This is a genomic window from Paenilisteria portnoyi, from assembly GCF_014322795.1.
Classification (GTDB): Bacteria; Bacillota; Bacilli; order Lactobacillales; family Listeriaceae; genus Listeria_A; species Listeria_A portnoyi.
Genome location: NZ_JAASTT010000018.1, coordinates 1 through 57671, shown reverse-complemented (window position 1 = coordinate 57671; position 57671 = coordinate 1). Strand labels below are relative to the sequence as shown.

Here is a 57671-nt window from a genome sequence, read left to right as displayed (position 1 = left end):
AAACATCTAATGGCGCATCGCAAACCGTGAATAAAGATGGCAGCACGACAACAGACGATGGAAATGGAAATAAAGTGACCGTAAATAAAGATGGTAGCGTCAAAACCGAAGCTGCTGATGGTAGCTCGACAACGGTGAACAACGATGGCAGTGTTACCACGGATGATGGTAAAGGCACTGTTGTGACGGTTGATAAGGATGGAAAAGTGATAGAGAACTGATAGGAAATTAATAAATACTGGGAGAATCGATTCGGTGAGATCGGTTCTTCTTTTTTGCACGGGAAAAGGACTATTCTACCACCATTACAGCGACAAAATAGCCCGATTCCTTATCCCATCCCTGTGATCAAATTCCAAACCAATAAAATCACAGCGACAACTAACAAAAGATGAATCAATTTCCCACCGATACGTAGAATTAATCCAAGCACCCATAACACAAATAAAACCACAATAACCGTCCAAAGAATTCCTGCCATATGTACCCTCCTCAAACTATGCCGTACCTATCTTTACCACTTTGCAAAAAGGTGAAACATCCGAACTCACTATGCTACAATAAAAATGATAAATCGACTGAAAAGGAATGATAAAAATGAAAATCCATATCACATCTCAAATCGAATCTGACATCCCAGAACTCTGGGAAATCGAAAAAAGCGTCATGGTGAAAGGGACCACACCACATGTCGTGACTGAAAATGATTATGAGCAATTCAAAAAAGACGTCATGACGCAAGATATGCTTGTAGCTAAAAATGAAGACGGAATCGTCCTAGGATCTCTCGTCTATCACAGTCCAGGGCTAGCGCCATCTCGCCAAAAACAATGGCTTTTCGGTATCTCGGTTGCAAAACAAGCGCAGGGGCAAGGTGTTGGCAGACAGCTGATTGAACAGTTAATCGAGCTAGGTAAACAAAATAACATCGGCAAAATTGCGCTACGGGTGATGGCTACCAATACAAAGGCTCTCCACTTTTATCAACACCTTGGCTTTGAGCAAGAGGCCTATTTTAAGCGGGAATTCTGGGTGGACAATAAATGGTTGGATGACTATCAATTGGCCTATTATCTTGATTGATAATAAATGGATGATTAGCAGTTTACTTAACCCATCAAAATCACTAATTTCTGCAAATAATGCAGTCCTCGTATACGTCCATTGTATCGCAATCATATAAATTGGTATAGCCTTATTCAGCATGTGATTTTGCTGGGGTTACTAACGTATAAAAAATACATTTACGACATAAAACCCTATGAATATACACATATTTTCACAAACTCGGGATATTTTTTGTGTCTTCTCCGTATTTACCCGATGATTCAGCCTATTTGTAATTGAAAATACAAACATATCAATATCCTTTATCTATCAATGCTTACAAAGAAAAATAAAAATTATAAGCGTTCTTCTTTGTCGAATGGGTAAACTCTGTGGTACAATAAAATAAAATGATAGCGTTTACATTGTGAAGTAAAAAAGTATGGTGTTTAGGTTTGTTTTGCGGTATGATAGAAGAATAATCTTGAAAGACACTGTTTCACAGAGACTCGAGCTGTTGCCCGATTGGTAAGGGCTTTGTCTGTCCAATAATAAGGGGGAAATACATATGTCAGAAGAACGAACATTAGAGAGAGGCTTAAAAAATCGCCATGTGCAGTTGATAGCAATTGGGGGCGCGATTGGAACTGGTTTGTTTCTTGGCTCAGGGAAGTCAATTCATTTAGCTGGTCCGTCGATTCTATTTGCTTACACGATTACTGGGATTATTTGTTTTTTGATTATGCGTGCGCTGGGTGAATTATTACTATCGAATTTGAATTATCATTCTTTTGTTGATTTTGTTTTTGATTATCTTGGCAATGGAGCCGCGTTCGTTACAGGTTGGACGTATTGGTTCTGTTGGATTTCGATTGCGATGGCGGATTTGACGGCTGTCGGTCTGTACACCCAATTCTGGTTTCCGAATGTGGCGCAATGGGTTCCAGGACTAATCGCGTTAGTTATTTTGCTCGTGATGAACCTTGCAACCGTGAAGCTATTCGGTGAAATGGAGTTTTGGTTCGCGTTAATTAAGATTATCGCCATTTTAGCCCTGATTATCGTTGGTACATTTATGATTATCAAAGGATTTTCAACGGATGCCGGCACGTCTAGTTTTACGAATCTTTGGAGTCACGGTGGTTGGTTCCCTAACGGTGCGAGCGGCTTTATCCTGTCTTTCCAGATGGTCGTATTCGCCTTTGTGGGCATTGAGCTCGTCGGTCTGATGGCAGGTGAGACGAAAGATCCTGAGAAAGTTATTCCAAAAGCGATCAACAACATTCCGATTCGGATTATTATCTTCTATATCGGTGCGCTAATCGTGATTATGAGTATTTATCCATGGAATGACATTAATCCAGCGCAAAGCCCGTTCGTTCAAGTTTTCGCGGCGTTAGGAATTGCGGCAGCAGCGGCTATCGTTAACTTCGTCGTTCTAACTTCGGCGGCATCTGCGTGTAATAGTGCGGTTTTCAGTACGAGTCGGATGGTTTACTCGCTAGCTAAGGAAAAAAATGCACCATATCCAATGACAAAATTAACATCGCATAAAGTTCCGGCAAACGCGTTATTCTTCTCGACAATCGTTATCTTGATTGCCGTTATTCTGAACTATGTGATGCCAGAAGGTGTGTTCACGTTAATCACGAGTATTTCGACAGTATGTTTCTTGTATATTTGGGGAATCACGGTTATCTGTCACTTGAAATATCGCAAAACACGCCCAGAACTTGCGGCGAAAAGTAAGTTCAAAATGCCGTTATATCCAGTTGCGAACTACGTTATTCTCGCGTTCCTTGCGTTTATTCTAGTTGTCCTAGCATTGGCTGAGGATACACGTGTGGCGCTGTTTGTAACACCGGTTTGGTTCGTACTTCTGATTGGGATTTACTTTATTCGTAAATCTAGAACGCAGAAGCAAGAACAGAATGCGACGGATCTTGATTAATAAATACCAAAAACTGAGACCTCCCGCGGGTTTCAGTTTTTTTCATTTGTTAGAGATATTTTTTTTTGTTAAAATTTGAGTTTATTCGTGAGAAGGAGCAAAATAGGGTATATACAAATAAAAGTGTGTGCGGTTAGGGGAGTACAGAATGGATACGGTTATTTTAATTACGATTATCATTGTTATTATGGGCTTGGCCTTCGATTTCATAAATGGATTTCACGATATTGCGAATGCGGTGGCGACGAGTATATCGACGCGGGCGCTGAAACCTCGTGTGGCGATTGGGATTGCGGCAGTGATGAATTTTCTAGGCGCGATTTCATTTACAGGTGTAGCTGTGGCGCTGACATCGGATATTGTTGATCCGTTTGCGTTGAAGAATGGGGAATTTGTTGTTTTGTGCGCACTGATCTCGGCAGTGATGTGGAACTTGATGACGTGGGTTGCGAAGATGCCGAGTAGTTCGTCGCATGCGCTGATTGGCTCGATCGCTGGGGCTTCGATTGCTTCCGCGGGTAGTTTTGGCGTGCTGAACTGGGGCGGGTTTTCAACGATTATTATCGCGCTGATTTTGTCGCCGCTGATTGGTTTTTCAGTCGGTTATTTGATTTATTCCGCGTTTAAATTTATATTCCGAAATAAGAAACTGGTGCAGACGAACCGGCGTTTTCGGATTGCGCAGATTGGTACGACAGCGATGCAAGCTTATGCTCATGGGACAAACGATGCGCAAAAAACGATGGGGATTATTACGCTAGCATTAATTACGAGCGGTTTGCAAAAAGGTTCCGCGATTCCATTTTGGGTGCAGGTGAGTTGTGCTGCTGCGATGGCACTCGGCTCCTCGATTGGCGGCTACCGGATTATTAAAACAGTAGGCACGAAAATCATGAAAATTGAGCCGGTGACTGGTGTTGCGGCGGATTTGGGTTCGCTATCGGTTATTATGGGAGCCACGCTAATCCATTTACCGATTAGTTCGACGCAGGTGATTGACAGTTCACTGATGGGTGTTGGGACGGCGAATCATAAGAAGGAAGTAAACTGGCGAACTGGGAAAAACATGCTGGTGACGTGGATGATTACATTACCTTGCGCAGGGATTTTGGCAGCGGTGGTGTATTGGATTAGCGCAGCGATATTTTTGTGATTGGGAAAAGATTAGTATGGAGCAGGTGATTGGTTTATATTGGTGTGTTGACTAGGTTTGTACACGGTTCAGATAGAAAAGTCTGTATTTCTAATAATAAAATAGCGGATTTGAAATGCTGGGTATTTTATACTACTAGCGCCCGCGAAACATAGAGTGATTTTTTGTGTTATGCTGTGCTCATAAAAGAGAGCGAGGCAATAGCATGAAAAAAATATTGGTTTTTATGATAAGTTTAGTTTTTTTGATCAGCATGTTTCCTAGTGGTACAATGGCAGACCAAATGGGTAAGGAGGCATCGATATCTGAGCCTAGACAACTGCTTCAGAACACCGTATGGGGAAATGCAGGTTTGGCAGAGGTGCAAGCTTACAACAATGGGCAAAGTGTTGAGTACAGAGTTAAGCTGAATAAAAAACAATTTATTAACTTTCGGGGATATATTGATTTCTATACAATAAAAAGTAATGGGACACAAGGAACCATGCTGTCAAACGGTCTGCTGGTAGGAAAGATAGATTTTGATGGTAGTTTTAGTGGAACTTTCCCTATTCCAAATTTGAAAGTCAAAGCAGGGACAGCTGTAATGGCAAAATTCACAGGTATTGGTCTAGGGTCAAGTGGACGAGAAATATTTAAAGTGAGTAGTGGTTGCGTTTCTAAGTTTCGTTATAAAAAATCGTCATCGTATGGAGGGAATTAGATATTGAATATGAATGGTAGGATGGAATTTAATGTACAGCTTAGTTATATCCTTTTTGTTAGAAATTTATCTAAAGGACGATATTTCTTTGATTTTGAGCCATTGATTGGAGATATGAGCGCAGATGCTGAGCGAGTTCTTGGGGAAATTTGGTCTGAGGCAACGAAATCGGCTATATATGATATTCCAGTAGATACTGTGAAAAGTTTATTTGGGGATGAGGAAGACTATCAAAATTCTCGTGTGTATTTTGAGGATTGGATTGAAACAAAGCGTCCGGCACGTTTGCTGACAGAAATATTAGTAACTTTCAAGGCAGATTTTGCAACAGTAAAAAATTCGTGTTTTTGCGTAGTGTATGATCAAATTCCTGCTTCATGGTCTAGGATAAATCACGAACCTATTGATTATGTGAACGATGACGCTGTAACGGGAAATTCATCAAAAATTGTTAGTATTAGTGAATTATTGATACGCTGAAAAAGAATGATAAATCAGATGTGAACCTTGAATGAAAGCGGTTTAGGTTTTTTTATTATGTGCAATTAGATTCGATAGCACGAATAAATAATGCTGATTAGATAGAGGAGGTGTGATTTATGTTAAAAGTAAGGAATTTATCGATATCCGTGCGCGAGACGCTTTTGGAAGGTATGAATGCGGAGTTTGAGAGTGGATTGGTTTACGGCATCGTTGCTACAAATGGTTCTGGAAAAACAACATTGCTTCGTATTTTAGCGGGACTTACGAAAGCTCAAAAGGGTGTGGTTTATTTGGAGGATGACGGTGAAAAATTAGACCTAGTTACAACGCGAAAAAAAATCTTTTACTATGAAACATCGGATTGGTTGGATGGGCATTTATCTGCGCTTGATTATCTTAAATTTGTGAATGCTAGCTGGGCAAATAATGGGGCGGATATTGATGCGGTTATTAGGTATTGGGGCTTGGAGGAATTTGTTAAGGTGCCTATTCGGAAATATTCTCTGGGTATGAAGCAAAAGACGATTTTGGCGATGTATGCGGTTAGTAATACGGATTATTGGTTGATGGATGAGCCTATGAACGGTCTTGACGACGCCAATCAAAAACGTTTTATTGGATTTATGGAAGAGGCCAGGAAACAAGGGAAGTGTATTATTTTTTCATCGCATCAAAATGACCTGCTTCACGATATTTCAGACAATGTTTGTTACATAACTAATAAAAAGTGGATGGATACAGCAGGAGGAATCTAAATAATGGGACAGCAAACGCTATATTTTAAAAAGTTCTATAAAAACAAGGGAAGTTGGCTGCCGATTTTTGTTTTTATCCTAGCGATTTTGGTAGTGTTGGTGATGAATACGCGCGTAGGGGCAGAGCGGAATTTATCTGGCATGGAGAAAGGGGAAATAGCCACGAATAAGGCGATGTTGGCAATGAGTGAGCAGAGCATAACGTCAGCTCAAACCGAGGAGGAAAAAGCGGTTTTTAAAGAAGGGGACGCGCTGAGTAAAGCTCGCATGGAGAAGCAACAACGTGTAGTAGATCTGTATGATAATGGGAATTGGTCGGAAGCGTATACGGTAAAAATAGACTTAATTAAAGAATCCCATGGTGTTTACACGGGAGATATGAAGGCCTCGCCGGAATTGAAAGAATCGATTTTTCGTCAAATAGCTATTTATACAAAACTAGCGGAATTGGATATTAAATCTGACCAGAAGGATATGGAAACACAAGGTACGACGTTTTTATACCGGATGCTGACTAATTTTTTCCCAGTCTTTTTTGTAATCATACTCTGCTTTACTCTAAATACGGCATTCACGGATCGCTTTTATCAAAATATAGACCGATCGTTGTTGTTGCCGCATAAGTTTGCAAAAGTTACTTTCCAAAGATTGTTATTCGGCTTATTAGTCGCGTTTGCCTTGTATATAATGACCTGTTTAATCGCCTATTTGCCAGCGAGTTTGTTATCAGGCAAGGGAAGTTTTGAATATCCTATTGCGATAAGCGCGAATGATGGTATGACAACGAAGCCGGTGGGGAGTTTACTTGCTCAAATGGTAGTGTTACAAGCCTTGGCAATCGTTGTTGTCGTGTTCACAATCGACTTGGTGAGTAAGCTGTTCAGACGCGTGATGACGACATTATTTGTTTCGTTACTTATTTTGGTGGCACCAGTACTCGCTGTTGGAAAAATTGTACCGCTGAACCAATGGGCGCATCTTTTGCCAGGGACGTACTTTAATTCGGCAGCTGTGGTTGATTATTCGTTAGGGATATCATGCGGTAATGGGGGTATTAATTTTGTAAATGGAGTTGTGGTGTTGAGTGTGGCGCTACTTGTTTTACTGATTTTGAATGTCGGAATTGATGGTTATAGGAGCAAGGTGGTGACTTTATATGTGAAGCCGAAAACAAAATAGGAATATTTTTTTGATAGTGATAAAAAGAGGAGCGGTGACATGAATAATAAAAATAGAACAGGATATGTATATAAAATTGTGTTAACAGTGGCCTTATTGGTGGGATTAGTAATTGCGGTGTAGCCTGGCGTATACGCTAAATCAGTGCCTCATTTAGAGAAATTTGATATTAATTCTATCACAGGTAAAAGAACATTCGTTTCAAGTCAATCGATGACAGTGCCCAATAATGCGTACTGGTCGTATACTACAACGGATGTAGTAAGTAAATCTTGGAATTACACTAGATATCTAAATAAACTTCATTACTATGACAGCAAGACTAAAAAATATTATCATTGACTCGTAGTCATGAAAATAGCCGAGTGTCGTTACTACCATAATTGGGATAGTAATGATACTCGGATATCGTTTCGCATTACAAAAACAAAACCATATGCTCTTCATCAAAATACGTGCCATCGAGCTTCAACGCGTGTTTTTCAAGGCTATATGGTTCAAATCCAAGCGAAGTATAGAGTTTCCGAGCCTGTTTATTCTTCGTAACGACGGATAAATAAACTTGCTCGATGCCTTCTAGTTGATGGGCCTGCTCGATCGCGGTGCCAATTAAGGCTTTTCCGACACCACTGCCACGTCTTTCTGGTGCAACGTACATCGCGACGATATTGGCGCGGTGCCTCATTTTGATGCGTTCTTCTCGAATTAAAGTCACAACGCCGACCAAATTCCTGCCTGAAAATGCTCCGAATGTCAGGGAGTATGGGGATTGGAAGCGAACTTCGTATTTTTGTAAGGCGGTGTATTTTTCTTCTTCAAAACTTGTCGCAAAAGCTGCGGGACTTTCTTGCAGGGCTTGGAGTCTGATTTTTACGTATTGATCGACATCTGCTACGGTTAAAAGCCTGATTTCCATTTTTTCACCCCTGATTCCAAGTTTTTAATACTTAGTCAGTAACGATCCTGCTGCTTCGTCGATAATGAACACGACATTTGGATGTTTTTGCAAAATAGATGCTGGGCAATCTTCGGTGATTGGTCCTTCAAGTGTTGCCTTCACAGCCTCTGCTTTTCTTGTGCCAGAAGCGGTTACGAGGATTTGTTCGGCTTCCATCATATCGGCAAGACCGAGCGTCAGCATCTGTTCTGGCGCTTCTTCACGTGTCACTTTGTAGTAAAGCATCGTGCTATTAATCGTCGAATCATCGCTATCTGCTAGGAATAAGCGAGAGTCAAAAGGTGTCCCAGGCTCATTTGCACCTAAGTGAGCGTTTACACCAAGTCCGAGAATTTGTAAATCGCGTTTGTTAGCATCCAAAATCTTATTATAGCGCGCGATTTCTTCATCAAAATTGGAGAAACTACCATCTAATAGGCCGATTTCGCGTGGTTGTTTTTTGATTTGGTCGTAGAATTTTTGATGCATGTAACTGTATACGCTGAATGAACTTTCGCGTGGGGCGATAAATTCATCGAGGTTCATCATAAACACTTTTTCAATATCGACTTCTCCATTATTGATGCCTTCTACGAGATTTTCGAACATACCGTCATAGCTTGCGCCAGTTGTTGTGTTGATTACTGGGTTTGCTTTGGAATCGATGACTGCTTTTACAACGTCATACGCTTTTTTAGACATTTCTTCATATGTTTTTGTACGGATAATTTTCATTAGTTCTCCTCCTTGTCGATTAACTCCAGAATACCGTGTTTTTTGTAATTTTGCAACGTTCTGACTTGCTTTAGAGTGAACTGGAAGGTGTATACTGAACTTGTTAAAAAATGAGGAAAGAAGCGTGATGGGATGAAGGTAGCACAGCTTAACGGGCCAAATCAGGATTATACAATTGTGGAGAGAGAAATTCCGAGTCCAAAGGCGAATCAGGTTCGGATTAAAGTCGAGGCGTGTGGCGTTTGTCATAGTGATAGTATGGTTCGTCAGTTGCCAGAGAATATGTATCCAGCGGTTCCAGGGCATGAGGTTGTTGGCCGTGTGGACGCGGTTGGTGATGGGGTGACGGAATGGAAAGTGGGACAAAAAGTTGGTGTTGGTTGGCACGGTGGACATTGTTTCCATTGTGAGCCTTGTCGTCGTGGCGATTTTGCGAATTGTGAAGCGGTTCAGACGTGTGGGATTAGCTATGATGGTGGTTTTGCGGAGTTTATGATTGCGCCGCATGATGCGGTTGTTGCGATTCCTGAGGAGCTGGATTCAGCGGAGGCGGCACCACTGCTTTGCGCGGGGATTACGACGTTTAATGCGCTGCGAAATAATGTGGTTCGAGCGGGAAGCCTTGTCGCGATTCAAGGCGTTGGTGGTTTAGGACATTTGGCGATTCAGTATGCGAATAAATTAGGTTACGAAGTGGTCGCGCTGGCTCGTGGCGAAGAGCGTGAAACCTTGGCTCGCGAACTTGGTGCGCATCATTATTTTGATACGACAAAAGCGGATTGGGTGGATAAAGTGAACGCGCTCGGTGGTGTAACAGTAGCTCTTGCAACGGCTCCGAACGCGCAGGCAATTTCAGCGTTAACGACGATTCTAGCGCCAAATGGGAAAGTTGTGGATGTTGCGGTACCAGCAGAACCAGTTGAAATTCAGGCGGGAATTATGGTTGGCGGCGGCAAGTCGTTCCAAGGTTGGTATAGTGGAACGCCGGTGGATGGTGAAGATACGACACGTTTCAGTAATCTTCAAGGAATTAAGCCGATGATTGAAGTCTATCCACTTGAAAAAATTAACGAAGCTTACGAAAAAATGATGGCTGGAAAAACAAGATTCCGCGCAGTTATCGTTTTTAACGACTAATAAATAAACGAATAGGTGTGAAAAAGTCCTTGGTTTCGCTTACAAGGGCTTTTTGCCGTGGAATTGTCACATTTGGGAAATGGGGAATTAGGGGATAAAGAGTATTTTTTGCTATGTTTTTATTGTGGAAAACTCGATTTTGTTTCGGAGTTGCTAGTTTAAAAAATGGGTGGGAATCTTGAGATGTAACTTTTTATAATATTGATGAAAAACAATGAAATATCATGATTTTGTGTGTTTTTATTGGAAAATACGATTGTTTCAAGCATTTTGTCAGGGTATACTTTCTATATCCAATTCGACACAAATCGTGTTGAAATGGATATAAATATAAAGGGAGTCGATTTTATGAAGAGGAAAGTAGTGTTTTTTGTTGTGGCAATAATGTGTGTGATCGTTTTTGGTGGTGGGATTAGGACGCAGGCGGCTGAAGTGATTCAGGTGGATCGCTTTATGGAGAAGGATAATAAGGCAGCGGCAACGACTAACGCACTTGGATGGGCGAAAATATTGGAAGCGGTTAATTCGAGCGAGGACAGTACGACGATTCAATTTGGGACAGGAAAGTACTACGTTGATAATACGTTAAAAGTCCCGTCTAATGCGGTTATCAAAGGAGCAACGACGAATGCGAAAGATAGTGAACTCGTTTTTACAGCGCCAAAGCAAGGATTGACGACAGAGGCGGCGAATGCTGCGAACCCGAAGTACATAAAGAACGTGTTGATTCGTGATATCAGCATTCGGTATGAAATTGATCAAGTCATTATGAGTGGACATGCTTATGCGTTTTCATTGATTAATTTTGCAGGTGATTATAAGGATGATAGTACATCGCTTGCTGAGCCTTACGAGCGCCTCGATAATATTCAAATAGATAACATTATTGCGGACGGGAATGAGCAGGCGAACTCGATTATTTATTTGGGTGGGATTAAAAATGGTTCGGTGAAAAACTCGGAAATTCGGAATTCTAATTTGCAGAGTGGGATCGCTATGGAGTATTGCCAAACGATGGTTATCGAGAAGAATAAGATTGAAAATATTGGTCGTGCGGGCATCGTGATGTATCGCGGAAATGGTGGTAGTGGTACGAAACAGATTTCGATTATTGGGAATGAGATCAAGGACTGGATGCAGCGCTATGGTACGCAGCATTTTTATGCACCAGCCAACATGGAATATTCAGCGGATGATCGGAAATCGATGGTGGACGGCGGAATTGATAGTTATGGTGCCGCGAATAATAATATTATCATTGATAGCAACAGGCTTATTGGCGGTGAAGGCAGCAATAAATACAATCCGAGCAATATTAAAATCAACAATATCGAGCGGAGAAAGAAGGATTCGCTGGCAACAGATTTAAGCTTGCAGCATGAGGTGCAGACCGATAAAGACGGCAAAATTGTGGCGGATAGCGTGGATGCAACATTGCAGAAAAATATGACGGGTTACACGGCGATTCGTTTGTCAGGTGCGGAAAATGTGCGGGTTACGAATAATTTTGTCCAGTTGGATAGTTATGATAATTTTGCGTTTATGGCGCTGTATGAACGGGATCGTCAAGGTGTGAAAACAACGCCGAAAAATATTATTATTAAAAACAATGATTTCAATGCGAGTGGCAGGATTCGCTATCCAATTCGAATTTTGACGGGTGCGGTGAATAAATCGCGTGGCATTAGTATCGAGAACAATCGTTTTGATATTGACGGCTTGGTGGATAATTATTATAAGGTAATGGTGGAGGTTCGAAATCCTGTGGAGCTGCTTAGTGTCACGGATAATCAGGCTTCTTGGGATAAGCAAATCAATGGTTGGGTAACGGTTGCGGATACAGGCGCCTCGAATTATATTAACAATCTCTTGATTTGGGGGAATTCCGGTACGAAGAAGACGGATGTGACGCGTGTACTGAATAATACGATGCCGTCGACGCTAAGAATTGCGCCGCCTGAGCTTCCAAATTCGGTGACACCGTTTATTGAGAATTTATACAGCGGGTATGCAGATTATAAAGTCGGCGAAACGAATATTAAGGGCATGTTGGTGAATAATCAAGGGCGTTATCAGATTGTGATGGTGGTTATTAATGGCATTGGTATTAAAAATGCAACGGTGAACCCTGACGGAAGTTTCTTGATCAATGTGAAAGCGAACAATATCACGAAGGACACACAAGTTGCAGTGCGCTATCGGGTGAATGGAAATGAGACGTATGATTCAGAGATGCAGGTGAAAGTTACAGAATAAGGGGTCAAAAACACGTCATTCTGTGTTGAAAAAGAAGTTGCAAGATAGACCGTGTGTGTGCTATACTCAGGTTAGAGAAAAGAATGTGGGCAGGCACATGGTCAACTCGATATAAATGTCAGACATAAGGGCTGGCTGTTGGCGAGCAACGGAAAAATTCGATATAAATGCCAGACATAAGGGCTGGCTGTTGGCGAGCAACGGAAAAACCTGTCATGCGAAAAGAAGAGTAGCAAATGCTATTCTTCTTTTCTTTATCCCATTATACGAGGAGTGTTAACTATGTTGAAACAACTGACGAGTGGGCATGCATTTTTTAAGGAACATTTTGTTAACAAACGGGTTATTTATGTGTATAAGGATAAAGAAACTATCAAGCAGTTTTCTATTTATATGACAGCATCGAATTTTATGCATCTGTGCGGTGTACAGTATCGGCATGGTGCTGCGACTTTTTATAATGATATTGATAATAGAACATTGCGGATAAAGGATGTTATTTTGAAGAAAGATGGTACAACAAAGCAGAAGTTACAAGTTTTGCCGCTTTTGAATGAGTTGATTGGAGATCAGGTGAAAGTATGTCATCGTGGCGCCTACTTGCATTTGGCATATGATATGGCGATTAGATCGAGTAGGAGTATTTTGGCGATGACGTTGAAGTATGCGCACGTAGATAAATATGTGCCAACATCACTTTTGAATCTGCGAAATGGAAAGTATGATACACTGAATCCGAGTTTTTTTGTGATTTGTATTATAAAGGAGTGTTTTTCTACGGGGGAAGGGACTTATTTATTATTTAAGGAATCTTATAGAGTAGAAGTAGAGCAGTTTTTGGAGCAAAATGTGCGCTTAGTTGGCAGTGTGAGGGTGTAAGGGCCTCATTTTTTTATTTTTTTTGCGATGCATGGGAAGTATTGTTATAATTGACAACAGACGCAAAAAAGAGGTGTAATTGGATGAAAGCATGGGTGATAGAAAGAAAGCAGGAATTGTTGGCAATCGCGCTGATACTTATTTTCACGGCGCCGCTATTTATTCTTGGTGGAAACAGTCATATCCGAATTCATGATAATTTGGATTCTAATATGACGTGGTATCGGGTATTGCTCGATAGTGGGAATTATTTGGCGAAGACGGGGAGTAATATTCCTCAAATGTTGGATGGTGTTGCGCCGAGGGATGCGTTTGATTCGCAGTTTGTTGGAATTGTGTGGTTGTACGCCATTTTTCCGACACCGCTCGCTTTTGCCGTTAGTCAGCTGATTACGCGAATAATTGCGTTTATTGGTATGCGATTGTGGTTGCGTGATTATATTATTAAAGATCCGTCGAAAAAATACATAACACTATTTGTGGCAGTCGCATTTGCTTTGACGCCATTTTGGCCATCGGGAATGCTTAGTACGCTGGGAATGCCGCTTGCGTTATGGGCGTTTCTGAATATCCGTAAAGGGAAGAAGAGTATTTGGAATTGGTTGATTTTGACACTGTTGCCGTTTTATTCCAGCCTGATTCTTGGTTTTTGCTTCTTGTTGTTTTTAGTGGCGTGTATTTGGGTGTATGATATTGTGAAGAAACGTGGCTGGAATTGGCGCTTTTTTGGTAGTATGGCTTATATGTCGGCCATTTATTGTGTGGTGAATTATCGCTTTATTTCGCAGATGTTTTTTCAAACGAATGAGCCAGATTCAAGAAGTGCATTTGATTTGCCAAATAATAGTTTTTTAGGGTCGATTAGGCTGACGTTTAAGAATTTCGCGATTGGACATACGCATGATCAATCGCTTGCTACGTATGTTATTTTGCCAGTGATTTTGCTAGCCTTCATTGTGATGTTAGTGAAAAAAGATTGGCGAACTCAAAAACCATTTTTGTGGTTACTGGCGCTTAACTTCTCGTTATCGATTTGGTACGCGTTCTGGTGGTGGGATGCTTGGAATCCGATTAAAGAACAGATTTCAATTATGCGCTCATTTAACTTTTCGCGGTTCCATTTTTTACAGCCGTTCATTTTTTATGGATTATTTGCTCTTGCGCTCGTTTATTTTGTGAGTAAAGGTGGTTGGTGGAAAAAAATTGCGATTTTAGGGTTGGTTCTGCAGATTGGCGTGGTATTTGCCGGGAATTCAGAGATCCTTTATCGCGTGGCCGGGACACCTTCGATTGATCAGTTTTATGCGAGGGATCAATTTCAGGATATAAAAGCCTATATTGGGAAGCCACAGAAGGATTACCGGGTGGCGAGTATTGGAATTCACCCTTCGATTTCACAGGAGAATGGTTTTTATACGTTGGATGGGTATGTGAATTCCTATCCGCTAAGTTATAAAGCGAAGTTCCGTGAGATTATTGCGAAAGAGCTGGATAAGAGTCCGTTGTTGAAGGATTATTATGATGGTTGGGGAAACCGGGTATATATATTCTCCGCAGAACTTGGGAAAAATTATTTATTCGATAAGCACTCTACAAAGCATATTAAGCATTTGGAGCTTGATACGAAGGCATTTAAAGATATGGGCGGGGAATATATTTTCTCTGCGGTGCCAATTGATAATGCGGCGGAGAATAATCTACATTTAGAAAAAACATTTGAGGATGAACAGTCAACTTGGAAAATATACTTATATAAAGTAGGTGACTTGAATGCGGGATAAACCATTATTAACGATTATTGTTCCTTGCTACAATGAGGAGGAAGTTTTGAAGGAGACGATGAGTCAGTTGGGGCTGATTCTGCGGGATATGAAGAACAAAATGGTAATACATGAGGATAGTGATTTGCTTTTCGTGGATGATGGAAGTCGTGATAAGACGTGGGATATTATTGCGAATGCGATGGCGATGGAGGATTATACAAATGGTGTGAAATTGAGTCGGAATTTTGGACATCAAAATGCCTTGCTTGCTGGAATGCAGGCGGTGGAAGGTCGTTCGGATTGTATTATTTCTATTGATTCGGATTTACAGGATGATGTTGGTGTGATTCCGGAATTTGTGGAGAAATATCGTGCGGGCTATGAGGTCGTTTATGGGATTCGTGATGAGCGTAAGACGGATACGCGGTTTAAGCGTGGTTCGGCGCATTTATTTTATAGTATGATGGGTAAGTTCGGGATTCATTTGATTCCAGATCATGCGGATTACCGATTACTTGGAAGCATGGCGTTACAGGAGATGAACTTGTTTCCAGAGAATAATATTTTCTTGCGCGGGATTGTGCCGCTGATTGGGTTTAAATCGGAGAAGGTGTATTATCACCGGAAAGAACGGTTTGCGGGTGAATCTAAGTACCCGTTGAAGAAGATGCTTGCTTTTGCAGCGGATGGCTTGACGTCGTTTAGTGTGGCGCCGATTCGTCTGGTGACAGGACTTGGCGCGCTTATGTTTGTCATTGCAATCGTGATTGGTATTTTTACATTTATACAGCATTTATCTGGTACGGCAACGACTGGATGGTCGTCTTTGATGCTTTCGATTTGGATTATTGGAGGCGTGCAGATGATGAGTTTAGGTGTTGTTGGAGAATATATTGGGCGTATTTACTCTGAGGTAAAACAAAGACCGCGATTTATTGTGGAGCAGAGTTCCTATGTCCAGAAATAATTAGAATCATGGATGGAATGCTTTTTACGAGGCATCACTCATCCATGATTTTTTGAGGATTGCGGATTCTTTTTCTGGCACGAACGAGTTCGGGTAGAGCGCCTGAACCGAGCATGACGCCGATGATAATGAGGATGAAGCCTAGGATTTGCATCAGGCTAATCTGTTCGTTTAGGAATAAAGCCGCACCGATAAGTGAGAAAAAGGGATTTAGATTCATGAAAATGGCAGTTTTGGATGGACCGATTTGACCGACTGCAAAATTGTAAATTAAGTTGCCGAACGCTGTCGCGAGTAAGGCTGAGGCGAAGAAAAGTAGCCATAGGGACGGTGAATGGCCGCTCATTTGGGCAAGTCCGTTTGGTTCTTCGATAAGGCTGGTGCAGAAAAGCAAAATCGAGCCGATGAGTAGCATATACGCGGTCATTAGCCGTGGATCGAGTGAGCCGGAGATGCGTTTGATGATAATGAAGCTGAAACATTGCGATAGAATGGCGATAAATACATAGATATCTCCGAGTGAGGCACCTGAAAGCCCTTGGCCGCCAGTGAGTACGATGAGTGACACACCGAGGAGTCCAGCTACGAGGCCGATTAATTGTGGGATAGAAATTTTTTCATGCAAAAAAATAACGGCTAAAATAGCTGTTAATACGGGTCCGATTCCTAAGATAAGTCCGCCATTTGTTCCTGTAGTCATCGTTAGACCTGATGCTAGGAAGTAATGGTGTAGCGCGATATTGAATAAACTTCCGGCGAAGATATAGCCGAATTCGCGTCGTGTTGGAAGTCTGAATTTGCGGGTTGCAATTAGAAAAATAAAAACGGCGACTGCGGCTGTGAATATTCGGAAGGATGTCATCGTGATAGGTGGGAAATGGGCGACTAGGACTTTTGTGGCTGTTACGTTTAGTCCCCAACTTGCCATAACGAGGACGAGTAGTAAGTATAGTGACATTTTCGTTTTTTCAGTTTGCATGGAGGTAAGGCCTTCTTTCTATTACTATGTAGTGCGTTAATACTCGTAGTATAGCATATTAGGCTGGCGCTTCCTACATGAATAAAACCAAGCAGAGCGTCTATCCTTCCACTTGGTTCGCTAAGCTATTCGATTTTTGTGCGTTCGCGCCAGTTTTTCCCACGGACAACAATAACATCGCAAGGCGCATGTGCGGCGATATAATCGGATACGCTACCCAATATAAATTGCTCGGTTGGTGTTAAGCCGGTAGATCCGACTAGCACCAAATCTGGCTCGAATTTCCCAATAATTTTCTTTACAAAAGTTGTTTTTGGAGTTCCGAATTTGACGAATGTTTCTACGTTTTCGACGCCTAGTTGTTCTGCTTCATTTTTATAAATTTCGACGAGGCCTTTGCCGTATTCTTTGGCTTTTTTTGCGTATGTTTGCTCGTAATCGATGAGTGGAGCGATACGACGAACATCAGCGACAAAGCCGATTCCGAGTGTTGCGCCGTCTTTTTTTGCAATTTGAATGCCGCGTTTTAGAGCTTCTTCTGCTTCATTGGAGCCGTCCACACCTACTAAAATCCTATGATAGATTGTCATTTTGACTTCCCATCCTCTCTACGTTGGTTTCCCCTTAGTAACACCATACCCATTTTTTCAGTGGATAACGCGTATTTTTTGGAGAATCGAATTTATTTGTGGTACACTGGTGGTGAAAAACGAATAATTAGAGACTGGGATGGAATGCAAGATAGAGCATGTTTGTTCTTTTGATAGGACGAAGACTGTGCTTTAAACAAATTGAGCGCTTGCCGCCGATTTATCTTGCGTGTGTACCAGACTATTATACTGGGGGAGTCTTACTTAAGACCGAGATATGAATATAATTCATGGACCCTTTGAACCTGTTGAGTTAGCACTCGCGTAGGGAAGTATTGGGAACTTGATGTAGATATCATGACGCCTTTTCTTACGCTATTGTTGACGTGAGGGGAGACGTTTTTTTTGTATGTAAAAAGGAGGAGTTGGAAATGGTGCGTTTTTCGGAAGAGTTACATGCGGAAAATCGGGAAATTTGGCAAAGGAGTAAGGATCATCCATTTGTGCAGCAGTTGGTGGATGGGAGTTTGGATAAGGAGGCGTTTCGGTATTATTTGTTGCAGGATCATTATTATTTGACGCATTATGTGAAGGTGATTGCGCTTGGGATTGCTTATGCGGATGACTACAGCGCGATGATGGGGTTGAGTCAGTCGCTGGCTTCTTTGGAGGTATCAGAACTTGCGATGCGGGAAAAATTTTATTCTCATGTGGGGATTGAGGCGGTGGATTTGGATGGGGACACAACTTTTGGGGTCGGCGCAAAACGAGTCGAAACGATGCAAACACATGGTATTGGGTATACTTTTTCTGCATGTATCACGGCTGAAATCGCGATTCGTACCGCCAAAGCTTTTATAACGAGTGCTATTTCGCAGTCGATGGGTATTGGTCACGTACAACCCGACGAAACACTGGGCGCACAGAAATTAGAGTTAAAGACACGTTAGAAGTTTATTTTATTGCGGGTACGCAGGACGTTCCAGAAGGACAGCTACTGTCTACCTTGGAAGATGCGCTCCAGTCTGGCGCTGAAAATTGGTGCGGAAGGGGTTGCGGTCATTTCTGCGATTGCAAAGTCTGAAAATATACCACAAACAATTGCTGCATTTAGATAAAAAAATAAGCGACTGCTCTTAAAACTAAGAACAAGTCGCTTATTTGTTATTCTACTGATTTTAGTGCTTCAATCATGTCTACTCGCTTTAATTTGATATGCATAACAATCATGACAAGCGTTGAGAATAGCAGTGTTAGAATCGCTGCGTAGACATAACTCATCGCGTGGATGGTCGGGCTGAACATCAGGATATCGACCTCGGCTGTGGAGGTGACGAAACGATGCAGGAATGTCCCGAGTACGAAGCCGACAACGATGCCCATCATGGTTAAAATCAGATTTTCGCGGTAGACGTACATCGTGACTTCTTTTGGATAGAAGCCGAGTACTTTGATGGTTGATAATTCGCGAATCCGCTCGGAAACGTTGATATTGGTCAGGTTGTAGAGAACGATGAAGGCGAGTGCTGCCGCTGAAATAATCAGCACGACAATCACGATATCCAGACTATCCATCGTACTTCCAAACGCATTGCTCGCAGTATTTGTGTACGTGACGGCGAGCACAGCGGGATTCTTAAGCAGTTTTTCGGCAAAATTATCTTGCCATTTTTGATCGGTATTTTTGAGTTGAAGTAGCTGGGTATTATATTCTGGCTGACTTTTGAAAACTTGGTCGTAATAGGTTGGCGTCATGTAAATGTAATGCATCGCGTAGGTTTCTGTGATGCCGGTGACCTTGATTTCATAACGATTGTTGTCGCCGTCTTTGATGGTCAAGGAATCGCCAGGTTTGACACCGTATAGTTTCGCGAGTTTTTCCGATAGCACTGCGCCATTATCGGTTAGTGGCACGGCTTTCTGTGTTTTCCGGTCGCGTAACACGACGTAGTTGCTGAAATTGTCTAGTGATTTCGGTGTAATCAGCGTCGCGCCTTGATTTGCAACACCTTTTTCAACTGCCGTCATATTTTTTTGAGCAACATCGAGAGCACTTTTCACATTTGGCGTGTTATCGATGATCGTGTTGTAGTCCTGAAGCGGCGTTTTCGTCGCATTACTATCCAAAACAACGACCGCATCGTATTTCATAATTTGATCGTATTGTAGCGGCACGATGTCACCAATCGAATTCTTGAGGCCAAAACCGGTGAGCAGAAGCGCTGTACATCCCGCCACACCAAGGATTGTCATCAGCATTCGCTGTTTGTAACGGAAAATATTCCGCGCTGTGACTTTGCTTGTAAAATTCATCCGTTTCCAGACGAAAGGCACGCGTTCCAACAAGATTCGCTTCCCATTTTTCGGCGCTTTTGGACGCATCAAGGAAGCCGCGTTTTCTCGTAATTCCGCACGACACGCTACAAAAGCCGTCAAAGTCGTACAGAATAGCGCTACGGCAAGCGAAATTAGGCTATAACTCCAATAAAAGGAGATATCAAGCGCTGGCAAATTATAAAGTGAACCGTAAGCCACAAAAATGATTTGCGGGAACGCTTGAAAACCTATCGCGAGTCCAATCACAGTCCCAGCTAGACTTGCCAGTGACCCATATACAAGGAATTTAGCGATAATATCGACATTGCTGTATCCAAGCGCTTTTAGCGTCCCAGTCTGCGTTCTTTGCTCTTCAATCATCCGTGTCATCGTCGTCAAACAAACGAGCGCGGCAATCAAAAAGAAGAACACAGGAAAGGCTGTGGAAAGCGATGCAATCCGGTCCGCATTATCTTTATATTCCGTATAACCAGGATTATCCGTCCGATCACTAATAAAATACTTCGGCAAATCGAGCGCGTCCAATTTTTCCTGCGCAATTTGGAGGTCTTTCTTCGCGGTAGCAATCTCCGCCAGAGCCTTCTTTTTCTCCGCTTCAAAAGTAGCTAAATTCGCCGCATACGTCGCTTCAGCAGCATCCAACTTGGCTTTTGCAGCGTCGAGTTTAGCATAACCAGCTGTTTTGGCGTCCGCGAGCTTCTGCTTCCCTGCTTTAAGCTTGGCCATCCCATTTGCGTAGTCCGTCTTGCCTTGCGCTAACTTCTCTTTAGCCTGATCCAGCTCCCGTTTCTTCGTTGCTAATTCGCGTTGTTTATCGGCGAGCAATTGGCGGTTTCGATTGATTTCCCGCTGGGCATCTGAGACTTCCTTATTTGCCGTCGCAAGCTGACTGGTAGCTTCGTTTTTCAGGCGGTTTAGCTGATCTTCCGAAAGCGTGCCGTCAAAATAATCTTGAATGTAGCCGCCGAGCTCGGGATCAAACGCGTTGGCATTATCAATGATCTCCTGTTGCGTCTCTTCATCCAAATCTGCGACTGGAATATCACCAAGCGTATAGTCCTTCACAGCGTTGTACAAACGTTGCACCATCGCGAGTTGTTCCTTGCTCTCGTCAAGCATCATCTGCCCATCTTCCAGCTCCAACTGGGCGTCTTCCAATTGCGATTCGGCGTCATTAATCTGCGCCTCGCCATCCGCAATCTTTCGTTCCGCCACCGCGATATCCTTCTTAGCCTGCGCAAGTTTTGCCTCGTTCTTATCAATCTCAGCTTGGCCATCTGCGAGCTTCGTTTCCAGCTCCCGTTTGCCGTCATAATACTGCGCCCAGCCTTGATCTATCGTCGCACGCGCATCATCCAATTTCCGCTGATTCTTCTCGATTTCCGCAAGGCCATCCGCGATTTTTTTGCGCCCCTCATCGATTTTCACCTGGCCATCCGCTTGAATCGCGTCCAATCGAGCTTCTGGTTGCCCCTTTAGCGCTGTTTTCACGAGTGCTGTATTTCGCTCGCTCGCCGAATCATACGCATCACTATAAGCCTCCGCATTCACCGTATTATCAAACGTCATGAACGCTGTCGAGTAATATTTTGCATCAAAATCAGCCTCAGGAACCACTGCAAAAATATCCGCGCGTCCATTCCCGATTGTCGACGTCCCGCGCGTTCCTTTTTCGATATATTCCGCCGAAGAAACCGTCCCAACAACCGTAAAAGTAGTGACATGAAACTTCCCTTTCATAGCGCTACCATCGCTGTTTACGAATGTAATTTTATCGCCAATTTTGTAATGATTTGTGGCTTTCCCGATAGAATCAATCGCGATTTCGCCACTCTTCGTCGGCAACCGGCCTTTCTCAACGGTATATTTATTAATCAGATTATTCTGTGGCAAAGAAAAAACCTTCGTAATGAGCAGCGAATCCTGGAACATCACATCCGTCGTATAGCCTGGCTGAACCGTTCTCACACCCGGAATATCATTTAAAATGGCAATATCATCCTTGTTCAAACCGTACGTCGACTGCACCTGCAAATCCATCAAATTCTGCGCGTCATAGTACTTATCCGTCGTGTTAATCATATCAGGACCAGTCGCTTTTAAGCCCACAAAAAAGGCCACACCGAGCGCGATGAGTAGGAAAATCGAAATAAATCTGCCTTTAGATTTTGCGATTTCTCGCCATATATCTTTCCATAATGCTTTTTTCATCGGATTCTCCTTACCATTCAATGCTGTCGATCGAAACAGGATTTTTCTGAATTTTGACATCACGAACTTTGGCGTTATTAATCTCGATAATACGGTCAGCAATTGGCGTAATCGCCGTGTTATGTGTAATCACAATCACTGTCGTACCAGTGTTTCGACACGTATCCTGAAGCAACTTCAAAACCGCTTTTCCAGTATTATAATCAAGCGCACCGGTTGGCTCATCACAAAGCAACAATTTCGGTTGTTTCGCGAGCGCTCTGGCAATGGCAACCCGTTGCTGCTCCCCACCTGACAGCTGAGCCGGAAAATTATCCATCCGCTCCTCCAAGCCAACTTGCTTCAAAACGACCTCTGCGTCCATGGCATTCGGTGAAATCTGCGTCGCTAGCTCCACATTTTCCTTCGCCGTCAGACTTGGCACCAAATTATAAAATTGGAACACAAAGCCAACATCCTGCCTCCGATATCCCGTCAATTGCTTCGCGTTAAAAGCCGCAATATCCGTTCCATCAATATAAACGTGCCCCTCATCGCTCATGTCCATGCCGCCCAAAATATTGAGCACAGTCGACTTCCCAGCACCAGAAGGACCAACAATAATAACAAATTCACCCTGTTCAATTTGAAACGTAATACCATCATTTGCCGTCACTATTTTCTCGCCCAGTTGATAGCGCTTATAGATCTGATCCATTTCGACAAAAGCCATTCCAGCAACTCCATCCGTATGTTAGTTTTTGAACATTAACGTTTTTATTATAGCACAAAATTTTCAAAAAAACTCCCAAATTTAAAAATAATAAACCGCTTCATTCAAGCTATATAGCCAACTATAAAACGAATTAGGAACAAGTGTTCGTTTTTTCTTGACTTCGTATTCAGTGGGGTTTATAGTAGGATTACTCCTTAAAAAATGGGGCAAGGGAGAGATTAAGATGAATAAAAAAAGACAGAGAGAAATTAATGTTCTATTCTCGCGGCTGGTTGATTTTCACAACGAACAAGCGATCACGTTTTACCAATGCAATCGCAAATGCTTTATATGTCGTAAAATCAGAAATCTGAGAAAAGAACAAGAAAAATTAGAGAACAACGATGAGGAAGCGAGCAACATACGCACACAAGTATCCCTTATCAGCTACTTTTCAACCTATTCCAAACAGCAATTAGCAACATGGGACGACCAAGAAAGGCAACACCTATATGAAACTATTTTAACCAAAATAAAGCAGTCTTAGGGGGAGCATAATGAATGAGCAAATGCAAAGAAGCCGAGCATTTATTGTTCAAGTACAACGCCTTATTACTAAGTCTACCAAAACGAAGTATGCCGAGGCGCACGAACGAAAACGAATTGCGACTAACAAAAAAAATATCCGAAGAACCAGCGTATATCGAAATTAAGCAGATAACCGAGGCAATCAATAAGTTAAACAGCGATCAACGGGAAGTCCTGTTAGCAAAGTACGTGTCGCGGGAGAAACGGACAAACATTGAGGTTTACATGAGTATCGGTTGGAGTGAATCCCATTATTACCGATTGAAGAAAGCCGCATTGGAAGCGTTTCTAAGCGCTTATGAAAACGAGTGTTCGCAGGAGGAACTAGTTTTTATGTAAGAAAATCATACTGAACGGGGAGGTATGATGGAGATGGGGAAGAAAAACTATTACAGTTTGGAAGTGATTATTACGGGACTAGAGAATTTAGTGGCAAACGCGACCGAAATCACATTTGGCATCCTGTTTGTAGCTTTGTTAGTATGGATGATGCGCAAGAATGATGAACGGGAAGAGCGTTACCAGCGAACAATTGATAATCTAAGTGAATTAGCTAGCGAGATCAAAATCATCGAACAAGCCGTCAACGAGATGCGCGCAGATGTGATTGAATTAAAAGTGAAATAGATAGGAGTAAAACAGCCCCGATGCTTGATTGCACCAGGGCTGTACATAACAATTATTTATGCACATCACGAGGTTCCAAACCTTTTCGGAACACATCGCCGAGAACATTAAAGGACAGGATAGTCAGTAGAATCAAGGCGCCTGGGAAGAGTGCTAAATATGTAGCGTCTCCGATATAGCCCTGCGCATTGTTCAGCATGCTACCCCATGAAGAATTCGGTTGTTGTACGCCGAGTCCTAGGAAGCTAAGCGCCGACTCCGTTAGAATCGCAGCAGCAATATTTAGAGAAGCTGCAACAACAATCGAAGGCATTGCGTTTGGAATGATATGCCGGACGATGATGTGCCAAACGCTTGCACCACTTGATTTCGAGTACAGGATAAATTCGCGTTCTTTAAGCGACAGCGTTTCAGCCCGCACAATCCGAGCAACATCCATCCACGAGAGTAAACCGATAATCAAAATAATATTTCCGATACCAGGCTTCAAATAAGCGTTCAAAATCATCAACAAGAAGAACGATGGTATCGACATGAATATGTCTAGGAAACGCATCAATAAACTATCAACAATACCACCAAAGAAGCCACTGATTGTTCCAGCTACTGTTCCCACAACAAGGGCAATTAACATAGCCAGGAAGCCAACAGTTAATGATACACGACCTCCGTATAGCACGCGTGTGAAGTAATCGCGACCATGATCATCTGTTCCAAACCAATGTGAACTACTTGGCGGGAGTAACTTATCTTGAATGGATAGCGCATTTGGATCATATGGCGATAAGAATGCCAATCCGCAAGCTAATGCAAGCAAGACGAGTATACCAATCGAGATGAGTCCGCGTTTTTCACTTAATAAGAAATGCCAAAATGTGCGTTCTCGAGGTAGTTGTGCTTTTTCAGGAGGTCGGACATTTTTAGGTTTTGTGAATTTACTCAAATCAGCTTTCATCATGTTAGCTAACCTCCCTTATGCGTGGGTCAATAATGGTATAGGCGACGTCGGCAAGCAAGTTACCGATAATCAGCAACAAGGCAGAGAACATCGTAATAGCCATAATCATTGGATAATCTAGCTGGAAAATCGCGTTGACGCCGAGTGAACCCATACCGGGCCAAGAGAACACACTTTCCGTAATGAATGCTCCAGTAATAATTTGCGGTAAGTACATACCAAGTAGCGTGATGACTGGAAGCAATGAATTTTTCAGGACATGATCCCGCATGATTTGTGCTTTAGAAAGGCCTTTTGCATAACCGAATAACACATATTCTTCTTTGAGTTGATTAATCGTATTGGAGCGCACGTAACGATAATACGAAGCGCACCCTTGAAAAGTTAAGGCAGTGACAGGAAGAATGGCATGTTTTGCGACATCCCAGAAGGATTCCACACCGATAGTACGCATTCCCAGACTTGGAAGCCAATGGAGACGAATCGCAAACACATCAATCAAAATCATTGCGAACCAAAAAATAGGAATCGAGATGCCAACATACGAAATCGCATTAAGAACACGATCTAATTTTGTATTTTCATACGCGGCAGCAATGAGGCCAAGTGGAATGGAGAATAAGAGCGTAAAGAATAGTGCTGTTCCCATTAAGCCAATAGTTGCAGGTAGGCGTTCGATAATTTGACCGAGTACAGGCTGGTTATTAATCAAAGAATAGCCGAAGTTTCCTTGTAACACATTACCAAGCCATTTGAAATACTGCACATAAATTGGTTGATCTAAACCAAGGCTTTGACGAATCCGCTCGACATCATCAGGGTTCATATTCGGCGTAACGAAAGAAGAAATTGGATCGCCTGGCGCCAATTGAACCAAGGCAAAAGAAACAAGCGAAATGATGAATAGCATCGGTATAATTTGTAATACACGTTTGAAGATAGTTTGTATCATGAAGAAAAGCCCCTTACCAAGAAAGTATAGTGAAAACAACGTAAAGCCCTCACCGACAGGAAAATCGGAACTGGGCTTTCCTGCCAGTTTGGGGCTTCATTTTATACACATTAAGTTATTATAGCATGTGAGAGGCGAGACTTACTTAATATAAAGCTTAGATAAATCTCGGAACATCGTTACAGGTTGTGGTGTTGCTTCTTTTGTTCCTTGATATTTCTTGTCAATCGCAAGTACGGCGTTGTCATAAGAAATTGGGTAAATCGCAGCATCATCTGCAATTGTTGTTTGGATCTGCTCGTAAATTGCTTGACGTTTCGTATCATCTGCTGTCACTGCGCCTTCGTTCCACAGTTTATCTACTGCAGGATTACTATAATTTGAGTAGTTATACGGTTCGCCTGTCATATAAAGTGTTTTGTATGGATCTGGATCGTTACCCATGATGTAGCCTCCAAGCATAAGAGAGTAGGCATCACTTTTACGATCAAGTGTGATGTTGTTCATTGCTGTTGGATCGGTTGGTTTTAGTTCTAGAGAGACACCGATAGATTTCAGTTGTTCTTGGATATAGAGTGCGATACTTTCTTGTGCTTTACTGTTGTTTAGATAAATAATATTGAGTTTATCAGAAGATTTATAACCACTCTTCGCTAAAAGTTCTTTCGCTTTCGTTATATCTTGATTATACGTCTCTACTTTGTCAGTGAAGAATTTTGTATTCTCTGTTAGGAGAGAGCTTGCTGGTTTCGCGTACTCTTGTGAACCGTAAGCAGCGTCGATTAAATCTTTGCGATCAAGTGTTAGTGAAATGGCTTGGCGCAAGTCTTTTGATTTAAGTGCTGTGACGTTTTGGTTGAATGCGATGTAGCTTAAACGGTTTTCTGGATATGTGATAATGTTGACATCACTTGCTTTTTCAACTTTATTACGTTCGGCAGGTTGAATGGATTTTAAGTTGATTTCACCATTTTGCAGTGCTAGATTCGCGGCATTTTGGTCTTTTGTGATACGATAGGTTACTTTATCTAGTTTTGGTTTACCATCGAAATAATCGTCGAATTTCTCTAGTGAATAGTATTCGCCAGATTTATAGTTCACGAATTTATAAGGACCAGATCCAACTGGTTCATTGTTTTTATCGCTCTTACCTATATCTGCAACACCTTCAAAAATGTGTTTTGGAATTGGGAAGAAAGTTTTTAATGTGTTTTCAAAAGCAGGGGCAACTTGTGGTAGTGTGAATTTTACAGTCGTTGCATTTTCAGCAACTGCTTTCACAGGTTTATCACCAAATACCCAGCTTCCGCGGAACGGGCTGTTTTGTCTTTCATCAATAATGGAATTCACACTGAAAACAACATCGTCGGCAGTTAAGGGTTTTCCATCATGCCATTTTAGACCATCTTTTAGTGTGACTGTGTATGTTAAGTTATCGGCGGAGACGTCTAGTTTATCAGCAAGTGCTGGCTTACCGTCGTACTCCCAGAACAGTGGTGCGTAAAGAGCTTGCTGGATTGTTAACGTGACACGGTCGCTTGAATAAAGTGGATTCACGACCTCGGGATCTCCGGGAACACCGATGATGATAGAATTGTTATCTTTAGAGCCACTAGCGTCATCAGATGAGCTTCCAGAACCGCCACATGCTGCTAACACCAACATTAAGGCTAATGTGAAAATGAATAAAATACTTTTTTTCATACTTTCTCCCCTTTTCTCAGGTAACTACTTTTTAATTCTTACTTTATAAGTAGGAATTGGTTATACTTAAAATACCCCGATTCGTAAGTAAAGTCAAGATATTTTGATTGTGGAAGATAATTATTTTTTAGGGAGCAAGTTTTAGTATAATGGTAGGAAATATTAGGATGAGAAGGGATGATTTGAAATGAGGAACTATGAGGCTGTTATAGAGACGTCTGCATATGATTTTCTACGGGATAATAAGGATTTGAAAGGGACTGCTTATTTGGTTGCTAGCGGATCTCATGGTTATGGGACGAATATTGAAACGAGTGACTTGGATTTGCGGGGCTTTTTGATAGAAGATGAGCGGTATTTATTGGGATTGAATACGTTTGAGCAGTTTGAAGAGAAAGAGACGGATACTGTCATTTTTGGTGCGCAGAAGTTTATTAAGTTGTGCGCACAGGGGAATCCGAATGTGTTGGAATTACTAGGCGTAGAAGAGGATGAAGTTGTTATTTGTTCAGAGATTGGTCAGATAGTGCGTGATAATGCAGATTTGTTTTTATCGAAGCGGGTGGAGCAGACGTTTGGTAATTATGCGAATGCCCAGTTGAAGCGATTGCAAAATGCGTTGATTCGAAATGAGGAGTCGCGAGTTTTGCGGGAACAGCATATTTTGGAGACATTGCAGAAGCAGATGAGGCACTTTGAAGAGAAGTATGCAGATATAGGCGATAATGGTTTGGGACTACGAATGGAGAATGGCGAGATTGTGATGGATGCGATGTTGCAAGGATATCCGTTACGAGATTTTATCGGGATATATGGGGAGATGCAAGGAACGATGCGTACGTATGGAAAAATCGGGACAGGGGAGCACCCAAAAGATTTACCGAGATTGTATAAGCACGCGATGCATTTGGTTAGAATGTTGGTGACGGGGCGAGATATTTTAGAGGGAAAAGGAATTATAACGAAACGACGGGCAGAGCATGAGCTGTTGATGGCGATTCGAAATGGAGCGATATCATTTGAGGATATTTTAGAGAAGGTCGCTGTTTTGCAGGAGGAATTTGAACGGGCAGCTAGGGAAACGAATCTTCCTGAGCGGGTGGATATGAATAAAATAGAGGAATTGCGGATTTCACTGTATAAATAGAAATCCTAGCACAGGCGAGCTATGCTAGGATGGGAGTTTCATATTAGTCTTCTTTTTTGTTGAACCAGCCTTTTTTAGCGCTTTTCTTAGCGTCGTTTTCTGCTTGTTGTGCTTGGTTTATTTCATGGGCAACGAGGTTTGCATCCATACGAACAACGCGACCGCCAAGTTTATTATTTACTATGTCATTGATGTATTCGTTGTGCTCTTCTTCGGCGATAAGGATAACGCCAGTTTGGGCTTCAGGGATGGTTTCCAATGTTTTTTCGAAAACGTTCATAGCGTCGCGGATTTCTTTAGCATCTTGTGAAGAGCCAATGATTGCACCGGTCATCCAACCAAGAAGAACGCCTAGTGGGCCGCCTAAAATACCTACCAGCATACCGATTAGGCTACCTTTCATATTTTTGTCGCCGCCTGTGAAATCTAGGAAGTCTTTAGCATTGATTTTATGATTGTGGTCGTGTTCTACAACCGCCATTTGCTCACCGTGAATTTTTCTTTCCGCATGAAGTGTTTTGATTTCTGAAAATGCTTGATAGGACTTACTTTCTGTTTCGAAGTTCATGATAAGTACTGTTTTATTTATTTGCTTGCTCATGTCGAATAGCCTCCTAAAATTTTCTATAAAATATCGGCAAACTGTGCCTCCATTTCAGTATACTCGTTATGCGCAGGAAAACAAAATGTTAACTGTTTTTAGTTTTGTGTTGGATTGTTAGGGAAATAAATAATATGAAATGAAGGATGGAGGAAATGCTATGATTGAAGGTTTTGAGGGAATAAATATTGCGGTTAGTGATCCAGAAGCATTTGTACGTTTTTATAAGGAACAGTTGGGCGTGCCACTGGTGTTTGAGGGGCACGGTAATTATATCGGGGCTAAATTGGCTTTTTCGAGACATGATCCTGGAATTATTGTCTGGGATAAGGCGAGTGATGATGTGGCAACGCAAGGCCCGATGGAATTTGTTTTTCGGTCGGCGGATTTAGATAAGACGTATGAGACGTTGAAATTTAACGGGGTTGATATTCAACCACCATTCTTGGCAGATTGGGGAGGAAAAGAGCTACGATGTGCGGATCCTGAGGGGAATAGCATTTTGATTCTGGAGGGTGCATATTAATTGGATTTATTAGGAAATGGCCGGTTTGAGGACTGGCTATTTTCTTTGTTTAAAATCGGATTTTTGCTAGCTATTATATCATAATTATGATATAATAATGATAATATTATGATAAGAGGAGGGCAAGGAGATGCCTGAAATTAGACCGGTTTCGGATCTGAGAAATAATTTTACTGATATTTCCAAAATTGTCCACGAACGTAGTGAACCTATTTTTTTGACGAAGAATGGGCATGGGGATATGGTAGTGATGAGCATTGAGACATATGAAGAGATGTGTCAATATGAGACGCGTGCGGTTACGAAATAAATAAAGGAATGGTGAGATATTTGGATAAAAAGCGGAATTATCATGTGAAATTTTTGACGGAGAAAGATGTAGAATTGGCTGAGGAAGTATGTGCGAAATGCGAGGATTATTTCTTGATAGAGCAAGGAACGGTAGCGACAACAGAGAATGCGCGCGATATCATTACGGAAATACCAAAGGGCAAGACGAAGTTGGATAAATTTGTGATGGCAGTGCTTGATGAGGCGGATAAGCCGATTGGACTGATTGATGTGGTTGCAGACTTCCCTCGAAAAGGACAGTGGATTATCGGACTGCTAATGTTGATACCAGAAGAGCGTGGTAGTGGTTTTGGGAAAGTTCTTTATCAAGTTATTAAGGATTGGGCATCGGATGGTAGTGCAGATTCATTGCGAATTGGTGTTCTTGAGGAGAATAAAGAGGCCATTGGTTTTTGGTCGCATCTTGGCTTTGAAAAACAGGAAGAGAAAAGACAAACATTTGCTGGAAAAGAGCATACTGTCCATGTGATGGTTCGGAATATATAGATGTTAAAGGGGGCTGAGACATAACCCAGATAAATCCCCTGAATACAAACGCTTTCGCTCGATTTGTTTAAAGCAGAATTTTTCGCCCTACCCGAAGAAATGGGAGGGCGCTTTTGCTTTATCTTGAGTTTTTGTCTCAACCTCTTTTCTGTGGTGAAAAAAGCGTGAAACCAATGCAAAAAACGAAATTGACACAAAGTGAATGAAAAGGTGGAGATGAGATTCCTTGTGTGTTACAATAGAAAGATAAAAGACGGAGGTGTAGGAAATGACATCAAACATGGAAGAAAGCTATGTGAATGAAACAGCAACCAAATTCGCCTATGAACCTACATGGGTGGCTGCAACAGAAGAGATGGTTAGCGAGAAGTTGAGCCAAGCAGAAACGGATTTCGTGACTGGGAATATAAGTACTTGGGAAGAAGTGAAGAGTCGAGTAGCCATTTTGACAGATCGTGCGCGTGCTGAGTCTGTTACTGAGTGGGAATGAATGTATGGGAGAAAGCGTGAAAATTAGCCTTTCTAGACATGCTAGTATGGATTATGAAAGTATTTCTCTCTATTTGTTGGAAGATTTATATCAAGCCCAGGCTGCGGAGAATTTCAGTAAAGGTGTAGATAAGTTATTTTTGAATTTAGCTGCATTCCCTAAGTTGGGTAGTCTGTACGCTAGTGAGAAGTATCTTTCTAAGCCGTATCGTAAACTTAGCTTTGATCGGTATACAGTATTTTATGTGTATTATGAAGAACAGCAACTTATTGAGGTCCATCGTATTTTGTCTGGTCCGTCCGATTACACAGGTATTATTAAAGATACCTTGTCAATCTATGAACTATAAAAAAATCTGGAAAGTGCCTGTCTAAATCAGAGACAGTGTACTTTCCAGATTTTTAATGTGTAATTAGATGGCTTATTGATGCGCCATTAATGAGTTTTGTTTCGATAATCATATTTTTACTGGGGGTACCACTTTGCTGAATTAAGTGGAAGAGTAACTCGGTAGCCGCTTTTCCTAATCTTTTAGTGGGGATATCGATTGCTGTCAGAGGCGGTGACAGGAAGGTGGAGACAACGCGGTCATTATAACCGACGATGGACAGGTCTTGTGGTATTTGCAAGTTGTGCTCGGATGCTACTTTATAGATGCTGAGCACTTTTAAATCATCAGTGGCAAAAATGGCGCTTGGACGACTTGGGTGCGATAGTAGCTGGTTCGCGGCGTTATAAGCGTCTTCGGCAGTGTAGCCGCTATCAAGAATCCAGTCACGACGGATGTCTAAATGGTGATCAAATAGACAACTGCGATACCCAGCGAGCCGGTCGATGGAGACATGGTAGTTCAATGGTGCATGAAGGCAAGCGATGTTTTTATGTCCATTTTTGATAAGTAGATTTGTTAGTTCGTAGGAGTCTTGGAAATTATCTGTGTCGACGGAGTAAACATTTGCGTAGTTACCATCGATTTTCCCAGTCACAACGATGGGGATATTAAATGGATCTAGTTTTTCGAAAAAGGATTCGTCGGCGGGCGAGCTTAGCATGATAATTCCTTTGATCATTTTTTCTTTGATTTTGGCAATACATTTATCGAGTTCGTCATCCGTATTCTGGGAGGTTTGGAGAATTAAATCGAAATTCTGATCTTCTGCAATAGCCGAGATGGAATGGATGATTTCTGAGAAAAATGGATTTCCTGCTGTGGTCTTGGTTGGACGATTTGAAATGACCATAATTGCATCGAATCCTGAATTTGTTAGTGCGCGTGCTAGTTTGCTTGGTTTATATTGCAGTTCCTCAATGGCTGTGAGAACGCGTTTTTTTGAGTCGGCGGAAATGTTTGTCTGATTATTGAGTACGCGTGAAACGGTGGATTTCGAGACTCCAGCGTGACGTGCTATATCGTAAATAGTGGCTCCCATTTTAGTTGTTTCCTCCTTGTTTCTATCTTGATGAGACCGTTCCCATCTTTATATACTTATGTTATCTATTCTACTCAATTGTGGTAAAGATGTCCAATAAGAAATGAAATGTCTGCTAATAAAGTGTTAGAGCCTTTTTTTTCGTGATGTGTAAAAAAGAGCATTGACAGAAAGCGCTTTCTGTAATATACTCTTTTTGTGGGAGCGGTACCATAAAAGGAGGTAGAAATGAATATTCTGTTAAGTCGATTGGAATCTATATATGGAAGTGAAAGCGCTATATCTCTTGAGAAAAAGGTTAGAGAGCGAATACAAGAAACAAAAATGAAGAAGTTAAAGCAACGGAAGTCAGGCTGGGATCAAGAAGATGTGGTTATGATTACATATGGTGATCAGTTTTGGGAAAAGGATCAGCCGACACTGACGACGCTTAAGAAGATGTATGACAAGTACTTGGATGAGATGTTTGAGGTGGTTCATATTTTGCCGTTTTATCCGTATTCTTCGGATGATGGCTTTTCGGTGATCGATTACAAAAAGGTGAATCCGAAGCTTGGTGATTGGCGAAATGTTGCGGATTTGACGCAATCGACGCGGTTGATGTTTGATTATGTTTGTAACCATATGTCGGCGAAAAGTGACTGGTTTCAAGGGTTTCTGAATCAGGACACGGAGTATGATGATTTCTTTGTTTCGCTGCCGAAAGATACGGATTTGACGGCGGTTACTAGGCCGCGGGCGACGCCGGTTTTGACGGAGTTTGAGATGGCGGATGGTACGAAAAAGCATATTTGGACGACGTTTAGTGCGGATCAGATTGATCTTAATTTTAGAAATCCGAATGTGTTATTGAAAATGATTGATGTTTTGGCGTTTTATTTGGAAGAAGGCGCGGAGTATATTCGCTTAGATGCGGTTGGTTTCATGTGGAAAGAGCCTGGGACGTCTTGTATTCACTTGGAAAAAACACATGAGATTGTGAAGTTGTTCCGTGATATTCTGGATGAAATTGCTCCTGGAACGGTGATGATTACGGAGACGAACGTGCCGCATAAGGATAATATTACTTACTTTGGAAATGGCCAAGATGAGGCACATATGGTGTACCAGTTCCCGTTGCCACCGCTTGTTTTGCAGGCGATACATACTGGAAATGGGGAGGCATTGTCTGGCTGGGCGCGTGGTTTGGAGTTGCCTGGTGAGGATGCGACGTTTTTCAACTTCCTAGCTTCGCATGATGGTATTGGCTTGAATCCGATTCGCGGAATTTTGCAGGAAGAGGAGATTTTGGCTCTGGTAGCGGATTTGGAAAAGGAAGGCGCGCTTGTTTCGTATAAGCAAAATCCTGATGGAACGCAGAGTCCATATGAGGTGAATGTGACGTACATGGATGCGCTGAATCGATTGGCGGACAACGATGATACGCGGCTACAGCGATTCTTGTTGGCGCATTCGATTTTGCTGACGATTCCAGGTGTTCCAGCGGTTTACGTGCAAAGCATTCTAGGCGCTCGAAATGATCTCGATGGTGTTGCGGAAACGGGACATAATCGCTCGATCAACCGCAAAAAATATCCGATTTCGGAGATTGAGACGGAACTTGCGAACGCGGAAACGTTGATGCATCGTACTTTTGAAGGAATTAAAGAAATGATTCAGGTTCGTAAAACGCAAGGCTTATTCCATCCCAATGTGCCGATGGAGGTTGTGGATTTCGGGAAAGAAATTTTTGCGATTAGGCGTGTGGATGCTTCGGGAGACAGTGTTCTTGCATTGCATAATTTATCTGATCAGTCGATATCGTGTGATGTCACTGCGAATTGGGATATTTTAAAAAATCAACCGGTTTCTGGGAGCGCTCCAATTGTACTTGCTCCTTACGAATTCCGTTGGCTAACAAGTAAAGGCTAGGAGGGGGTTTTAAGGTGAAAAAGAGAGGTTCGATTGTACTTGCCGTTGTATTACTAATGAGTGTTATTTTGGCGGCGTGTGGAGGTTCATCGGGAAGTGGAGATGATAAAGTTGTAACGATTGAATTTATGCATTCCTCGGTGGAAAAGGAACGTTTGGATGTTATCAAGGAATTGGTAGCGAAATTTGAAAAAGAAAATCCAAATATTAAAGTGAAACAAGTGCCAGTGGAAGAAGATGCTTTCAATACAAAAGTTGTGACGTTAGCCCGAGCTGGGGTATTGCCAGAGGTTTTGGAAGTAAGTCAGGATTTTGCGAAAGTGATGGATAAAGATAAATTGATCGATCAAGTAGCGGTCAAAGATGTTATCAAAAAGGTTGGCGAGGATAGTTATTATGAAGGTGCATTGAATCTGGTTCGTTCTGAAAATGGGAAAAGTTATATCGGCGTTCCACTTACAGGCTGGGTGCAAGGTATTTGGTACGACAAGAAGGCTTTAGCTGCGGCGAATTTCGAGGAGCCAAAGAATTGGAACGATATTTTGACAATCGCGAAGCATTTTACAAATAAATCAGATAAGAAATATGGTATTGCAATTCCTACAGCAGAAGGCGCGATGTCAGAGCAAGCATTTTCTCAGTTTGCGCTCTCCAATGAAGCCAATGTGCTAGATGCGAAAGGCAACATTACGATTGATACGAAGGAAATGAGACAGGCATTGACATTTTATAAAGAATTGTCGAAATATACAATGCCTGGGTCGAATGATGTGACGGAAATCAAGGATGCATTTATGAATGGTACGGCTCCGATGGCGATGTATTCGACATATCTTTTACCCGCGGTGTTCACAGACGGGGACCCAAGTAATATTGGGTTTATCATTCCAGAAGAAAAAGAAAAAGCGGTGTATGGAACTGTTTCAGCGTTAGCACTTTCGGATGGTTTGGATAAAGCACAAAAAGACGCAGGTAAAAAATTCGTGGAGTTCCTATCGCAACCTGAGAACCAAACGAAATGGGTATTAATGTCTCCAGGTGGGGCGCAACCAGTAAATAAAGGCGTTATCGAAAACGCAGCGTATAAAAACAATGAAGTCGTGAAATCATTCGGCGCTTTGTCTGAAGAAATCGCGAATTCATTTAATGATATTCAAATTTTCGGCTTAGTTGACGGCAAAAACTTCACCAAAATGGGTGATATTACAAGCTCAGGAGTTATTGCGAAAATGGTTAATAATGTGACGGTCGGCGGTAAAAATGTCGAATCAGAGCTAAAAAAAGCACAGAAGACAGCTGAATCTAATGACTAAGAATAAGGAGGAACTATGAAAACAAAAGCATATAAACGTTCGGATGCAAAAATGGCGCTAGCTTTGCTGTCGCCTAGTATCCTCTTATTACTTGTGTTAGTGGCATATCCGATGATTTCAAACATTCAAATTAGCTTTTTCGAGTTACCGCTCAATCCGAATTTGGATTCAACGTTTATCGGTTTGCAAAATTATATTGATATTTTAACGGATGCTGAATTTTACAAGTCATTGGCTTTAACGTTTGGCTATACGATTCTAGTAGTTGTTGGTAGTACAGGGATGGGACTTCTGGTTGCGATATTCTTCAACCGGGAGTTCAGATTCCGGAAAACGGCGCGTTCACTCATTATTTTGTCGTACGTAACGCCGTCGATTTCCTTGATTTTTGCTTGGAAATACATGTTTAACAATAGTTACGGTGTAATCAACTATGTTGGTGGCGATATTCTTCATCTTTGGAAGGATGCACCACTTTGGTTTGATAATCCTGTTTCGAGCTTCATTTTAGTCGTGTTATTCGCGATTTGGCGTTATTTCCCGTATGCTTTCATTTCGTTCTTAGCGATTTTGCAAACGGTGGATAAATCGCTTTATGAAGCTGCGGAAATGGATGGGGCAAGCGTTTGGGACAAATTCAAAATTGTGACGCTACCAGCAATTATGCCAGTTTTGGCGACAGTTGTGACCTTGCGTGCGATTTGGATGTTCTACATGTTTACCGACGTATACTTGCTAACGAACAAAGTAAACATTCTTGGGGTTTACCTGTATCAAACGGCCTTCGCGTTCAATGATCTAGGTAAAGCATCGGCGATTTCGGTGATTCTGTTTGTCATCATCTTCGTGGTCATCATGGTTACAAGAAAGCGAGTGAATTTAAATGGCAGTAAGTAGCAAAAAATCGAAACGGACGAAGAAAATTGTTTTTTATGTGAGTTTAGTATTATTTCTCCTGTTCACGCTGTTTCCATTCTTGATTATGATGATGACGTCATTTAAGAGTCCAAAAGAGGCGATTTCAACGACGCCAACATTCTTTCCAAAAGAGTGGACGTTTCAGCATTATTTAGATATTTTCAACCCGGATATTTTCCCATTTTTGACGTATTTTAAAAATAGTTTTATCATTGCGTTAGTTGCAGCAGGAATTGCAGTTGTTTTAGGGATTTTAGGTGCGTATGCCTTGTCAAAATTGCGTTTCCGAGCACGGACAACGATTAATGCGAGTTTTTATACGGTTTACATGTTTTCAGGTATTTTGTTAATCGTGCCGTTGTTTAAAATTATTTCGAGTGTTGGATTGTATGACACGAGAACGGCGCTGATTATCACGATGGTTGTACAGACATTGCCGACTGCGATTTTCATGTTGATTAGTTATTTTGACACGATTCCAGTGGATATTGAGGAAGCGGCGATGATGGATGGCTTGAATCGGATGCAGATCATTTTGAGGATTATCGTGCCGCTCGCGATTTCAGGGATTGTCTCGGTGTTTGTGTATTGCTTCATGGTAGCTTGGAATGATTATCTGTTTGCGTCTATATTCTTGTCGGATTCAGAGCTGTTTACGTTACCAATTGGCTTGAATACGTTGTTTAGTACACCAGATTATATTTGGGGTCGCATGATGGCAGCGTCACTTGTGACGGCATTGCCAGTAGTTATCATGTACGCTCTATCAGAACGTTTCATAAAAGGAAATTTGACCGACGGCGGCGTCAAAGGCTAGGTCAGAGCAACGAGAAGCATTCATCTTCGTCGTTAAAAGTTCCGTTCCAGTGCTCACGTACGCAAGTACGCTCCGCACCTGGTACTCACTTTTGCCTAGAAGCTGAAAGCTTCTCGTCGCTCTGACGGTTTGGAGGCACGGAGTCGGCTCAGAATTGGACGACTAATTTTGTGAATGAGACAGTGATTAAGTACTTTTATAAAAATGAATTTGGAATTTAGAAGGGAAGTTTAATGGATGAAGAAATTGATTGCTACGGAGCCGCGGGTTGCGGATTTGGTGGAATATGTGGATCGGGAATTGGCTAAGGATGAGGCGCGGATTCAAGTGAAGTTTGCGTCGCCGAAGCATGGGACGGAGGTCGTTGATTTTCGCGGTGTGAGCCCATTTATAGATGAGGAATTTAACGAGGAATGGAATATGTTTATGCCGCGCGCGGAAGGTTCTGCGCGTGGGATTGTGTTCGGGGAGTTTCAGCTCGGGAACATGGTTGTCGGCGAAATCGTTGAGATTGGCGCGGACGTGACGGAGTACGCGATTGGCGATATGGTTTGCTCGTACGGGCCGATTATGGAGACTGTGATCGTGAAGGCGGTCGATAATTATAAGCTGCGGAAAATGCCTGAGGGCGCGAGTTGGAAAAATGCGGTTTGTTATGATCCAGCGCAGTTTGCGATGAGTGGTGTTCGTGAGGCGCATGTGCGTGCGGGCGATTACGTTGTGGTCGTTGGGCTCGGCGCGATTGGCCAAATCGCGATTCAGCTAGCGAAAAAGGCTGGTGCAAGTATCGTGATTGGCGTCGATCCTTTGGAACATCGTCGCGAAATTGCGATGCGTCATGGTGCGGATGCTTGCTTTAATCCGATTGGGACGGATGTTGGGTTTGAGGTCAAAAAATTGACTGGCAAACTTGGTGCGGACTCGATTATTGAGACGAGTGGGAATTCGCAGGCTCTTGAGGCGGCGCTACGCGGGATTGCATACGGTGGAATTATTTCATATGTGGCGTTTGCGAAGCCGTTTCCAGATGGATTTAATTTGGGACGCGAGGCGCATTTTAATAATGCCAAAATCGTGTTTGCGCGCGCGTCGAGTGAGCCGAATCCGGATTATCCACGTTGGAATCGGAAGCGTATCGAGGAAACTTGCTGGGAGCTTTTGATGAACGGGTATTTGGATTGTGAGGATTTGATTGATCCGATTGTGAGCTTGGACGAGAGTGCGCAGGCCTACATGAAATACGTGGATCAGAATCCAGATTTGAGTATTAAGATGGGAATCGAACTTTAAAAGGAGACGGACAATGATGAAAATTGGGACGCAAAATCAGGCATTTTTTCCAGAGGGTATTATGGAGAAATTCGAATATGTGAAGGAAATGGGTTTTGAAGGCTTCGAAATCGACGGAAAACTGCTCGTGGAAAACGTGGCGGAGGTCAAAGCGGCGATTGCGGCGACTGGAATTCCGGTTTCAACGGCGTGCGGCGGTTATGACGGCTGGATCGGTGATTTTATCGAGGAGCGTCGTTTGCGCGGGTTACAGGAAATTAAGGTGATTTTGGAAGCGCTGCAAGAGGTTGGTGGAAAAGGGATTGTGGTTCCTGCGGCTTGGGGAATGTTCACGTATCGCTTGCCGCCGATGGTTTCGCCGCGTTCGGAAGCTGGTGATTTTAAAGCTGTGAGTGAGTCACTCGTTTATTTGGAGGGGATTGCGGCGGAGACTGGGACGACGATTTTTCTGGAACCGCTGAATCGCTATCAGGACCACATGATTAATTTGCTGGGCGATGCGCGTCGTTATATTGAGACGAATAGCTTGAAACATGTGAAAATTATCGCGGACTTTTATCATATGAATATTGAGGAAGATGGGATTTCAGAGGCACTGCACGCGAATCGTGATTTAGTGGAGCATGTGCATGTGGCCGACAATCATCGCTATCAGCCTGGCAGTGGATCGCTTGATTTTAAAAAGCATTTCGACCAGTTGAAGGCGGATGGTTACGACGGATTCTTGACGTTTGAATGCCGAGTTCGTGCGGAAGATCCGGAAAAAGCATACAAAGATGCATTGGAACATTTGAAGAGCTGTAGATAATAGTAAGCTGCCTCTGAAATCCGATTTTGGGGGCAGTATTTAGAGGGGGAACATGAAGTGAAGAAAGTGGCGATTATTGGCGCGGGGCAAGTGGCCGAGAAGGTTCATGCAGCGTATTATAAAACGCGGACGCAGGAATTGGAGCTGGTTGCTGTCGTTGATCCAGATGCGACTCGTGCGGCGGATTTTGCAGAACAAAACGGTTTTGCGCATAGTTACGTGGATGCGGCGGAGATGTTTGAGACAGAAAAGCCGGATATGGTGAGTATTTGTACGCCGAATCGGTTTCATTTTGATAATGTCATGTTAGCGTTGTCACACGGTTCGGCGGTCATGTGTGAGAAACCGCCTGCGATGACGGCGAATGAGGCGCAGCAGATGCGTGATTTGGCGGTGGAGCGCGGACTTGTTTTGGCGTACGATTTTCATCACCGATTTGCGACGGATATGCGCGATGTGAAGCAGGCTTATGCGGATGGGGTTCTGGGCGAGGTTTACATGACTAAAGCGAAGGCATTGCGCCGTTCGGGGGTTCCAGGTTGGGGCTCATTTACGAATAAGGCATTGCAAGGCGGTGGCCCGTTGATCGATATTGGTATTCACATGCTCGACGCAGCGATGTACGTGTTGGATTTCCCGCAAGTCAAAAAAGTGACTGCCAAAATGTTTCAAAAAATTGGGACAAAGAAGTCGGAAGGGACTTTTGGCACGTGGGACCCTACGAAATATGACGTGGAGGACGCGGTTTTTGCGTTTATTGAATTTGAAAATGGTGGCTTGTTGCAGTTGGAGACTTCTTTTGTATTGCAGATGAAGGAAAGTTCGGTTTTGAATGTGGAATTTTTCGGGGATGAGGCTGGTGCTACGTTGTTTCCAGCGGAGATTTACACGGATCGGGCGGGTGAATTGGTCACGATTTTGAAGAAGGAAACAGCGGATGAGGAACGACATGCAAAAAGTATGCAGGCGTTTGTGGATCGGGTGCTTGGCGCGGATGTGATGGTGGCTGACGCAGAGCAGGGTTATCAGGTTCAGCGTTTGATTGAGGCTATTTACGAATCAGCAGAAAAAGGTGAGAGTGTATATTTATGAGTAGAATCAGTGTATTACGGGAGAGTAAAATAGATCCACATTATTTTGATACGTATGCCAGTTTGATGACGACTGGGAATGGCTATATGGGCGTTCGCGCGGGATTTGAGGAAGATTACCCGGAGCAGACGCGTGGCATGTTTGTAGCGGGAATTTATAATAAAGCGCAAGGGCAAGTGAGTTCTGATTTGGTAAATTTGCCTGATGTGACGCGGTTTGAGATTGAAATTGATGGTGTGAATTTCTCAATGCATAGTGGGGAAGTTCAGGGTTTTGAGCGGGAGCTGGATTTGGCGACGGGTGAGGTGTGTCGCGAATTGGTTTGGCAACATCCGAATGGGAAGCGGTTTGAGCTTTGTCTGAAGCGTTTTGTGAGTAAGAAGGAATTACATAAGGTGTATGCGGAAGTTGCGATTACGAGCCTTTCGGGAGACGCAGATGTGCGGATTCGGACGGGAATTGATGGTCAGCAGACGAACTTTGGGACGCAGCATCTGGTGGAGAAATCGCTTCGTGTGTTTAGCGAAACGTGGATGCAGGGCGATTATGTGACGACGCAAAGTGGGCAGGATGTGACGGTGACGTCGATGATTAGCGCGCCCGGAAGTTTTGCAGCGAAGAATCGGCAATTGCTTGTGACGGTGAATGAGAAGTTGGTGGCGAATGAGCCGTTTTCGCTGGAAAAGGTAAGCGTTATCGCGACGAGTTTAGAGACGGATAACCCAGCGGAATTCGGACTTGGCGAAATCCGCGAGGCAAGGAGTTATGAGGAAGCTTTGGCGGAATCACGCGCTTCTTGGCAGGAATTTTGGCAGGATTATCGGGTTGAGGTGACATCGGAAAATGCGTTTGATCAGTTGGCCCTGGATTTTGCAACGTATCATCTGGAAGCGATGACACCGGCTCACGATGAGCGTTTTAGTGTTGGGGCGAAAGGGCTGACGGGTGAGGGTTATAAGGGTCACGTGTTCTGGGATACAGAGATTTTTATTGCACCGTTTCATTTGTATAATCATCCGGAAAAGGCGCGGAAGTTGTTGCGTTATCGTTATCTTCATTTGGAACAGGCACGTGAAAAAGCGGCGATTAATGGCTATCAAGGGGCGTTGTTTCCATGGGAGAGCGCATTTAGTGGAGAAGAAGAGACCCCTGAATTTGCAGCGATTAATGTTCGGACTGGGAAGCGTCAAAAAGTAGCGTCGGCTCTTGCGGAACACCATATCGTGGCGGATGTTGCGCATGCTGTGGTTAATTATTATGAGGCGAGCCAAGATGAACTGTTTATGGAACATGATGGTTTGCAAATTTTGCAGGAAACGGCGCGTTTTTGGTTAAGTAGGGCTGTATTAAAGGAAGGGAAATATGTTATATTAGATGTAATCGGTCCGGACGAGTATACGGAACATGTGGATAATAATGCATACACGAATTATTTGGCGCACGAAAATGTGTATCAGACGTTGCGCTTTATGGCGAAATATGGTCAAAAACATACGACGTTTTATGATTTATGCGAGGCGTTTCTACGGAAAATTTATTTACCGCAGGCGGATGCTTCGAAATTGATTCCGCAAGATGATACGTTTTTGGATAAACCGGAAATTGATTTGACGGAGTATAAGGCGCGGCAAGGGTCTCAGGCGATTTTGCTGGATTATTCGCGGGCGGAAGTGAATGAGATGCAGATTTTGAAGCAGGCGGATGTGGTGATGTTGCTTTATTTGATGCCGAATCTGTTTGGAGAGGACATTGTGGCGCGGAATTTGGACTATTATGAGGCGCATACGATTCACGATTCTTCGCTGAGTAAGGCGATTCATGCGATTGTGGCGAATCGGGTTGGTCAGCAGGATAAGGCGTATCGGTTCTTCGAGGAGGCATGCCGAATTGATTTGGAGGCGGCTCCTGGTGGGACGGATGAAGGTGTGCATGCCGCGTCGCTCGGTGCGATTTGGTTGACTGCGATTTTCGGATTTGGCGGTGTAGCGATTGCGGATGGCGAGTTGCATTTGAATCCGCGACTGCCCGCTGGATGGAAGCGTTTGGCATTTTCATTTGTATGGCATGGAGAGCGCTTGGAAATCGAGTTGGAGCCGGACAAAATTCGGGTGACAAAAGAGACGACAGCGCCAATTCAGATTCACATTTTTGGCGAGAAGCACAGTATGACGACAGGACTAGAAATTTAAATTTTGGAAGGAAGAGCGATCATGAAGGTAGTCATTGCCCCAGATTCATATAAGGAAAGTTTAACAGCGCAGGAGGTTGCCGAGGCGATTCGAGTGGGATTTGCTGGCGTATTTCCGGACGCGGAGTACCGGCTTTTGCCTGTGGGCGATGGCGGGGAAGGAACGATTGCGATTCTTGCGGCGGCGTCTGGTGGCGTGGTGGAGGAAGTGCGCGTGTCGGGGCCGCTGGGGGATGTTGTGACGGCGAAAATGGCGTTTAGTGCGGATCGGACGCGTGCGTTTATTGAGATGGCGGAGGCGTGCGGCTTGCATTTGGTGCCGCTTGCAAAACGTGATCCGCTCGAGGTGAGCACGGCGGGTGTTGGCGAGTTGATCAAGCATGCTCTGGACGCGAAGGTGCGGGAAATCGTGATTGGTGTCGGCGGAAGTGCCTCGCATGACGGCGGAATCGGCATGGCTGCAGCACTTGGCGCGCGATACTATAATTTACGTGGTGAGCAGCAGACTCCGATTGGTGCGAATTTGAGTGCGATTAGCTCGGTTTCGCTGACGGATCTCGATTCGAGGCTCACGGAAACAACGATTCGGATTGCGGCTGATGTTGAGAATCCACTATGTGGCGAGAACGGCGCGGCTGCTGTTTTTGGACCGCAAAAAGGATTGGTGCAGGACAAGATTGCGAGCATTGATAACGCGATGCAAGGCTTTTATTCGATTTTTGAGCATGATGTACGCACGTTGCCAGGAAGTGGTGCTGGTGGCGGAATGGGCGCTGGTTTGATGCTATTTACAGGTGCAAAATTCGAACCGGGAATTGAGCTAGTTTTGCGGGAGTTGAAGATGGAAGAAGCGTGCGCGGATGCTGATATTATCGTAGTTGGCGAGGGTCGCATGGACGGTCAGACTGTTTTTGGAAAAGCGCCGATTGGTGTTGCCAACTGTGCGCCTGAAAACGCGACGGTAATTGGGATTTGTGGTAGTATTGGAGATGGAATTGAAGCGGTTTATTCGAAAATAGATGCGGTGTTTCCGACGATTGCAACAGCTGGGACGCTCGCTGAAATTTTGCCTAAAACGCGTGAAAATATCGAACGAACAGCCCGAAATGTGGCGGTTCTGCTGAAGGGGAGAATATAGTGAGACAGTTAGAAGCAGTAATTTTTGATTTAGATGGAGTCATCACAGACAGCGCGCACTTTCATTATTTGGCTTGGAAGCAACTAGCAGCGGACATTGATATCGAGATCGACGAGGCGTTTAATGAGACGCTAAAAGGAATCAGCCGGATGGATTCGCTCGACTTGATTTTAGCAAAAGGTGGACGTGAAAAAGACTTCACATTGGAGCAAAAAGAGGAATTGGCGGCGAAGAAAAATGCGCATTACGTGGAGTTGTTGAAAGACTTGTCTCCCGCAGATATCTTGCCGGGCATCAAGCCATTGCTCGACGCGATTCGCGCGGCAAACTTGAAAATCGCCTTAGCTTCGGTTTCTAAGAATGCGCCAATGGTTCTTGCGGCACTTGGCTTGACAGATAGTTTCGACTACCTAGCCGATGCGGCAAAAATCACGCATTCCAAACCAAATCCAGAAATCTTCCTAGTAGCAGCAGCTGGACTTAGTGTGGAGCCAGCAAATGCAGTCGGAATCGAGGACGCACAAGCTGGTGTGGAAGCCATTAAATCCGCTGGTATGAAAGCGATTGGCGTTGGAACAGGGCTCATCGGGACCGACGAATTAGTCAGCGATACATCGAAATTAACACTAGCAATGATTCAAAAAGTATTCCAAATTTAATATAAAAAAGTAGCGTGAAAATCGGATTTCGCGCTACTTTTTTGCTTAGTTTGGGTAATAAATAATCATGCTCAGCCGACACACATCCGCACTCGCATTCGTATACACATGCTCCTGATCCGCTTTGAAACGAATCGAGTCACCATCTTTAGCCTTCAACTCTTCCCCGTTCGTCGCAATCACAAGCTCCCCTGAAAAAACGTTGATAAACTCCTCCGTACCATCTGGGTGAGGCGTCGATTCAAGCCGTCCATCTGGATCAATCTCCAAATAGTATGTCTCAAAGCGACGTTCACTATCAAACGTAAACATCGGATAGTTGCGACATTTTCCATCATCAGCAATAAGCGGTTCCCGGGTTTTACGATCAATCACTTCATAATCAATCTTCGGTTTCGTTACGAGTTCTGTAAAAGAAACCTTCAAGCCATTCGCGATTTTCCACAGCGTCGATATCGTTGGATTAACGTCCCCACGCTCGATCTGTCCAAGCATACTCTTACTGACACCAGTGAGTTTCGCTAGTTCATCGAGGCTGAGGCGTTTTTTCTGACGAGCTAATTTTAGGTTTTCTGAGACGACGGCACTAATATTATCCACTATTATATCCTTCTTTCGCATTGACAATATAACGCACGTAATGTATTGTATACTGTATAAACGTTATAATATCCTTTTTGTGTATTATATCATCCGGCGAGAGGAAGGTAAAGAATATGTTCAATATCGCAGCATTTTTATCTTATATATTTTTGACAGCGTACACACCAGGACCAAACAACATTATGGCGATGTCAAATGCGAGTAATGACGGCTTTAAAAAGAGTTTTAAGTTCTGTTTAGGCGTTTTGGCAGGCTTTTTTGTTATTGTGCTGGCTTCCGCGATTTTTAGCGCAGCGTTATATGATTTTATCCCAACGATTGAGCCATTTATGCGTTTTATCGGAGCCGCGTATATTTTATGGCTCGCTTGGATGATTTTACGAGACAAACCGAAAAATCCGAACGCGAAAAAAGTGCGCTTAGATCCAAATTGCTTTTTTACAGGCATGGTGATGCAGTTCGTGAACGTAAAGGTGATTTTATACGGAATTACGACGTTTTCAACGCTTGTTTTGCCGTACTTTAGTGGTGTGTTCCAAGTGTCGCTTTTCATCTTAATTTTAACTATCGTTGGCTTTTCAGGGACATGTTGCTGGGCGATGTTTGGTTCGATTTTCAGCAAGGTATTGGCAGAACATAAAAAAGGCCTGAACATTGTAATGGCGCTATTACTTGGTTACTGCGCGGTCTCGATTTTGGTGTAAAAATGTGTATTGTATTTTAGCACGCGAAGTAGTAAAATAAACTAGATATGCAGAGTTCAAAATACTGCGAGAAAAGGGAGAAAAGGCATGCTATTTAGTACGACGACATTTTTATTTGTATTTTTACCAGTTGTGTTAGCTATTTATTTTATCACGCCGAAAAAATTAAAAAACATCATGTTATTGCTAGCCAGCTTATTTTTTTATGCGTGGGGAGAACCGAAATTCATCTTTGTTATGTTACTTTCGATTGCGCTTAACTATGTGTTTGGACTGCTTGCGGACAAGGCGAAGCGGGACGGGAAGCACGGCAAGTTAGTCATTGCATTGATGGTTATCGGGAACCTAGCTGTTTTAGGGATTTTCAAATATGCGAACTTTGTTGTGTTTAATTTGGAAACATTGTTTGGCACGAATTTTGAGTGGACGGCGATTGCGTTACCGCTCGGAATTTCGTTTTATACATTCCAGGGGATGAGTTATGTGCTGGACGTTTATCGTGGCGACGGTCGCGTGCAGAAAAATCCGCTAAATATTGCGCTATACATATCGCTATTTCCGCAACTTGTGGCGGGACCAATTGTTCGATATCAAACGGTTGCCGATCAAATTGAGAGTCGAAAAGTCGATCTTAGCTTATTCACGAGTGGAGTTAAGCGTTTTATTATTGGCTTGGCGAAAAAGATGTTTATCGCAAATAACTGCGGACTTGTGGCGGATCAGATTTTCCAAAGTCAGGGTGGCGGTTTATCGGTCGGAACGGCGTGGATTGGTCTGATTTTCTATTCACTGCAAATTTTCTTTGATTTCTCGGGATATTCCGATATGGCGATTGGGCTTGGACGAATGTTCGGCTTTAAATTCCTCGAGAACTTTAACTATCCATACATCGCGAAATCGGTATCAGAATTTTGGCGGAGATGGCACATTTCACTTGGAACGTGGTTTAAAGATTACCTCTATATTCCACTCGGCGGGAATCGTGTTTCTCCTATTAAGGTATACCGAAACTTGGCGATCGTCTGGCTGGCAACAGGGATTTGGCACGGCGCAAGTTGGAATTTCCTACTTTGGGGCGCGTATTACGGACTATTTATCATGCTCGAAAAAGCCTTTTTAGGTAAAGCATTATTAAAAATTCCTGCGGCGTTACAACACGTGTATGCACTCATCGTCATCATCTTCGGTTGGCTTCTATTCCGAATCGACAACGTGAGCGATATTTGGAGTTACCTGGGTTCGATGTTCGGTTCTGGCGTATTTTGGGATGCGCGTGCGACGTATTATATGCATGAATATGCAGTTGTCCTGATTGTCGCAATTATCGCATGTACTCCGCTCGTGAAGAACTTATTTGCTAGTGAAAAATTACTCACATTCATGCAAGGTCATCGAATATTGTATGCAACAAAAGATGTGGCGACGCTTGCCATTCTTGCTTTCATTTTCATATACTCCGTCGCGCTTGTTGTAGGCTCGACCTTCAATCCATTCATTTATTTCAGATTTTAAAACGTTAGGAGAATCACTGTGAATAAAAAACTATTCAACATATTACTATCGGCAGGATTTCTACTCTTTATTTTCGGCGTCTTTTTCTTCTACCTTTTTGCTGGGAAAAATCAAGTTTCGATTTTGGAGAGTCGCAATTTGGCGCAAAAACCAGAATATAGCGCGGATGCAGTGACGAGTGGCGATTATATGAGAAAATGGGATGTCTTTTTTAACGATCAGTTCCCACGTCGCGATGCATTTACAGAATTGAATATGCGTGTGAATCAAGTCGCGCTAGGTCAAGATGTGTATAAAGATGTATACGTGGCGCCAGATGGCTATTTATTAACAAAAGTGGAACAATATACGAAGGCGGATGCGGATAAAATCGCTGAGCGTGTGAACAATGTCGGTAAAATGTTGCAAGCACAAGGTGTTTCCACAAGCCTAGTTGTCGTTCCAAATAAGTCAACGGTGTTTGAAGATAAGTTCCCGACATACTATCCTAGCTTTGGACGTGATGGCTACGAACGCTTGATGCCGCTCATTAATAAAAAATACGTACAAAATATCGACGTTTCGAAAGTCCTTTACAAAAATAAGAACGAAAAAAATATGTTTTTCTACACGGATCACCATTGGCAAGCTAAGGCCGCATTTCTCGCTTCGGAAAAAGTAACGAAAGCGATGAACCCAGGCGTGACGCAGTTGACGAAGGATGATTGGACGTGGCAATTAGAAGGATTGCCATTTTACGGTTCGGATGCTCGGAAAACGACGTCTTCACTCGTTTCGAAGTCGGACCAAGTGATGGTTGCCACGCAGAAGAATTTGAGCGCACCGTATAAGTTGGATGTTATTACGGAACAGCGCGATTCCTTGTATGTCAAGAGCCGTTTAACAGACCCCGCAGTGTATGCAAATCGTTACACGACCTATATTGGGACGGATTATCCAGAGGTGCATATTAAAACACCAGATCCGCTGACACAGAAGAATTTGCTAATTTTCAAAGATTCCTATGCGAATGCATTTATTCAGTTTATCGCGCCGTACTATGCAAATGTACACGTACTCGATTTGCGCTACTATAAAAATCTAGACTTACATGCATACGTGAAAAAATACGAGATTGACCAGGCGTTGTTGTTTTTCAATAATAATTCGATTTATGCGACACCACAATTAACAACATTCAACTAGGAGGCGAAGCAATGTTAACGCAAGAAACGATCATGCAAGTCGCGACAAGTGAGGCAAACGCAGGAGATTTTCCAAAAGTTGTGCAAGGTTTCAAGGCGGCCGGCGTTGTGAAATATGATTACCTCGTTGAAACTGGAATGTACGTTTTCTGGGATGCAGAGGGTACAAAAGTCGAAGCGCAATTAAACGGCGTACCGAAAAGTGTGGCTGCGAAATCATCCGCAACTGGAATAAAGAACGCAGTCAAACAAGCACAATCTGGCAAAATTGATTTCGAGCAGTTTTGCGAGTTGGCAGGCGCGGCAGGTGTTCCAGTTTGGCATTCGGATTTGGCTGAGATGATGGTCACATATGAAGACGGTGCTGACATGGTATTACTACAAGAACCGATTCCAACCGTTAAATAAACATGAAAAAGAGATGGCTCAAGTTGAGAATCTCTTTTTTCATATGTATAATTTTAATAAATAAGGGTATAAGGTAATAATGTCGAAGGGGACATGGAAGAGGGGGAAATTAGCGTATGCATTTGCTGATTATTGGTATCATTCTTCTTGGAATTGGACTTTTTATTTTTAAACCGCAAAATCGTGAGGAGTAACATAATAAAACTCTAGAAAACCGATGAAAAAATCGGCGCTCTAGAGTTTTTCTATTTCTCGTATAAAAGACAACTAAGATAGGCAAACAGCAATCCGTCCGTCTTACGTAGCGACAAGTTCGTCAATTCCTGAAATTTATCGATCCGGTATTGAATCGTGTTGCGATGCATGAATAAGGCTTTCGCGGTCATGCTCAGATTCCCTTGCTGCTCCCAAAGTGCTTTAATAAGCGGTTTCCAAGTCTCGTCTTTCTCAAAAAGCTGGCCGATTTCCTGTGCCAGCAAACTGTTCGTCAATTGTGCGGCAATCATCGGCAGGCAATTGGATTCAACGGTTTGCACGAGCTGATTAGAATTTTGGCGGAATAGGCGTTGTTCCTCGGCAAATAAGTCTCGGAGCAGCGCCGTTTTCTCGTGGAACAAGCCCATAAAAAAGTGAACCGGGATATAAAAATCACTTTCAAGCGTTGTTGCGATGGCATCGAGTTCTTCTTCACCGAGCAAAGAGCCTGCAATTTTTTCAATCAGAACACCGTAATCTTCGGTCAGCATGAGGATTTCGGTATCTTGCGCGAAGAAGCTGACCAACGCTTTTTGCCATTCGAGTACTGTTTTTTTGGAAGGGGCTGCGGATTGGATTTGGAATTGGATAATTCGATAAAAATGCGGCTCTGTATGGATTTCTAGCTCGTCTTGCGTGAATAGTAAAGCATGCCATTCTGTGAGTCGTTCGTTTTTGAAAACGGGTGCTGGTGCTTGGAAAAGGGTTTGCAGCAACGCGGTTTCTTCTGGTGTTAGCGTTTTCTTTGGAATCGCGAAATAATATGGATTCGCATAAAAGAAGAGGTGCGTTGAATTTATTTTTAACGGTTTTTCGGAATATGTAAGGTCGGGATAGCGCTCTTTCAGTTTTTTTATTTGCATCGTTCTAGCCTCGCTTTCTACTATATTTATTGTGTCAAAACCGCTTGTTAAAGTCAAATTTGATTGCGGTGGGAACTTATATTCGTTATAATGAGTAAAGTTGATAACGCAACCATTTTGCGATTGGAAAAGAGGAAAGCTATGGTAAAACAATATGAGATTATGGCAAAATCGATGTCGATTGTGAATCGGTGTGGAAATACATTTAAATTAGATCGGTTAAAGAAGTATGGTCTGGGTGTTGGGCAGTTACGCTATATTGCGACGCTCTATCGTTATGGTGCTATGTCACAAGATGAGATTGTGAAGCGTTTTATGGTGGATAAGGCGAATGTGGCGAGACATATTCAGCGATTAGAGGAGTTAGGCATGATCCGCCGTGAAGTGAATCAGCAGGATAAGCGTAAACATATTGTTTATTTGACGGATAAAGGGCGATTGATACAACCGGTTATTGAGGAAACGATGCAGGACTGGTCTGATATTCTGACAGAAGGTTTCTCGGAGACCGAAAAGGAACAATTGATTCATTTATTGTTGCGGATGGTGGATAATGTGCAAAATCATGAAAAGGCGGGTGAGTAGATGAAGGAACAAAGTAAGCGCTTAGGTGAGGATAAAATTGGCTCGCTGATGTGGCGGCTGTCGGTTCCGGCTTTTATCGGGATGTTCGTGATGGGCATGTACAACATTGTCGATACAATTTTCGTGGCTCGGGGCGTTGGTTCGCTTGGTGTCGCGGCGCTCTCCATCGCGTTTCCTGTGCAGATGATTATGATGGCGATGGCCGCAATGTTTGGAATCGGCGGGGCGTCGATTATTTCGCGGGCACTTGGCGCTGGAAAAGGTGAGGAAGCAAACCGGGTGTATCATCAGGTGATTTGGCTTGTTGTCATCTCAAGCTTGGTGTTGGCGATTATCACGTTCATTTTCCTTGATCCACTGGTGACAATGTTTGGCGCGACGCCGGAGATTCACCAGTACGCAAAGGATTTCTTGCAAATTTTGCTGCTGGGCTCGGTGTTTCAAACCTTTGCGATGGCGATGAATAACATTGTTCGTTCGGAGGGAAATGCGAAAATAGCGATGTTGACGATGATTATTTCGGCCGTTTTGAATATGATTTTGAATCCGATTTTTATTATGGGGTTGGATATGGGAATTCGTGGCTCGGCTTTTGCGACGTTGATAGCGCAAGCGGTTGGCGCGATTTGGCTGTTGATTTACTTCCTATCTGGAAAAAGTTCGCTGACGTTAAAAGGATTCCGCTTCTATATTGACTGGAAATTATCGGGGAGCATTATGGCGATTGGTTTCCCGTCGTTTATCATGATGTCAGCTGGGAGTATCGTGTCGATTTCGGTCAACTGGATGCTCAATATTCATGGTGGGACGATGGCGATTGCGGCGTATGGCGTGGCGAACAGAATCGCGTCGTTCATGATTATGCCGATTAATGGGGTGACACAAGGGATGCAACCGATTGTCGGCTTTAACTACGGCTCACGAGAATATAAACGCGTGGTGAAAGCAGTGAAACTATCAATTGTTGCGGCGACTGTAATGTCCGTCGTTGCTTTTGCGGTGGTGGAACTGTTCCCAGACCTTCTAGTCAGCGTCTTTACGGATGATAAGCAATTGCTAAAAGATGGCGCGCATGCGGTGCAAATTGTCTTGTTAGCCGCGCCAACGATTGGTTTCCAGATTGTTTGCGGGGGCTTGTATCAAGCGTTAGGCCGGGCGCGGATTTCCTTCGTCATTTCGCTTATGCGTCAGATTATTTGCTTGATTCCGCTACTCTTAATTTTGCCGAATTTCTGGGGATTGGATGGCGTCTGGTATGCCTTCCCACTCGCAGATGTCGGAGCGTTCACCGTTTGTTTGATTATCATGTTGCGGACGTGGCGTGGTTTATTTAAAAATCCAGAAATGGTTTAAAAGGAGGAGATGACTATGTCTGAAATCATTACATCTTATTGGGAAGCATTTGCAAAGGAACAGGGCTTAGATTTGGCTTGCCCAGATGCTTGGGCGTTTGGTTACGGAGCTGAAATGGCAGATCGGCTGGGAGCGCTTGTAGTGGATGGCGTTAAAACAGCTTCATGCGCGGCGCATTGTGTACATGAAATCGAAGGCGAGCGAATCCCTGAAGTTGGGGAGTATAATATCGTTTTAGATGGGAAAAACGAACCATTAGTGATTATCCGTTATACCGAAGTAGAACTTGTGAAAATGAATGAGGTGTCGCAGGATTTTGCGAGGTCAGAGGGAGAAGGCGATCTTAGCTATGAGTATTGGTATGAGGCACATGTGAGGTTCTTTACGTCGGAATTAGAGCAATTTGGATTGACGTTTACACCGGATTTATTGCTTGTATGTCAGCGGTTTGAAGTGGTTCACGCGAGATAAAAATAAAGTCGTGCCCTCGATGTTCGAAGTAAGGGCACGACTTGTCTTATTTTAATTCAAATTTAGGAACTTCTAAAAAATTAGAAATCGTGACAACCGCAGCACCGAATAAAATGGCTTCTTCGCCGAGGCTGGCTTTTTTGATTTCGATATTTTGTGCGGTCAAATGCGGTAATTGCTGTTTTATTTGCTCTGGGAAATCGGGAATGAGGCGGCTGATTTCGCTATGAATGGCAACCACTTTTGGGTTATAGAGGGTGATAACATTATGAACGGCGATGCTCAAATAGTCCACCATATTCTCGATTAGTTTCGTAGCAATCGAGTCGTTCGCAGCATAGGCGCGGTATAGGTCTGGAATGATAGCTTCCGGATTTTTTGTGATGTCGCGATAGGTGTCTAAAATCACTTTTTCAGAGCTGTAGGTTTCAAGACATCCCTTACCACCGCATGTGCAATGATTTCCGTTTGCCTGGACAATCATGTGACCAATCTCGCCGCTGAGGCCGTTTTCGCCAGTGTAAAGCGTGTCGTTCGTGATGATTCCGGCACCAACTCCGGCGTGAATACTAATGCAAACGAGGTTATGGTATGCGCTATGCTTGGCGTGTTCACTGAGTGCGAGCAGATTCGCTTCGTTTTCTAGGAAAATCGGATAGTCGAAGTGTTCTTGCAAGGTTTCGGCTAGCGGGAAATCGGTGAAATCATAGGCAGGCGTGAAGTTGATCTGGTTGTTGTGGACAATACCGTGAATTGCGATGGTCATACCAACGATGCCAAAAGGTGATTTTGGAAGCTTCGCGGTGATTTCTTGGATGATGGTGACTAAATCAGAGGTGATTGTTGCTTTTTCTATGGTTCGGAAGGGAAGCAACTTACGATTTCGGATGGTGCCATCTAGGTAATGAATCATCGTATCTATGTAATCGTAGCCAAGATCCACGCTAATCGCGAAACCCGCGGCTTTATTTAGCTCGAGCATAATCGGTTTGCGACCGCCTTGAACGGTACTTTCGCCGATGCCAACTTCTTTAATTAGTTTTTGTTCAATCAGACTTTTGACGATGGCGGAAACACTTGCTTTGTTTAGGCCGATTTTTTCGGAAAGATTCGCGCGTGAAAGCGGACCGTCGTTAACGATGACACTCAAAACCGTGCGTTCATTGGCTTCTCTAATTCCAGTTCGATTTGCAAACATTGTGGTACCCCCTTGTTCTCTTATCTATTGTAGCGATAAAAGAAGGCTTTGTCGAATAAGAAAGCGCTTGACAAAATGTTACGTTCGTATTATTATGGTGTTAGTTAGTTTATCATGCTAACTAACTTGATGAGGAGGGACCGATAATGAAATTTACAGATGGTATTTGGCTCGTAAAAGAGGGTTTTGAAATCCAGAATCCGAAAGAAGTATTTGACTATAGTTTGAAAGCGGATACAGTTACCGTTTTTGCTCCTTTTAAAAAAATTAAATCGCGTGGGGATACGTTAAATCTTGGTTTGATGACGACGGAAATTAGTTCGCCGCGAGAAGACGTGTTTACGGTTCGTTTGAAGCATCATGATGGCGGAGAGCGTAAGTCGCCTGCATTTGGGATTAACGAGCAGCAAGTTGCTTTGAAAACGACGGATGATGAGAAAGCGATTACAATCCAAACCGGTGATTTGAAAGTTGCGATTGATAAGGGAAATTATGCGTTATCTTTTTATGGAAATGGGCATTTTTTGACGAAATCGGATGTGAATGGCCAAGGTTACGTTACGTCTGCGAATCAGAATTACATACGCGAACGGCTTGATTTGGGCGTTGGAGAGAATATTTATGGACTTGGCGAGCGCTTCACGAACTTTGTGAAGAATGGCCAGACGGTAGATATTTGGAATAAGGATGGTGGCACGAGTAGTGACCAGTCATACAAGAATATTCCGTTTTTTGTGAGTAATAAAGGCTATGGCGTATTTGTGAATCATCCCGAGCATGTGTCGTTTGAGGTTGGTTCGGAGCATGTGTCAAAAAACCAGTTTAGTGTTGCGGGTGAGACGCTTGAGTACATGATTATTTACGGTCCGACGATGGAGGGAATTCTGCGGAAGTATACGGATTTGACTGGGAAACCTGCATTGCCGCCTGCTTGGTCGTTTGGTTTATGGCTCAGCACGTCGTTTTGTACGGACTATGATGAGGCGACGGTGAATTCGTTTATCGACGGGATGAAGGAGCGCGATATTCCACTTGATGTGTTCCATTTTGACTGTTTCTGGATGAAGGATTTTGAGTGGTGTAATTTTGAATGGGATCGTCGCGTTTTCCCGGAACCTGAGAAAATGCTCGCGAACTTGAAGGCGAAGGGTCTGAAAATCTGCGTTTGGATTAATCCGTATATTGCTCAGAAGTCGGCGCTTTTTGCGGAAGGTAAGGAGCATGGCTATTTCATCAAAAATAAAGACGGTTCTGTGTGGCAGTGGGATTTGTGGCAAGGTGGGCAAGCGATTGTTGACTTTACGAATCCAGCGGCGTGTGCGTGGTATCGCGACAAGTTGAGTGCGTTGATGGACATGGGCGTGGATGCGTTCAAGACGGATTTTGGTGAGCGAATTCCAACTGATGTGCAGTATTTCGATGGTTCTGATCCTGAAAAAATGCATAACTATTACGCGTATATTTACAATGAAGTCGTGTTTGATTTATTGAAGGAAAAGCGTGGCGAGCAGGAAGCGGTGTTGTTCGCGAGATCGGCAACAGTTGGATCGCAAAAATTCCCGGTTCATTGGGGCGGCGATTGCCTTTCTACGTATAGCTCGATGGCGGAATCGTTGCGTGGCGGGTTGTCGTTTATGCTATCTGGATTCGGCTTCTGGAGTCATGATATTGGTGGATTTGAAGAGGGTGCGACGCCTGATATTTACAAACGTTGGACGCAATTCGGCCTGTTGTCATCGCATAGCCGCTATCATGGAAACGTGGAATATCGCGTGCCGTGGATTTTCGATGAGGAAGCAGTGGACGTGACGCGGAAATTTACGAAGCTGAAAATGCGTTTGATGCCGTACTTGTTCAAGCAAGCGGTGACGGCGCACAAGGATGGTATGCCGATGATGCGTCCGATGGTGCTTTCATATATGGAAGATCCAGCTGCGGCAACGCTTGACCGACAATACATGCTGGGTGAGAATTTGCTCGTAGCTCCGATTTTTAACGAAGAAGGTCGCGGCGAATTTTACCTTCCAAAAGGCAAATGGACGAATATCCTGACTGATGAAGTTTACGATGGTGGCACGTGGGTTAGCGAGCATCATGACTACATGAGTTTCCCACTTTTGGCGAAGGAAAATAGCATTATTGTATGCGGTTCGCGGGATGATCACGCGGAATACGATTATGCGGAAAACCCAACGATCCATGTTTATGGTTTTGAAGCGGCTAGCACAAGCGCAGAAACGGTGATTTACCAAGCGAACGGCACGCAAAAAGCGACAATCCGCGTTGAAAATACCGGTTCTGAAATAACAGTTCACACAGAAGGTTTAGCAAACTACGAAGTCATCTGGCATAAACAACACGAATCGGGTACAAAAATAGTCCAAACATCCGAAAAAACAGTAAAACTATCATAAAAAATCGAGCCCGTCTCTTCATTGAGATGGGCGACTACTAAAAAAGGTGGGAAATTTGATGGAAGCAACAGGAAGAATATCGACGGAACAGCCATTGAAAGCAATGGTGCCATGGAAAGAACGAATTAGTTACGGTTTAAGTGATACAGCATGTAATCTAGCATTTCAAGTTATTTCGACCTATTTAATGTTTTTCTATACAGATGTATACGGACTAAGCGCTGCGGCAGTAGGAACCCTATTTCTAGTCGCGCGTGTCATCGATGCTTTTGATGGACCGATTATCGGGATTTTCATCGATCGTACCAATACACGATGGGGCAAAAGTCGACCATTCTTCCTCTGGTTCGCGATTCCATTTGGCCTCATGTGCGTACTAACCTTTACGACACCAGGCTTTGACGACGCTGGAAAATTGGCATGGGCTTATATCACATATATTTTAGTAGGTATTTTATATTCTTGCGTGAATTTGCCAATCACATCGATTTTGCCAAGTTTGACGAATAACCCGCAAGAAAGAACAGTACTGGGAACAGTTCGCCAATTCGGTGGAACGCTAGGACAAATCATTGTAACCGTATTCACTTTGCCAATCGTAGCAGCACTTGGAAAAGGTGACGACCAAAAAGGCTTTTTCCTCACGATTTTGATTTTTTCGATTGTGGCTGTGGTATTATTACTCAACACTTTCTTCAATACGAAAGAACGGATTGAAAACGTGCAAAAAGTCGTGCGTGTGAAAGATAGTATCCAGGCGATTAAGCGTAACTGGCCATGGGTGATTATGATCTTGATGAACTTCATTTATTGGATGGCTATGACGATGAAAAACCAAACGACGATTTACTTTTTCAAGTATAACTTGGGACGTGAAGATTTGGTGCCGATGATTATGGCGCTCGCGTTTGGGTCACTTTTGACATTGCTGATGACGCCGGCTGTGGCTGGACGATTGGGCAAACGAAACACGATGGTTGGCGGACTTGTTCTGGCGATTATTGGACAAGCGGTTATGGGCATTGGGGCGTATAGCTTGAGCGTGCCGATTATCATTGTCGGTGTTGTGATTAACGCATTCGGAACTGGCTTTATCTCTGGATTGCTTTCGGTTATGCTCGCGGATACTGTCGATTATGGCGAGTGGAAAAGCGGCGTGAGAGCACAAGGTTTGCTGACTTCTGCATCGAGCTTCGGCGCGAAATTCGGAATGGGAATTGGCGGCGCGATGACGGCAGGAATTTTGGCAACAGGTGGTTACCAAGCGAATAAAGTTCAATCTACAAGCGCGCTTCATGCGATTGAGTTCAACTTTATTTGGATTCCGATTGTCGGCTTCGCGATAGCAGCGATAGCGTTGATGTTCTATAA

Annotated in this window: 57 protein-coding genes and 1 riboswitch (1 of these 58 running past the window's edge); of the genes, 42 read left to right on the top strand and 15 right to left on the bottom strand. The window is 43.2% G+C overall.

The window, feature by feature from the left end:
- Positions 1-221: the 3' portion of a hypothetical protein gene (locus HCJ66_RS12130; RefSeq protein WP_187133366.1), read on the top strand. The gene continues 355 nt to the left of window position 1, outside the view; 221 of the gene's 576 nt are visible here — the last part of the coding sequence; the start codon falls outside the window, past its left edge; its stop codon occupies positions 219-221.
- 110 nt (positions 222-331) lie between these two features.
- Here HCJ66_RS12130 and HCJ66_RS12125 read toward each other — a convergent pair whose 3' ends face one another.
- On the bottom strand, positions 332-481 hold the full coding sequence (locus tag HCJ66_RS12125) for a lmo0937 family membrane protein (protein WP_181675832.1): 150 nt from the start codon (positions 479-481) through the stop codon (positions 332-334).
- A 116-nt stretch (positions 482-597) separates the two neighbouring features.
- On the opposite strand from HCJ66_RS12125, the gene HCJ66_RS12120 reads away from it, so the two are divergent.
- The 7 genes from HCJ66_RS12120 to HCJ66_RS12090 all read left to right on the top strand — a co-directional run bounded on the left by HCJ66_RS12120 (position 598) and on the right by HCJ66_RS12090 (position 7271).
- Positions 598-1083, top strand: coding sequence for a GNAT family N-acetyltransferase (locus HCJ66_RS12120; RefSeq protein WP_187133365.1), 486 nt, complete (start codon positions 598-600; stop codon positions 1081-1083).
- 532 nt (positions 1084-1615) lie between these two features.
- Positions 1616-2998, top strand: a complete 1383-nt coding sequence (locus HCJ66_RS12115) for an amino acid permease (RefSeq protein ID WP_425489658.1) — start codon at positions 1616-1618, stop codon at positions 2996-2998.
- 148 nt (positions 2999-3146) lie between these two features.
- Positions 3147-4151: an inorganic phosphate transporter gene (locus HCJ66_RS12110; RefSeq protein ID WP_187133364.1), complete on the top strand. Its 1005-nt coding sequence runs from the start codon at positions 3147-3149 to the stop codon at positions 4149-4151.
- 205 nt (positions 4152-4356) lie between these two features.
- Positions 4357-4854, top strand: a complete 498-nt coding sequence (locus HCJ66_RS12105) for a hypothetical protein (RefSeq protein ID WP_187133363.1) — start codon at positions 4357-4359, stop codon at positions 4852-4854.
- A gap of 3 nt (positions 4855-4857) precedes the next feature.
- Positions 4858-5334 carry a hypothetical protein gene (locus HCJ66_RS12100; RefSeq protein WP_187133362.1) on the top strand — a complete coding sequence of 159 codons (477 nt, stop codon included), beginning with the start codon at positions 4858-4860 and terminating at the stop codon, positions 5332-5334.
- Between the two features lie 119 nt (positions 5335-5453).
- A complete protein-coding gene (locus HCJ66_RS12095) occupies positions 5454-6092 on the top strand; it encodes an ABC transporter ATP-binding protein (RefSeq protein ID WP_187133361.1) in 639 nt (212 codons plus the stop codon).
- A gap of 3 nt (positions 6093-6095) precedes the next feature.
- Positions 6096-7271, top strand: a complete 1176-nt coding sequence (locus tag HCJ66_RS12090) for a hypothetical protein (protein ID WP_187133360.1) — start codon at positions 6096-6098, stop codon at positions 7269-7271.
- Positions 7272-7689: 418 nt separating this feature from the next.
- Here the strand turns inward: HCJ66_RS12090 and HCJ66_RS12085 are convergent, their stop codons facing one another.
- On the bottom strand, positions 7690-8187 hold the full coding sequence (locus HCJ66_RS12085; protein WP_187133359.1) for a GNAT family N-acetyltransferase: 498 nt from the start codon (positions 8185-8187) through the stop codon (positions 7690-7692).
- 24 nt (positions 8188-8211) lie between these two features.
- A complete protein-coding gene (locus HCJ66_RS12080; protein ID WP_187133358.1) occupies positions 8212-8943 on the bottom strand; it encodes a glucosamine-6-phosphate deaminase in 732 nt (243 codons plus the stop codon).
- Between the two features lie 132 nt (positions 8944-9075).
- On the opposite strand from HCJ66_RS12080, the gene HCJ66_RS12075 reads away from it, so the two are divergent.
- The 5 genes from HCJ66_RS12075 (at position 9076) to HCJ66_RS12055 (ending at position 15945) form a co-directional block, all read left to right on the top strand.
- A complete protein-coding gene (locus HCJ66_RS12075) occupies positions 9076-10080 on the top strand; it encodes an alcohol dehydrogenase (RefSeq protein ID WP_187133357.1) in 1005 nt (334 codons plus the stop codon).
- A 348-nt stretch (positions 10081-10428) separates the two neighbouring features.
- A complete protein-coding gene (locus HCJ66_RS12070) occupies positions 10429-12336 on the top strand; it encodes a right-handed parallel beta-helix repeat-containing protein (RefSeq protein ID WP_187133356.1) in 1908 nt (635 codons plus the stop codon).
- A gap of 282 nt (positions 12337-12618) precedes the next feature.
- Positions 12619-13215, top strand: a complete 597-nt coding sequence (locus HCJ66_RS12065) for a PBECR4 domain-containing protein (protein ID WP_187133355.1) — start codon at positions 12619-12621, stop codon at positions 13213-13215.
- Between the two features lie 83 nt (positions 13216-13298).
- A complete protein-coding gene (locus HCJ66_RS12060; RefSeq protein WP_187133354.1) occupies positions 13299-14996 on the top strand; it encodes a DUF6044 family protein in 1698 nt (565 codons plus the stop codon).
- A complete protein-coding gene (locus tag HCJ66_RS12055; protein WP_187133353.1) occupies positions 14986-15945 on the top strand; it encodes a glycosyltransferase family 2 protein in 960 nt (319 codons plus the stop codon). The genes HCJ66_RS12060 and HCJ66_RS12055 overlap by 11 nt, the downstream gene beginning before the upstream one ends.
- 34 nt (positions 15946-15979) lie before the next feature.
- On the opposite strand, the gene HCJ66_RS12050 is transcribed toward HCJ66_RS12055, so the two are convergent.
- Both HCJ66_RS12050 and HCJ66_RS12045 read right to left on the bottom strand, forming a co-directional pair.
- Positions 15980-16924 carry a DMT family transporter gene (locus HCJ66_RS12050; RefSeq protein WP_187133352.1) on the bottom strand — a complete coding sequence of 315 codons (945 nt, stop codon included), beginning with the start codon at positions 16922-16924 and terminating at the stop codon, positions 15980-15982.
- A 125-nt stretch (positions 16925-17049) separates the two neighbouring features.
- Entirely contained in the window at positions 17050-17514 is a 465-nt protein-coding gene (locus tag HCJ66_RS12045) for a universal stress protein (protein WP_187133351.1), read from the bottom strand.
- 241 nt (positions 17515-17755) lie between these two features.
- A riboswitch (TPP riboswitch) is annotated at positions 17756-17862 on the top strand.
- A gap of 83 nt (positions 17863-17945) precedes the next feature.
- Here HCJ66_RS12045 and HCJ66_RS12040 point away from each other — a divergent pair.
- A complete protein-coding gene (locus HCJ66_RS12040; protein WP_187133350.1) occupies positions 17946-18464 on the top strand; it encodes a thiaminase II/PqqC family protein in 519 nt (172 codons plus the stop codon).
- A gap of 214 nt (positions 18465-18678) precedes the next feature.
- Here HCJ66_RS12040 and HCJ66_RS12035 read toward each other — a convergent pair whose 3' ends face one another.
- Both HCJ66_RS12035 and HCJ66_RS12030 read right to left on the bottom strand, forming a co-directional pair.
- Complete coding sequence (locus tag HCJ66_RS12035; RefSeq protein ID WP_187133349.1) at positions 18679-22062, bottom strand: ABC transporter permease; 3384 nt, start codon at positions 22060-22062, stop codon at positions 18679-18681.
- A gap of 10 nt (positions 22063-22072) precedes the next feature.
- On the bottom strand, positions 22073-22774 hold the full coding sequence (locus tag HCJ66_RS12030) for an ABC transporter ATP-binding protein (RefSeq protein WP_036089381.1): 702 nt from the start codon (positions 22772-22774) through the stop codon (positions 22073-22075).
- A 226-nt stretch (positions 22775-23000) separates the two neighbouring features.
- Between HCJ66_RS12030 and HCJ66_RS12025 the strand changes: the two genes are divergently transcribed.
- Genes HCJ66_RS12025 through HCJ66_RS12015 form a run of 3 tightly spaced genes read left to right on the top strand, consistent with a single transcriptional unit; the run spans position 23001 to position 23971 of the window.
- On the top strand, positions 23001-23303 hold the full coding sequence (locus HCJ66_RS12025; RefSeq protein ID WP_187133348.1) for a hypothetical protein: 303 nt from the start codon (positions 23001-23003) through the stop codon (positions 23301-23303).
- 14 nt (positions 23304-23317) lie between these two features.
- A complete protein-coding gene (locus tag HCJ66_RS12020; RefSeq protein ID WP_187133347.1) occupies positions 23318-23683 on the top strand; it encodes an ArpU family phage packaging/lysis transcriptional regulator in 366 nt (121 codons plus the stop codon).
- 33 nt (positions 23684-23716) lie between these two features.
- On the top strand, positions 23717-23971 hold the full coding sequence (locus HCJ66_RS12015; RefSeq protein ID WP_187133346.1) for a BhlA/UviB family holin-like peptide: 255 nt from the start codon (positions 23717-23719) through the stop codon (positions 23969-23971).
- Between the two features lie 52 nt (positions 23972-24023).
- Here the strand turns inward: HCJ66_RS12015 and HCJ66_RS12010 are convergent, their stop codons facing one another.
- From HCJ66_RS12010 to HCJ66_RS12000, 3 genes are all read right to left on the bottom strand, one after another.
- A complete protein-coding gene (locus HCJ66_RS12010) occupies positions 24024-24926 on the bottom strand; it encodes an ABC transporter permease (RefSeq protein ID WP_187133378.1) in 903 nt (300 codons plus the stop codon).
- 4 nt (positions 24927-24930) lie between these two features.
- Positions 24931-25881 (bottom strand): ABC transporter permease, encoded by a 951-nt coding sequence (locus tag HCJ66_RS12005; RefSeq protein WP_187133345.1) that lies wholly within the window; start codon positions 25879-25881, stop codon positions 24931-24933.
- A gap of 141 nt (positions 25882-26022) precedes the next feature.
- Entirely contained in the window at positions 26023-27585 is a 1563-nt protein-coding gene (locus tag HCJ66_RS12000; protein WP_187133344.1) for an ABC transporter substrate-binding protein, read from the bottom strand.
- Between the two features lie 187 nt (positions 27586-27772).
- Between HCJ66_RS12000 and HCJ66_RS11995 the strand changes: the two genes are divergently transcribed.
- Positions 27773-28732, top strand: a complete 960-nt coding sequence (locus HCJ66_RS11995) for a nucleotidyltransferase domain-containing protein (RefSeq protein ID WP_187133343.1) — start codon at positions 27773-27775, stop codon at positions 28730-28732.
- A gap of 43 nt (positions 28733-28775) precedes the next feature.
- Here HCJ66_RS11995 and HCJ66_RS11990 read toward each other — a convergent pair whose 3' ends face one another.
- Positions 28776-29333, bottom strand: coding sequence for a DUF1269 domain-containing protein (locus tag HCJ66_RS11990; protein ID WP_187133342.1), 558 nt, complete (start codon positions 29331-29333; stop codon positions 28776-28778).
- A 160-nt stretch (positions 29334-29493) separates the two neighbouring features.
- Between HCJ66_RS11990 and HCJ66_RS11985 the strand changes: the two genes are divergently transcribed.
- The 5 genes from HCJ66_RS11985 to HCJ66_RS11965 all read left to right on the top strand — a co-directional run bounded on the left by HCJ66_RS11985 (position 29494) and on the right by HCJ66_RS11965 (position 31535).
- Positions 29494-29859: a VOC family protein gene (locus tag HCJ66_RS11985; protein WP_187133341.1), complete on the top strand. Its 366-nt coding sequence runs from the start codon at positions 29494-29496 to the stop codon at positions 29857-29859.
- Positions 29860-29989: 130 nt separating this feature from the next.
- Positions 29990-30169, top strand: a complete 180-nt coding sequence (locus tag HCJ66_RS11980; RefSeq protein WP_077913905.1) for a type II toxin-antitoxin system Phd/YefM family antitoxin — start codon at positions 29990-29992, stop codon at positions 30167-30169.
- 20 nt (positions 30170-30189) lie between these two features.
- On the top strand, positions 30190-30696 hold the full coding sequence (locus tag HCJ66_RS11975; RefSeq protein WP_425489656.1) for a GNAT family N-acetyltransferase: 507 nt from the start codon (positions 30190-30192) through the stop codon (positions 30694-30696).
- Positions 30697-30964: 268 nt separating this feature from the next.
- Entirely contained in the window at positions 30965-31186 is a 222-nt protein-coding gene (locus tag HCJ66_RS11970; RefSeq protein ID WP_187133339.1) for a hypothetical protein, read from the top strand.
- Between the two features lie 4 nt (positions 31187-31190).
- Positions 31191-31535 carry a type II toxin-antitoxin system RelE/ParE family toxin gene (locus HCJ66_RS11965; protein WP_187133338.1) on the top strand — a complete coding sequence of 115 codons (345 nt, stop codon included), beginning with the start codon at positions 31191-31193 and terminating at the stop codon, positions 31533-31535.
- A 52-nt stretch (positions 31536-31587) separates the two neighbouring features.
- On the opposite strand, the gene HCJ66_RS11960 is transcribed toward HCJ66_RS11965, so the two are convergent.
- Entirely contained in the window at positions 31588-32616 is a 1029-nt protein-coding gene (locus HCJ66_RS11960) for a LacI family DNA-binding transcriptional regulator (RefSeq protein ID WP_187133337.1), read from the bottom strand.
- A 228-nt stretch (positions 32617-32844) separates the two neighbouring features.
- On the opposite strand from HCJ66_RS11960, the gene HCJ66_RS11955 reads away from it, so the two are divergent.
- The 10 genes from HCJ66_RS11955 to pgmB all read left to right on the top strand — a co-directional run bounded on the left by HCJ66_RS11955 (position 32845) and on the right by pgmB (position 44750).
- Positions 32845-34527 (top strand): alpha-amylase family glycosyl hydrolase, encoded by a 1683-nt coding sequence (locus tag HCJ66_RS11955; RefSeq protein WP_187133336.1) that lies wholly within the window; start codon positions 32845-32847, stop codon positions 34525-34527.
- A 56-nt stretch (positions 34528-34583) separates the two neighbouring features.
- Entirely contained in the window at positions 34584-35840 is a 1257-nt protein-coding gene (locus HCJ66_RS11950; protein ID WP_222717494.1) for an ABC transporter substrate-binding protein, read from the top strand.
- Positions 35841-35855: 15 nt separating this feature from the next.
- Positions 35856-36737 carry a carbohydrate ABC transporter permease gene (locus HCJ66_RS11945; RefSeq protein ID WP_187133334.1) on the top strand — a complete coding sequence of 294 codons (882 nt, stop codon included), beginning with the start codon at positions 35856-35858 and terminating at the stop codon, positions 36735-36737.
- Complete coding sequence (locus tag HCJ66_RS11940; protein ID WP_187133333.1) at positions 36724-37575, top strand: carbohydrate ABC transporter permease; 852 nt, start codon at positions 36724-36726, stop codon at positions 37573-37575. The genes HCJ66_RS11945 and HCJ66_RS11940 overlap by 14 nt, the downstream gene beginning before the upstream one ends.
- Before the next feature lie 237 nt (positions 37576-37812).
- Entirely contained in the window at positions 37813-38865 is a 1053-nt protein-coding gene (locus HCJ66_RS11935; RefSeq protein ID WP_187133332.1) for a zinc-dependent alcohol dehydrogenase, read from the top strand.
- A gap of 16 nt (positions 38866-38881) precedes the next feature.
- Complete coding sequence (locus tag HCJ66_RS11930) at positions 38882-39673, top strand: sugar phosphate isomerase/epimerase family protein (protein ID WP_187133377.1); 792 nt, start codon at positions 38882-38884, stop codon at positions 39671-39673.
- A gap of 57 nt (positions 39674-39730) precedes the next feature.
- On the top strand, positions 39731-40765 hold the full coding sequence (locus tag HCJ66_RS11925) for a Gfo/Idh/MocA family oxidoreductase (protein WP_187133331.1): 1035 nt from the start codon (positions 39731-39733) through the stop codon (positions 40763-40765).
- A 5-nt stretch (positions 40766-40770) separates the two neighbouring features.
- Positions 40771-42954 carry a glycoside hydrolase family 65 protein gene (locus HCJ66_RS11920; RefSeq protein ID WP_425489660.1) on the top strand — a complete coding sequence of 728 codons (2184 nt, stop codon included), beginning with the start codon at positions 40771-40773 and terminating at the stop codon, positions 42952-42954.
- A 21-nt stretch (positions 42955-42975) separates the two neighbouring features.
- The gene (locus tag HCJ66_RS11915) at positions 42976-44091 is read left to right on the top strand and encodes a glycerate kinase (protein WP_187133329.1); all 1116 of its coding nucleotides are present in this window, start codon (positions 42976-42978) and stop codon (positions 44089-44091) included.
- Positions 44088-44750, top strand: a complete 663-nt coding sequence (pgmB, locus tag HCJ66_RS11910; RefSeq protein WP_187133376.1) for a beta-phosphoglucomutase — start codon at positions 44088-44090, stop codon at positions 44748-44750. Before HCJ66_RS11915 ends, pgmB begins: the two co-directional genes overlap by 4 nt.
- A 45-nt stretch (positions 44751-44795) precedes the next feature.
- Here the strand turns inward: pgmB and HCJ66_RS11905 are convergent, their stop codons facing one another.
- On the bottom strand, positions 44796-45350 hold the full coding sequence (locus HCJ66_RS11905; protein ID WP_187133328.1) for a helix-turn-helix domain-containing protein: 555 nt from the start codon (positions 45348-45350) through the stop codon (positions 44796-44798).
- Positions 45351-45466: 116 nt separating this feature from the next.
- Between HCJ66_RS11905 and HCJ66_RS11900 the strand changes: the two genes are divergently transcribed.
- The 4 genes from HCJ66_RS11900 to HCJ66_RS11885 all read left to right on the top strand — a co-directional run bounded on the left by HCJ66_RS11900 (position 45467) and on the right by HCJ66_RS11885 (position 49161).
- Complete coding sequence (locus tag HCJ66_RS11900) at positions 45467-46057, top strand: LysE family transporter (RefSeq protein WP_187133327.1); 591 nt, start codon at positions 45467-45469, stop codon at positions 46055-46057.
- 87 nt (positions 46058-46144) lie between these two features.
- Entirely contained in the window at positions 46145-47569 is a 1425-nt protein-coding gene (locus HCJ66_RS11895) for an MBOAT family O-acyltransferase (protein ID WP_187133326.1), read from the top strand.
- A gap of 18 nt (positions 47570-47587) precedes the next feature.
- On the top strand, positions 47588-48754 hold the full coding sequence (locus tag HCJ66_RS11890; protein WP_187133325.1) for a DHHW family protein: 1167 nt from the start codon (positions 47588-47590) through the stop codon (positions 48752-48754).
- A gap of 11 nt (positions 48755-48765) precedes the next feature.
- Positions 48766-49161, top strand: a complete 396-nt coding sequence (locus HCJ66_RS11885; protein WP_187133324.1) for a DUF1398 domain-containing protein — start codon at positions 48766-48768, stop codon at positions 49159-49161.
- A gap of 245 nt (positions 49162-49406) precedes the next feature.
- On the opposite strand, the gene HCJ66_RS11880 is transcribed toward HCJ66_RS11885, so the two are convergent.
- A complete protein-coding gene (locus HCJ66_RS11880) occupies positions 49407-50279 on the bottom strand; it encodes a helix-turn-helix domain-containing protein (RefSeq protein ID WP_187133323.1) in 873 nt (290 codons plus the stop codon).
- 141 nt (positions 50280-50420) lie between these two features.
- On the opposite strand from HCJ66_RS11880, the gene HCJ66_RS11875 reads away from it, so the two are divergent.
- From HCJ66_RS11875 to HCJ66_RS11865, 3 genes are read left to right on the top strand one after another with little or no spacing between them, the layout of a single operon-like run.
- Positions 50421-50864 carry a MarR family winged helix-turn-helix transcriptional regulator gene (locus tag HCJ66_RS11875; RefSeq protein WP_187133322.1) on the top strand — a complete coding sequence of 148 codons (444 nt, stop codon included), beginning with the start codon at positions 50421-50423 and terminating at the stop codon, positions 50862-50864.
- Positions 50865-52217, top strand: a complete 1353-nt coding sequence (locus HCJ66_RS11870) for an MATE family efflux transporter (RefSeq protein ID WP_187133321.1) — start codon at positions 50865-50867, stop codon at positions 52215-52217.
- Positions 52218-52232: 15 nt separating this feature from the next.
- Entirely contained in the window at positions 52233-52688 is a 456-nt protein-coding gene (locus tag HCJ66_RS11865) for an ASCH domain-containing protein (RefSeq protein ID WP_425489655.1), read from the top strand.
- Between the two features lie 46 nt (positions 52689-52734).
- Here HCJ66_RS11865 and HCJ66_RS11860 read toward each other — a convergent pair whose 3' ends face one another.
- Complete coding sequence (locus tag HCJ66_RS11860; protein WP_187133319.1) at positions 52735-53886, bottom strand: ROK family transcriptional regulator; 1152 nt, start codon at positions 53884-53886, stop codon at positions 52735-52737.
- 146 nt (positions 53887-54032) lie between these two features.
- Here HCJ66_RS11860 and yicI point away from each other — a divergent pair, with 146 nt between their 5' ends.
- Together yicI and HCJ66_RS11850 are read left to right on the top strand one after the other, a co-directional pair.
- A complete protein-coding gene (yicI, locus tag HCJ66_RS11855; RefSeq protein WP_187133318.1) occupies positions 54033-56300 on the top strand; it encodes an alpha-xylosidase in 2268 nt (755 codons plus the stop codon).
- A 58-nt stretch (positions 56301-56358) separates the two neighbouring features.
- A partial coding sequence (locus HCJ66_RS11850) for a glycoside-pentoside-hexuronide (GPH):cation symporter (RefSeq protein WP_187133317.1) occupies positions 56359-57671 on the top strand: 1313 nt, incomplete at its 3' end.

Bases quoted from the DNA above. Each gene is read 5' to 3' on its own strand.
- HCJ66_RS12125 (WP_181675832.1), bottom strand. From the start codon at position 481: ATGGCAGGAATTCTTTGGACGGTTATTGTGGTTTTATTTGTGTTATGG.
- HCJ66_RS12120 (WP_187133365.1), top strand. From the start codon at position 598: ATGAAAATCCATATCACATCTCAAATCGAATCTGACATCCCAGAACTC.
- HCJ66_RS12115 (WP_425489658.1), top strand. From the start codon at position 1,616: ATGTCAGAAGAACGAACATTAGAGAGAGGCTTAAAAAATCGCCATGTG.
- HCJ66_RS12110 (WP_187133364.1), top strand. From the start codon at position 3,147: ATGGATACGGTTATTTTAATTACGATTATCATTGTTATTATGGGCTTG.
- HCJ66_RS12105 (WP_187133363.1), top strand. From the start codon at position 4,357: ATGAAAAAAATATTGGTTTTTATGATAAGTTTAGTTTTTTTGATCAGC.
- HCJ66_RS12095 (WP_187133361.1), top strand. From the start codon at position 5,454: ATGTTAAAAGTAAGGAATTTATCGATATCCGTGCGCGAGACGCTTTTG.
- HCJ66_RS12090 (WP_187133360.1), top strand. From the start codon at position 6,096: ATGGGACAGCAAACGCTATATTTTAAAAAGTTCTATAAAAACAAGGGA.
- HCJ66_RS12085 (WP_187133359.1), bottom strand. From the start codon at position 8,187: ATGGAAATCAGGCTTTTAACCGTAGCAGATGTCGATCAATACGTAAAA.
- HCJ66_RS12080 (WP_187133358.1), bottom strand. From the start codon at position 8,943: ATGAAAATTATCCGTACAAAAACATATGAAGAAATGTCTAAAAAAGCG.
- HCJ66_RS12075 (WP_187133357.1), top strand. From the start codon at position 9,076: ATGAAGGTAGCACAGCTTAACGGGCCAAATCAGGATTATACAATTGTG.
- HCJ66_RS12070 (WP_187133356.1), top strand. From the start codon at position 10,429: ATGAAGAGGAAAGTAGTGTTTTTTGTTGTGGCAATAATGTGTGTGATC.
- HCJ66_RS12065 (WP_187133355.1), top strand. From the start codon at position 12,619: ATGTTGAAACAACTGACGAGTGGGCATGCATTTTTTAAGGAACATTTT.
- HCJ66_RS12060 (WP_187133354.1), top strand. From the start codon at position 13,299: ATGAAAGCATGGGTGATAGAAAGAAAGCAGGAATTGTTGGCAATCGCG.
- HCJ66_RS12055 (WP_187133353.1), top strand. From the start codon at position 14,986: ATGCGGGATAAACCATTATTAACGATTATTGTTCCTTGCTACAATGAG.
- HCJ66_RS12050 (WP_187133352.1), bottom strand. From the start codon at position 16,924: ATGCAAACTGAAAAAACGAAAATGTCACTATACTTACTACTCGTCCTC.
- HCJ66_RS12045 (WP_187133351.1), bottom strand. From the start codon at position 17,514: ATGACAATCTATCATAGGATTTTAGTAGGTGTGGACGGCTCCAATGAA.
- HCJ66_RS12040 (WP_187133350.1), top strand. From the start codon at position 17,946: ATGGTGCGTTTTTCGGAAGAGTTACATGCGGAAAATCGGGAAATTTGG.
- HCJ66_RS12035 (WP_187133349.1), bottom strand. From the start codon at position 22,062: ATGAAAAAAGCATTATGGAAAGATATATGGCGAGAAATCGCAAAATCT.
- HCJ66_RS12030 (WP_036089381.1), bottom strand. From the start codon at position 22,774: ATGGCTTTTGTCGAAATGGATCAGATCTATAAGCGCTATCAACTGGGC.
- HCJ66_RS12025 (WP_187133348.1), top strand. From the start codon at position 23,001: ATGAATAAAAAAAGACAGAGAGAAATTAATGTTCTATTCTCGCGGCTG.
- HCJ66_RS12020 (WP_187133347.1), top strand. From the start codon at position 23,318: ATGAGCAAATGCAAAGAAGCCGAGCATTTATTGTTCAAGTACAACGCC.
- HCJ66_RS12015 (WP_187133346.1), top strand. From the start codon at position 23,717: ATGGGGAAGAAAAACTATTACAGTTTGGAAGTGATTATTACGGGACTA.
- HCJ66_RS12010 (WP_187133378.1), bottom strand. From the start codon at position 24,926: ATGAAAGCTGATTTGAGTAAATTCACAAAACCTAAAAATGTCCGACCT.
- HCJ66_RS12005 (WP_187133345.1), bottom strand. From the start codon at position 25,881: ATGATACAAACTATCTTCAAACGTGTATTACAAATTATACCGATGCTA.
- HCJ66_RS12000 (WP_187133344.1), bottom strand. From the start codon at position 27,585: ATGAAAAAAAGTATTTTATTCATTTTCACATTAGCCTTAATGTTGGTG.
- HCJ66_RS11995 (WP_187133343.1), top strand. From the start codon at position 27,773: ATGAGGAACTATGAGGCTGTTATAGAGACGTCTGCATATGATTTTCTA.
- HCJ66_RS11990 (WP_187133342.1), bottom strand. From the start codon at position 29,333: ATGAGCAAGCAAATAAATAAAACAGTACTTATCATGAACTTCGAAACA.
- HCJ66_RS11985 (WP_187133341.1), top strand. From the start codon at position 29,494: ATGATTGAAGGTTTTGAGGGAATAAATATTGCGGTTAGTGATCCAGAA.
- HCJ66_RS11980 (WP_077913905.1), top strand. From the start codon at position 29,990: ATGCCTGAAATTAGACCGGTTTCGGATCTGAGAAATAATTTTACTGAT.
- HCJ66_RS11970 (WP_187133339.1), top strand. From the start codon at position 30,965: ATGACATCAAACATGGAAGAAAGCTATGTGAATGAAACAGCAACCAAA.
- HCJ66_RS11965 (WP_187133338.1), top strand. From the start codon at position 31,191: ATGGGAGAAAGCGTGAAAATTAGCCTTTCTAGACATGCTAGTATGGAT.
- HCJ66_RS11960 (WP_187133337.1), bottom strand. From the start codon at position 32,616: ATGGGAGCCACTATTTACGATATAGCACGTCACGCTGGAGTCTCGAAA.
- HCJ66_RS11955 (WP_187133336.1), top strand. From the start codon at position 32,845: ATGAATATTCTGTTAAGTCGATTGGAATCTATATATGGAAGTGAAAGC.
- HCJ66_RS11950 (WP_222717494.1), top strand. From the start codon at position 34,584: ATGAGTGTTATTTTGGCGGCGTGTGGAGGTTCATCGGGAAGTGGAGAT.
- HCJ66_RS11945 (WP_187133334.1), top strand. From the start codon at position 35,856: ATGAAAACAAAAGCATATAAACGTTCGGATGCAAAAATGGCGCTAGCT.
- HCJ66_RS11940 (WP_187133333.1), top strand. From the start codon at position 36,724: ATGGCAGTAAGTAGCAAAAAATCGAAACGGACGAAGAAAATTGTTTTT.
- HCJ66_RS11935 (WP_187133332.1), top strand. From the start codon at position 37,813: ATGAAGAAATTGATTGCTACGGAGCCGCGGGTTGCGGATTTGGTGGAA.
- HCJ66_RS11930 (WP_187133377.1), top strand. From the start codon at position 38,882: ATGAAAATTGGGACGCAAAATCAGGCATTTTTTCCAGAGGGTATTATG.
- HCJ66_RS11915 (WP_187133329.1), top strand. From the start codon at position 42,976: ATGAAGGTAGTCATTGCCCCAGATTCATATAAGGAAAGTTTAACAGCG.
- HCJ66_RS11900 (WP_187133327.1), top strand. From the start codon at position 45,467: ATGTTCAATATCGCAGCATTTTTATCTTATATATTTTTGACAGCGTAC.
- HCJ66_RS11895 (WP_187133326.1), top strand. From the start codon at position 46,145: ATGCTATTTAGTACGACGACATTTTTATTTGTATTTTTACCAGTTGTG.
- HCJ66_RS11885 (WP_187133324.1), top strand. From the start codon at position 48,766: ATGTTAACGCAAGAAACGATCATGCAAGTCGCGACAAGTGAGGCAAAC.
- HCJ66_RS11880 (WP_187133323.1), bottom strand. From the start codon at position 50,279: ATGCAAATAAAAAAACTGAAAGAGCGCTATCCCGACCTTACATATTCC.
- HCJ66_RS11875 (WP_187133322.1), top strand. From the start codon at position 50,421: ATGGTAAAACAATATGAGATTATGGCAAAATCGATGTCGATTGTGAAT.
- HCJ66_RS11870 (WP_187133321.1), top strand. From the start codon at position 50,865: ATGAAGGAACAAAGTAAGCGCTTAGGTGAGGATAAAATTGGCTCGCTG.
- HCJ66_RS11865 (WP_425489655.1), top strand. From the start codon at position 52,233: ATGTCTGAAATCATTACATCTTATTGGGAAGCATTTGCAAAGGAACAG.
- HCJ66_RS11860 (WP_187133319.1), bottom strand. From the start codon at position 53,886: ATGTTTGCAAATCGAACTGGAATTAGAGAAGCCAATGAACGCACGGTT.
- yicI (WP_187133318.1), top strand. From the start codon at position 54,033: ATGAAATTTACAGATGGTATTTGGCTCGTAAAAGAGGGTTTTGAAATC.